Origin of the sequence: Candidatus Spongiihabitans sp. (assembly GCF_965237845.1) — a bacterium.
GTDB lineage: Bacteria > Pseudomonadota > Gammaproteobacteria > Arenicellales > Poriferihabitantaceae > Spongiihabitans.
The window spans coordinates 632,756-690,426 of record NZ_OZ250154.1 but is presented as its reverse complement, the minus strand read 5'-3'; the positions used below and the strand labels follow the sequence as shown (position 1 = coordinate 690,426).

General features: G+C 50.5%; 54 protein-coding genes, 1 tRNA gene and 5 pseudogenes (1 of these 60 cut by a window edge). 16 read left to right on the top strand and 44 right to left on the bottom strand.

The genetic code is table 11. The features are described from left to right. Positions 1 to 352: 352 nt before the first annotated feature. The 4 genes and pseudogenes from ACPXXB_RS03405 to ACPXXB_RS03390 all read left to right on the top strand — a co-directional run bounded on the left by ACPXXB_RS03405 (position 353) and on the right by ACPXXB_RS03390 (position 2,835). Positions 353 to 553 (top strand): hypothetical protein, encoded by a 201-nt coding sequence (locus ACPXXB_RS03405; protein WP_423909341.1) that lies wholly within the window; start codon positions 353 to 355, stop codon positions 551 to 553. Between the two features lie 1,030 nt (positions 554 to 1,583). Continuing rightward, positions 1,584 to 1,913: a hypothetical protein gene (locus tag ACPXXB_RS03400; RefSeq protein WP_423909340.1), complete on the top strand. Its 330-nt coding sequence runs from the start codon at positions 1,584 to 1,586 to the stop codon at positions 1,911 to 1,913. Beyond that, positions 1,910 to 2,146, top strand: a complete 237-nt coding sequence (locus ACPXXB_RS03395) for a hypothetical protein (protein ID WP_423909337.1) — start codon at positions 1,910 to 1,912, stop codon at positions 2,144 to 2,146. Before ACPXXB_RS03400 ends, ACPXXB_RS03395 begins: the two co-directional genes overlap by 4 nt. A gap of 109 nt (positions 2,147 to 2,255) precedes the next feature. Then, positions 2,256 to 2,835 (top strand): annotated as a pseudogene (locus ACPXXB_RS03390) (IS1595 family transposase). Positions 2,836 to 2,903: 68 nt separating this feature from the next. Here the strand turns inward: ACPXXB_RS03390 and ACPXXB_RS03385 are convergent. Next, entirely contained in the window at positions 2,904 to 3,209 is a 306-nt protein-coding gene (locus tag ACPXXB_RS03385; protein WP_423909335.1) for a hypothetical protein, read from the bottom strand. A 193-nt stretch (positions 3,210 to 3,402) separates the two neighbouring features. After that, a complete protein-coding gene (rpmE, locus tag ACPXXB_RS03380; RefSeq protein WP_423909332.1) occupies positions 3,403 to 3,606 on the bottom strand; it encodes a 50S ribosomal protein L31 in 204 nt (67 codons plus the stop codon). 345 nt (positions 3,607 to 3,951) lie between these two features. On the opposite strand from rpmE, the gene ACPXXB_RS03375 reads away from it, so the two are divergent. Further along, entirely contained in the window at positions 3,952 to 4,797 is an 846-nt protein-coding gene (locus ACPXXB_RS03375; protein ID WP_423909329.1) for a sulfurtransferase, read from the top strand. A 45-nt stretch (positions 4,798 to 4,842) separates the two neighbouring features. Next, positions 4,843 to 5,956: pseudogene (locus ACPXXB_RS03370) on the top strand (3-deoxy-7-phosphoheptulonate synthase). A gap of 8 nt (positions 5,957 to 5,964) precedes the next feature. Here ACPXXB_RS03370 and ACPXXB_RS03365 read toward each other — a convergent pair. From ACPXXB_RS03365 to murJ, 6 genes are all read right to left on the bottom strand, one after another. Further along, a complete protein-coding gene (locus tag ACPXXB_RS03365) occupies positions 5,965 to 6,663 on the bottom strand; it encodes a hypothetical protein (protein ID WP_423909326.1) in 699 nt (232 codons plus the stop codon). Between the two features lie 81 nt (positions 6,664 to 6,744). Then, positions 6,745 to 6,820: transfer RNA gene (locus ACPXXB_RS03360), tRNA-Thr, on the bottom strand. Between the two features lie 179 nt (positions 6,821 to 6,999). Continuing rightward, the gene (gene ispH / locus ACPXXB_RS03355; protein ID WP_423910922.1) at positions 7,000 to 7,935 is read right to left on the bottom strand and encodes a 4-hydroxy-3-methylbut-2-enyl diphosphate reductase; all 936 of its coding nucleotides are present in this window, start codon (positions 7,933 to 7,935) and stop codon (positions 7,000 to 7,002) included. Between the two features lie 94 nt (positions 7,936 to 8,029). Beyond that, a complete protein-coding gene (gene lspA / locus ACPXXB_RS03350; protein WP_423909323.1) occupies positions 8,030 to 8,518 on the bottom strand; it encodes a signal peptidase II in 489 nt (162 codons plus the stop codon). Further along, complete coding sequence (ribF, locus tag ACPXXB_RS03345) at positions 8,518 to 9,459, bottom strand: bifunctional riboflavin kinase/FAD synthetase (protein WP_423909321.1); 942 nt, start codon at positions 9,457 to 9,459, stop codon at positions 8,518 to 8,520. Before ribF ends, lspA begins: the two co-directional genes overlap by 1 nt. Next, positions 9,459 to 11,027 (bottom strand): murein biosynthesis integral membrane protein MurJ, encoded by a 1,569-nt coding sequence (murJ, locus tag ACPXXB_RS03340; protein ID WP_423909318.1) that lies wholly within the window; start codon positions 11,025 to 11,027, stop codon positions 9,459 to 9,461. Before murJ ends, ribF begins: the two co-directional genes overlap by 1 nt. 133 nt (positions 11,028 to 11,160) lie before the next feature. Here murJ and rpsT point away from each other — a divergent pair, with 133 nt between their 5' ends. After that, the gene (gene rpsT, locus ACPXXB_RS03335; protein WP_423909316.1) at positions 11,161 to 11,427 is read left to right on the top strand and encodes a 30S ribosomal protein S20; all 267 of its coding nucleotides are present in this window, start codon (positions 11,161 to 11,163) and stop codon (positions 11,425 to 11,427) included. Between the two features lie 34 nt (positions 11,428 to 11,461). Here rpsT and proB read toward each other — a convergent pair whose 3' ends face one another. The 7 genes and pseudogenes from proB to ACPXXB_RS03300 form a co-directional block, all read right to left on the bottom strand. Continuing rightward, positions 11,462 to 12,586, bottom strand: a complete 1,125-nt coding sequence (gene proB / locus ACPXXB_RS03330) for a glutamate 5-kinase (protein ID WP_423909313.1) — start codon at positions 12,584 to 12,586, stop codon at positions 11,462 to 11,464. Then, entirely contained in the window at positions 12,583 to 13,674 is a 1,092-nt protein-coding gene (gene cgtA / locus ACPXXB_RS03325; RefSeq protein ID WP_423909310.1) for an Obg family GTPase CgtA, read from the bottom strand. The genes proB and cgtA overlap by 4 nt, the downstream gene beginning before the upstream one ends. A gap of 23 nt (positions 13,675 to 13,697) precedes the next feature. Beyond that, the gene (locus ACPXXB_RS03320; protein WP_423909307.1) at positions 13,698 to 13,883 is read right to left on the bottom strand and encodes a hypothetical protein; all 186 of its coding nucleotides are present in this window, start codon (positions 13,881 to 13,883) and stop codon (positions 13,698 to 13,700) included. Positions 13,884 to 13,901: 18 nt separating this feature from the next. Further along, a complete protein-coding gene (rpmA, locus tag ACPXXB_RS03315) occupies positions 13,902 to 14,153 on the bottom strand; it encodes a 50S ribosomal protein L27 (RefSeq protein WP_423909304.1) in 252 nt (83 codons plus the stop codon). Positions 14,154 to 14,200: 47 nt separating this feature from the next. Then, positions 14,201 to 14,818, bottom strand: coding sequence for a 50S ribosomal protein L21 (rplU, locus tag ACPXXB_RS03310; protein WP_423909301.1), 618 nt, complete (start codon positions 14,816 to 14,818; stop codon positions 14,201 to 14,203). A gap of 222 nt (positions 14,819 to 15,040) precedes the next feature. Then, positions 15,041 to 15,259 (bottom strand): hypothetical protein, encoded by a 219-nt coding sequence (locus ACPXXB_RS03305; RefSeq protein ID WP_423909299.1) that lies wholly within the window; start codon positions 15,257 to 15,259, stop codon positions 15,041 to 15,043. A 240-nt stretch (positions 15,260 to 15,499) separates the two neighbouring features. Next, positions 15,500 to 15,619, bottom strand: a pseudogene (locus tag ACPXXB_RS03300) (hypothetical protein); the annotation flags it as partial. 188 nt (positions 15,620 to 15,807) lie between these two features. Here ACPXXB_RS03300 and gorA point away from each other — a divergent pair. After that, positions 15,808 to 17,157 carry a glutathione-disulfide reductase gene (gene gorA / locus ACPXXB_RS03295; RefSeq protein WP_423909296.1) on the top strand — a complete coding sequence of 450 codons (1,350 nt, stop codon included), beginning with the start codon at positions 15,808 to 15,810 and terminating at the stop codon, positions 17,155 to 17,157. Between the two features lie 44 nt (positions 17,158 to 17,201). On the opposite strand, the gene ACPXXB_RS03290 is transcribed toward gorA, so the two are convergent. From ACPXXB_RS03290 to ACPXXB_RS03245, 10 genes and pseudogenes are all read right to left on the bottom strand, one after another. Next, the gene (locus tag ACPXXB_RS03290; RefSeq protein WP_423909293.1) at positions 17,202 to 18,221 is read right to left on the bottom strand and encodes an alcohol dehydrogenase catalytic domain-containing protein; all 1,020 of its coding nucleotides are present in this window, start codon (positions 18,219 to 18,221) and stop codon (positions 17,202 to 17,204) included. A gap of 82 nt (positions 18,222 to 18,303) precedes the next feature. Beyond that, positions 18,304 to 19,086 carry an SDR family NAD(P)-dependent oxidoreductase gene (locus ACPXXB_RS03285; RefSeq protein WP_423909290.1) on the bottom strand — a complete coding sequence of 261 codons (783 nt, stop codon included), beginning with the start codon at positions 19,084 to 19,086 and terminating at the stop codon, positions 18,304 to 18,306. Between the two features lie 59 nt (positions 19,087 to 19,145). Next, on the bottom strand, positions 19,146 to 20,447 hold the full coding sequence (hisD, locus tag ACPXXB_RS03280; RefSeq protein ID WP_423909287.1) for a histidinol dehydrogenase: 1,302 nt from the start codon (positions 20,445 to 20,447) through the stop codon (positions 19,146 to 19,148). Positions 20,448 to 20,544: 97 nt separating this feature from the next. Then, entirely contained in the window at positions 20,545 to 21,108 is a 564-nt protein-coding gene (locus ACPXXB_RS03275; protein WP_423909285.1) for a hypothetical protein, read from the bottom strand. Between the two features lie 114 nt (positions 21,109 to 21,222). After that, positions 21,223 to 22,563, bottom strand: coding sequence for a TRAP transporter large permease (locus tag ACPXXB_RS03270; RefSeq protein ID WP_423909282.1), 1,341 nt, complete (start codon positions 22,561 to 22,563; stop codon positions 21,223 to 21,225). Beyond that, the gene (locus tag ACPXXB_RS03265; protein ID WP_423909279.1) at positions 22,560 to 23,174 is read right to left on the bottom strand and encodes a TRAP transporter small permease subunit; all 615 of its coding nucleotides are present in this window, start codon (positions 23,172 to 23,174) and stop codon (positions 22,560 to 22,562) included. The genes ACPXXB_RS03270 and ACPXXB_RS03265 overlap by 4 nt, the downstream gene beginning before the upstream one ends. 87 nt (positions 23,175 to 23,261) lie before the next feature. After that, entirely contained in the window at positions 23,262 to 24,374 is a 1,113-nt protein-coding gene (locus tag ACPXXB_RS03260) for a TRAP transporter substrate-binding protein (protein WP_423909276.1), read from the bottom strand. A 101-nt stretch (positions 24,375 to 24,475) separates the two neighbouring features. Next, on the bottom strand, positions 24,476 to 24,820 hold the full coding sequence (locus ACPXXB_RS03255; protein ID WP_423909273.1) for a hypothetical protein: 345 nt from the start codon (positions 24,818 to 24,820) through the stop codon (positions 24,476 to 24,478). Between the two features lie 375 nt (positions 24,821 to 25,195). Further along, a pseudogene (locus tag ACPXXB_RS03250) lies at positions 25,196 to 25,657 on the bottom strand (UxaA family hydrolase); the annotation flags it as partial. 13 nt (positions 25,658 to 25,670) lie between these two features. Next, positions 25,671 to 25,967 carry a UxaA family hydrolase gene (locus ACPXXB_RS03245; protein WP_423909271.1) on the bottom strand — a complete coding sequence of 99 codons (297 nt, stop codon included), beginning with the start codon at positions 25,965 to 25,967 and terminating at the stop codon, positions 25,671 to 25,673. A 107-nt stretch (positions 25,968 to 26,074) separates the two neighbouring features. Here ACPXXB_RS03245 and ACPXXB_RS03240 point away from each other — a divergent pair, with 107 nt between their 5' ends. Then, positions 26,075 to 26,818: a GntR family transcriptional regulator gene (locus ACPXXB_RS03240; protein ID WP_423909268.1), complete on the top strand. Its 744-nt coding sequence runs from the start codon at positions 26,075 to 26,077 to the stop codon at positions 26,816 to 26,818. Between the two features lie 174 nt (positions 26,819 to 26,992). Here the strand turns inward: ACPXXB_RS03240 and ACPXXB_RS03235 are convergent, their stop codons facing one another. The 9 genes from ACPXXB_RS03235 to rpmH form a co-directional block, all read right to left on the bottom strand. Continuing rightward, positions 26,993 to 28,612 carry a GMC family oxidoreductase gene (locus ACPXXB_RS03235; RefSeq protein WP_423910919.1) on the bottom strand — a complete coding sequence of 540 codons (1,620 nt, stop codon included), beginning with the start codon at positions 28,610 to 28,612 and terminating at the stop codon, positions 26,993 to 26,995. 35 nt (positions 28,613 to 28,647) lie between these two features. Further along, positions 28,648 to 30,528, bottom strand: a complete 1,881-nt coding sequence (mnmG, locus tag ACPXXB_RS03230; RefSeq protein ID WP_423910916.1) for a tRNA uridine-5-carboxymethylaminomethyl(34) synthesis enzyme MnmG — start codon at positions 30,526 to 30,528, stop codon at positions 28,648 to 28,650. A 43-nt stretch (positions 30,529 to 30,571) separates the two neighbouring features. Beyond that, entirely contained in the window at positions 30,572 to 31,756 is a 1,185-nt protein-coding gene (locus ACPXXB_RS03225) for a hypothetical protein (RefSeq protein WP_423909266.1), read from the bottom strand. Between the two features lie 18 nt (positions 31,757 to 31,774). Then, on the bottom strand, positions 31,775 to 32,725 hold the full coding sequence (locus ACPXXB_RS03220; RefSeq protein ID WP_423909263.1) for a hypothetical protein: 951 nt from the start codon (positions 32,723 to 32,725) through the stop codon (positions 31,775 to 31,777). Between the two features lie 105 nt (positions 32,726 to 32,830). Then, positions 32,831 to 34,231, bottom strand: coding sequence for a tRNA uridine-5-carboxymethylaminomethyl(34) synthesis GTPase MnmE (mnmE, locus tag ACPXXB_RS03215; protein WP_423910913.1), 1,401 nt, complete (start codon positions 34,229 to 34,231; stop codon positions 32,831 to 32,833). Between the two features lies 1 nt (position 34,232). Beyond that, a complete protein-coding gene (yidC, locus tag ACPXXB_RS03210; protein ID WP_423909260.1) occupies positions 34,233 to 35,915 on the bottom strand; it encodes a membrane protein insertase YidC in 1,683 nt (560 codons plus the stop codon). A 119-nt stretch (positions 35,916 to 36,034) separates the two neighbouring features. After that, positions 36,035 to 36,253, bottom strand: coding sequence for a membrane protein insertion efficiency factor YidD (yidD, locus tag ACPXXB_RS03205; protein WP_423909257.1), 219 nt, complete (start codon positions 36,251 to 36,253; stop codon positions 36,035 to 36,037). Continuing rightward, on the bottom strand, positions 36,238 to 36,594 hold the full coding sequence (gene rnpA, locus ACPXXB_RS03200; RefSeq protein ID WP_423909255.1) for a ribonuclease P protein component: 357 nt from the start codon (positions 36,592 to 36,594) through the stop codon (positions 36,238 to 36,240). Before rnpA ends, yidD begins: the two co-directional genes overlap by 16 nt. 22 nt (positions 36,595 to 36,616) lie before the next feature. Then, positions 36,617 to 36,751, bottom strand: coding sequence for a 50S ribosomal protein L34 (gene rpmH, locus ACPXXB_RS03195; RefSeq protein ID WP_423909252.1), 135 nt, complete (start codon positions 36,749 to 36,751; stop codon positions 36,617 to 36,619). 321 nt (positions 36,752 to 37,072) lie between these two features. Between rpmH and ACPXXB_RS03190 the strand changes: the two are divergent. After that, positions 37,073 to 37,563 (top strand): annotated as a pseudogene (locus tag ACPXXB_RS03190) (IS1595 family transposase); the annotation flags it as partial. A 538-nt stretch (positions 37,564 to 38,101) separates the two neighbouring features. Here the strand turns inward: ACPXXB_RS03190 and ACPXXB_RS03185 are convergent. From ACPXXB_RS03185 to ACPXXB_RS03145, 9 genes are all read right to left on the bottom strand, one after another. Next, positions 38,102 to 38,626, bottom strand: a complete 525-nt coding sequence (locus ACPXXB_RS03185; RefSeq protein WP_423909250.1) for an ureidoglycolate lyase — start codon at positions 38,624 to 38,626, stop codon at positions 38,102 to 38,104. 18 nt (positions 38,627 to 38,644) lie between these two features. Then, positions 38,645 to 39,652: an allantoicase gene (gene alc, locus ACPXXB_RS03180; protein WP_423909247.1), complete on the bottom strand. Its 1,008-nt coding sequence runs from the start codon at positions 39,650 to 39,652 to the stop codon at positions 38,645 to 38,647. After that, the gene (puuE, locus tag ACPXXB_RS03175; RefSeq protein ID WP_423909244.1) at positions 39,645 to 40,547 is read right to left on the bottom strand and encodes an allantoinase PuuE; all 903 of its coding nucleotides are present in this window, start codon (positions 40,545 to 40,547) and stop codon (positions 39,645 to 39,647) included. The genes alc and puuE overlap by 8 nt, the downstream gene beginning before the upstream one ends. Before the next feature lie 201 nt (positions 40,548 to 40,748). Then, on the bottom strand, positions 40,749 to 42,581 hold the full coding sequence (locus ACPXXB_RS03170) for a BCCT family transporter (RefSeq protein WP_423909241.1): 1,833 nt from the start codon (positions 42,579 to 42,581) through the stop codon (positions 40,749 to 40,751). A 112-nt stretch (positions 42,582 to 42,693) separates the two neighbouring features. Then, positions 42,694 to 43,905, bottom strand: coding sequence for a urate hydroxylase PuuD (locus ACPXXB_RS03165; RefSeq protein WP_423910910.1), 1,212 nt, complete (start codon positions 43,903 to 43,905; stop codon positions 42,694 to 42,696). Between the two features lie 88 nt (positions 43,906 to 43,993). Further along, complete coding sequence (locus tag ACPXXB_RS03160) at positions 43,994 to 45,079, bottom strand: BMP family ABC transporter substrate-binding protein (RefSeq protein ID WP_423909238.1); 1,086 nt, start codon at positions 45,077 to 45,079, stop codon at positions 43,994 to 43,996. Positions 45,080 to 45,179: 100 nt separating this feature from the next. Further along, on the bottom strand, positions 45,180 to 46,103 hold the full coding sequence (locus ACPXXB_RS03155; RefSeq protein ID WP_423909235.1) for an ABC transporter permease: 924 nt from the start codon (positions 46,101 to 46,103) through the stop codon (positions 45,180 to 45,182). Continuing rightward, positions 46,096 to 47,136 (bottom strand): ABC transporter permease, encoded by a 1,041-nt coding sequence (locus ACPXXB_RS03150; protein WP_423909233.1) that lies wholly within the window; start codon positions 47,134 to 47,136, stop codon positions 46,096 to 46,098. Before ACPXXB_RS03150 ends, ACPXXB_RS03155 begins: the two co-directional genes overlap by 8 nt. A 57-nt stretch (positions 47,137 to 47,193) precedes the next feature. Beyond that, positions 47,194 to 48,714, bottom strand: coding sequence for an ABC transporter ATP-binding protein (locus ACPXXB_RS03145; RefSeq protein WP_423909230.1), 1,521 nt, complete (start codon positions 48,712 to 48,714; stop codon positions 47,194 to 47,196). Between the two features lie 273 nt (positions 48,715 to 48,987). On the opposite strand from ACPXXB_RS03145, the gene ACPXXB_RS03140 reads away from it, so the two are divergent. The 5 genes from ACPXXB_RS03140 to ACPXXB_RS03120 all read left to right on the top strand — a co-directional run bounded on the left by ACPXXB_RS03140 (position 48,988) and on the right by ACPXXB_RS03120 (position 55,600). Further along, positions 48,988 to 49,599: a DUF4189 domain-containing protein gene (locus ACPXXB_RS03140; protein WP_423909227.1), complete on the top strand. Its 612-nt coding sequence runs from the start codon at positions 48,988 to 48,990 to the stop codon at positions 49,597 to 49,599. 357 nt (positions 49,600 to 49,956) lie between these two features. Then, positions 49,957 to 51,450, top strand: coding sequence for a xanthine dehydrogenase small subunit (xdhA, locus tag ACPXXB_RS03135; RefSeq protein ID WP_423909224.1), 1,494 nt, complete (start codon positions 49,957 to 49,959; stop codon positions 51,448 to 51,450). Next, positions 51,443 to 53,794 carry a xanthine dehydrogenase molybdopterin binding subunit gene (xdhB, locus tag ACPXXB_RS03130; protein WP_423909221.1) on the top strand — a complete coding sequence of 784 codons (2,352 nt, stop codon included), beginning with the start codon at positions 51,443 to 51,445 and terminating at the stop codon, positions 53,792 to 53,794. The genes xdhA and xdhB overlap by 8 nt, the downstream gene beginning before the upstream one ends. Further along, positions 53,791 to 54,663: a xanthine dehydrogenase accessory protein XdhC gene (gene xdhC, locus ACPXXB_RS03125; RefSeq protein WP_423909218.1), complete on the top strand. Its 873-nt coding sequence runs from the start codon at positions 53,791 to 53,793 to the stop codon at positions 54,661 to 54,663. The genes xdhB and xdhC overlap by 4 nt, the downstream gene beginning before the upstream one ends. Continuing rightward, entirely contained in the window at positions 54,656 to 55,600 is a 945-nt protein-coding gene (locus ACPXXB_RS03120; protein ID WP_423909216.1) for a DMT family transporter, read from the top strand. Before xdhC ends, ACPXXB_RS03120 begins: the two co-directional genes overlap by 8 nt. 64 nt (positions 55,601 to 55,664) lie before the next feature. On the opposite strand, the gene guaD is transcribed toward ACPXXB_RS03120, so the two are convergent. After that, positions 55,665 to 56,960 carry a guanine deaminase gene (guaD, locus tag ACPXXB_RS03115; RefSeq protein WP_423909213.1) on the bottom strand — a complete coding sequence of 432 codons (1,296 nt, stop codon included), beginning with the start codon at positions 56,958 to 56,960 and terminating at the stop codon, positions 55,665 to 55,667. 218 nt (positions 56,961 to 57,178) lie between these two features. Here guaD and uraD point away from each other — a divergent pair, with 218 nt between their 5' ends. Further along, on the top strand, positions 57,179 to 57,671 hold the 5' portion of the coding sequence (gene uraD / locus ACPXXB_RS03110) for a 2-oxo-4-hydroxy-4-carboxy-5-ureidoimidazoline decarboxylase (RefSeq protein ID WP_423909210.1). Its footprint extends 17 nt past the window's final position; 493 of the gene's 510 nt are visible here — the first part of the coding sequence; its start codon is at positions 57,179 to 57,181; its stop codon lies off the right edge, out of view.

The window sequence follows — 57,671 nt, the reverse complement described above, 5'->3', positions numbered from 1 at the left end:
AGCAGGGAACGAGGAACATGGAACACAACACAAAGACCACAGAGAATAAAACAGCGGTAACACGCTAACGCCTCCCCCTGCCAAGGGGACTGACCTGAAAGGGCGGAGCGGTTCATTTAAGCATTGGACAAAGGGGACATTGCCGCTTTGGGCTAACACTTGATTATTTCCCTGGACTATTACTGGATTGGGGTATGCTACCATTGGTAGAAACCTTTGCACAATCCACTCCCCGCCCCGCCAAACTGGTCAAATAACCTCCATCAAAACAACCTGAGGAGTCCCCCAAACGTCCTGGAAACAAACCGTCCAACGTTTCCTGGCGGATGCGCTTTTGGTAGAGCATAAATCATTGCCTGGACTAGACGGCGCGCATGAGATTATCAAAATCAATCTCCATTCAACCCGAAACGGCATTATTGTTGCCCGCGGCTCAATCAATATTATTGATGCGACTGTTATGCAAGCGAAGCGCGCCACAAAAACAACAAACGAAGTCACAACACTCAAGACCCGGAAGCGGCTTGTAATGTTAAAACCGCAACCGATGTAAAAACCCCCTATGGATTTAAGATGTGCGCCAATACCGATGAATATGGCATCAAAAAGACGACCTATGCCCCACATGATTCAAAAGAGTTTGATAATCTGTCAGGCAACCGAGACAAGTCTATGCCGACCGCGCTTATGCCAACAAAAACAATGGCCGAAAACACGGCAAAGCCAACAATAAAATCCTGCGCGGGCTTGTCGCGATAACCATTTAACAGACCGACAAAAGGCCAGAACAAGATTTATTCCAGTATTCGCCATGTGATTGAACGCGCCTTTGGCTTGCTCAATCTTGACCACGAATTATGCAAGGCAAGAAGCCTGTGCTTAGCCAGCAACAAAGCCCGCGCAGAACGGATTGCGATGAACCATAATGTCAAGTTGGGGCGAATATACTCAAACAAATGCAAAGTTTGCAGGAGGATTGCATCTAACAGGCAAGAAAATGGATGAAAAGCGGCTAAAAGCGCTGAATCAGCGGCTGTTGTGAAGAATTGGAGAAGGGTTGTGGAAAAATGAAGGAAATTTATAAAAAATGGCGTTGTTTGACGTTGTTTGTAAGTTTGGTTAGCGCTCTTGATGCAAAAGTCTTTGATAATCTAAAATATTGTGTTATATCAGTAAGTTATACTAATCTGTGGATTCAACTCATAAGTGCAACATCCCCGATGAAGGAAAGGCGGGATGCGGCAGCCTCTTGGTTTTCCCATCAATCAATATAAGGCGTTGCCATTATGAAATCCTGCACACCTCTCACCGGCCTTCAAAGAGACCGGATTGCCAATGGATTGAGGCTAAGGCTATTCGCAAACAGCTATCGCTGATATTATCGGAGCAGTAGCGCCATCAGCCGCGAGAGGCGCCGCAACAGTGTGCGCCGCCCGGCGCCAAGCTGGGCGGCTATCGGCCGGCAGCGGTGCACAAACAGGCACTGGCCGGGTCGGCAAAGCCCCTCGACGTATCAGTCGGGAGGATTGGGCGTATATTGAACGGCTGTTGCGGGGGAAGTGGAGTCCGCAGCGGATTAGCCTGTGGCTTGCGCGGGTCGGTCGTCGGTCAGCCATGAGTGGATATGCCAGTATATTCGCAAGGACCAGGACTATGGCGGAGATTGGCATCCGCATTTGAGATGCCGGGAGAAGCGAAGGAAACGCCTTGCGGCGGTCGGGCAAAGCTCCAGGCTCGGCGATTGGGAGTTGGACACGGTCTATGGTAAAAACAATACTGCCGTTATGCTGAGCATGGCGGATCGGGCCTCGCGGTTTGTGTGCATTGACATCCTGCCCAATGGAACGGCGCGTGCGGCGGGGCGGTCGTTGGTCGGAATCCTGCCCCCATCAAACATCGGGTTCTCGCGTTGAGCTCGGACAAGGGCAACGAATTCACTGATCATGAGGCGGTTGCCGGCGTCCTGAAAAGCGATTTTCACTTCGCCCATCCCTGTGCACCTTGGCAGTGCGGCGCCAATGAGAATACCAATGGACTGATACGGCAGCGCTTTCCCAAGACTAATGATCTTGCGACCATCAAGACCCCGCAACTGGCGCGGGTGTGCGGCAACTCAACAACCGACCACGCAAATGTCTTGGCATGAAAACGCCAAATCAAGCGCTATTACGGCATACCACCCTCTGTTGCACTTCAGGGTTGAATCCACAGACCCATACATGTACTAGACAAGTAAAATTATTTAGGATAGCGGGATGCGAAAAAGTCGGTTAAGCAAGCCCAAGCAAAATAGGCTAATAGAGATGTTCATTGCGGGCGCAACGGCGAGAACGGCGGCTGCGCTGGTGGGCGTGAACAAGACGACTGCCAGTTTTTACTTTCATCGTTTGAGGCAGTTGATGGCACAGCATCTGGAATATTTCGCTCCGCTTGACGGCGAGGTGGAAGTGGACGAGAGTTACTTTGGCGGCAGGCACAAAGGCAAGCGCGGTCGCGGCGCGAGTGGCAAAGTGCCGGTTTTTGGCCTGCTCAAGCACCATGGCTGGGTTTATGCGATGATGATTCCGGGGATGCGAAGGGCGAGACCTTGCTGCCGATCATAGAGCAAAAAGCAAGGCCAGACAGCATTGTTTACTCGGACAGCTGGCGCGGCTACAATGCGCTTGATGTGTCCGAGTTCAAGCACTGCCGCATCAACCACAGCGTGTTGTTTGCTGACCGACATAACCACATCAACGGCATTGAGAATTTTGCAATCAAGCGAAGCGTCATTTGCGAAAGTTCAATGGGGTTCCAAAGGCCCATTTCCACCTCTTTCTGAGGGAGTGTGAATAGCGATTTAACAACGGTGACCCAAAGCAACAATTAATACAATTGAAATAATGGGTTAAACAAGAATTAGGTTAGTTATCTTGGACAGCCCCTAATTTATTTCCTGCAAACCAGGTTTGGTTGGCCAGATAGGCAAACGGCATCCGGGTTTCTATTCGTTTCTCCACCATTTGATCTATGGCCGCCAAATCGGACTGATTGAGCGCTATCTGCCAATCAAAGTTGTTATTGTCCAGCACCGCGGCCGTATCAAATCCGAGTACGTATAATATGATCCAAGTGGATTCATCCCACCCATCATCCGCGCCATGACCATAAAATAGACCGGCTTGCCACAGCCTGGTTTGCACGGCTGCAATTTTTTCTTCCAGGTTCATTTAAGTTTTCCGGTGTTTTGCTCTTATAAGGTTTTTAGGGCAGCCGCGCCCAAGGGAACTGCCTGAGTCAATTGCATAGAACAATTACACGGCGCAATTAATGACAGGCAAATAAAAAAGACACTCCGCAGAGTGTCCTTTTTTATTCAGTTTCCTTTGGCTACGGGCCCGAAATAATACCCACCTTGAGAATTTACTTCCTGTTGTATCTGGCCTGAAACTTACCCACGCGCCCGGCACTGTCCATGATTTTTTGTTTTCCAGTATAAAAAGGATGGCATTCAGAACAAATCTCCACGTGTAGCTCTTTGCCCAGTGTCGATTTTGTCTCAAAGGAATTACCACATGTGCAAACCACTTTAATTTCGCCGTATGCGGGATGAAGGTCTGGTTTCATAGTGAATTCCTCTGGGTTTCCTGGTTGAGGCTAATGTTCAAATCTAATCGGCATACCAGCCACAACAACGGCTATGTTCACCTTGATTTTGGGGCGGCGATAATATGAAAATTCTTTATCTAAATCAAGCCCATGTATAAAACTATGTATATCCGCCGCATTTGTTGGGTTGAGTTTGAATCAAGGAGTATACCGAAGATTACTCGCCAAAGCCATGATCGAGGCTTGACCAGATAATCCAGTGAGATGCCCGTGGCGCAAGCCGCACATTGCCGGTATTGAATGGTTGCGCTTAGGGCTGAATAAGGAATACTAACCGTTTGATAAACAGTACAATGCTATCGCATGAATAATGATGCCATACCTTACTTGATCGAAGCGCATGAACTCGAATCGCGATTGCCGCATAAAAACTTGCTCATCGTCGATGTCGGTGCCCGCGAAACCTATCGCCAAGGCCATCTGCCCGGCGCCATCCATCTCGATTACAAAGATCTGATTCTCGGCCAGCCACCGGCCCCAGGGTTGTTGCCGCCACTGGATAAACTTCAAACGGTGGTGCAGTCCATCGGCTTGACTGCGGAAAAACAGGTAATCGCTTACGATGATCAGGGCAATGGTCGGGCCAGCCGGCTGTTGTGGACGCTGGAAGCAGTCGGGCATAAAAAATCCTCGCTGTTAAACGGCGGTCTACACGCATGGAGTAACGAAGGCCACGCAACCGAAAGTGCGCTCGCTCAGGCTGAGCCGCACCAGCACCACATTGACAAACCTGACCTTGACCAGTCGCCGATTGAGTTGAATTCATTGGTAATCGCGGACCAGGATTATGTGCTGGCATCGCTGGCGGATGCACATATTATGATTCTCGATGCGCGCTCGCCGGACGAATATAACGGCCTCAAATCGCCCTCCCGGCGCACTGGCCACATCCCTGGGGCGGTCAATCTCAATTGGCTTGACAGCATCGACCGTGATAACAATTTGCGCTTCAAGCCGGAAGCGGCCTTGAACTTGATGCTGGCGCAACTCGGGGTTGTGCGCGAAAAGGAAATTATCGTGCATTGCCAAACCCACCATCGCTCCTCGCACAGTTTTGTGATGTTGCGACACCTCGGTTTTGATAAAATTCGCGGATACGCGGGCTCATGGTCGCAATGGAGCAACGACCCCAGTCTTCCAATCGCATAACCGTCACTTTAACAATCACTTAACAATCACTGAAATTCCGACATCATGATCGTCATTCTTGACCCGCAACTGAACACCGATTCGCCCGAAACTGCGGCCATACTCGAATACCTTCTCGCCACACCCGGCATAACGCCCAAGGTTCACTGCGTCATCGGCGCCCAGCAGGTGCTTACGGAAATTTATCTGGTGGGCGATACCTCGACGCTGGACCGCAACGCAATCGAAAGCCTGTCCGGGGTCAACCGGGTGGTCAAGGTGTCGCGCTCCTACGCCGTTGTTGGTCGCCATGCCGGGGATTCGAGATCATATGGATTCAACTACAACGGCATCACCTTCAACCAGGACAATCTCAATATTTTCGCCGGGCTTGTGCGCTGTGGACACCGTCAAACACGTCGAGCAGATGATGCAAGCGGTGGCGCAAGCCGGGCTTGAATGTACCCGTATGGGCGCTTACAAACCGAGAACCAACCCGTATTCGTTTCAGGGGCATGGCGCCGAATGTCTGCCGTGGGTTTTCGAGCTGGCGGGGAAATACGGCATCAAGGTAATCGCCATGGAAATTACCCACGACACCCACATTGCAGAAATCAATCAGGCGCTAGAACAAAGCGGCTGCCCAACTGGGGTGATGTTGCAGATTGGAACGCGCAACACCCAGAACTTTGAATTGCTCAAGGCTTGCGGACGGCAAAATGATCATCCGATTCTGCTCAAGCGCGGCTTCGGCATTACCTTGGAAGAGTCGTTAAACGCGGCCGAGTACCTCGCCAGCGAAGGCAATCGCAAGGTGATTTTTTGCTTGCGCGGAATGAAAACCAATATGGGCGACCCGCATCGCAACCTGGTTGATTTCAGCCATGTGCCGGTGATCAAGCGCATGACCCACATGCCGGTGTGCATTGATCCATCGCACTCGGTCGGCACCCGCGAACGTGCGCCGGATGGACTGCTCGATTTGTTCCACGCAACCGCTCAGGGAATTATTGCCGGCGCCAACATGGTTCTGATCGACGTCCATCCCAAACCCGTGAGCGCGTTGGTGGATGGGCCGCAGGCCCTCACCCTGGACGAGTTAGGCAACTACCTCGAAGACATCAACATCGCCCGCGCAGCCTATCTCAAGCGCAAGGAGCTGGCGAGGCAGGAGAATTAGCACCCGATTCAGTTGCGGATAATTTCTCGGTGATTGATTGCTTGAATAAATGACTGAGTAGCCTGCTTTTTGACAGATTCGGTTTGATCTGTTCTTTTGCCAGCGCCGCCCACATCAGGATAAAAGTAGCGATTGATTTCTCTTGCTATATCAAGCATTGGATGGCCATATCTGCGACCTTGGTTATGTTTATTTTCGTCCTCAACAACCCTTGAAATTACGTCAATAGTAGAATCAAGCATTACCTCAATTTTTGCTTTTGAGCCAGGCAATTCCTCTTTCATATACTTTTCTATTTCTTCAAGTACTGATGACTCTGCGTCGTTTTTCAAACTCTTAGCTATCACGAGGTTTGACACTAGCTGAATGGTTATGGTTTTTACCATTCTTGAAAACTTTGTAAACACAACATGATTTGAACAAATTTTGGGAATATTTGGTATAAAAGAGAAATAAGTAGCTTTATATTCCAAGATTGTTCCATATTTTCTTTTAGTATGTTCGGTATATGCGTGAATGGCCTTTTTACGACCCCTTACTTTTGATTCAGAAATTACCAGATGCTTTGTTTCTGGATGGTAGGAAAGAACATCTACATCGCTCCATCCGCCGCTTTCGGTTTGATACGCAAACCGCGTTTTTGTCCAGTAATTTTTTAATATCCATTCGGATTCAACAATTAATTCAGATATCATTGCTTCTGACATTCAGAGTTCCTCGCTTAACGATTAATAGGCATTAACACGAATTTTATTCTGCTATTTACTGTGAGTCAAAAAACGGAGGGATGGTGCCGGAAAGAGGAGTCGAACCTCCGACCTACTGATTACGAATCAGTTGCTCTACCGACTGAGCTATTCCGGCATTTCGGGCCATGACTGAGGCGATTATAAAGGGGCGATTATAAAGGGGCGATTATAAGGATGGCGGCTGTTTTGGTCTATGCGGAATTGGGGGCCGAATGGGTGTGGGTGTTGCAGCGATTACTAAAGATCAGGTTGCTTTCGTTTTAAGTTCAAACATTTGCCGTCTCGGGCGCGAACTTATCCGGTCGGTTCCTGGTTTCTCAAACGGCTCGGTAAGGAGAATGAAATATTTTCACTCGGGCCATCTAATTCAATCGCACGGGCATCGCCTTTTGCGAGTCGTTCAATAACTTGCGCCACCAACGATTCTGGTGCGGATGCGCCGGCAGTGACCCCGGCACAGGTTTTTCCATCCAGCCATTTGTCTTGTATTTCTTCGGGCCCATCTATCAGGTAAGCTGGGACACGTCGTAACTCAGCAATTTCGCGCAGGCGATTCGAGTTCGAACTATTCGGAGACCCGACGACAAATATCACATCGCATTTATCCCCCAGTTTTTTTACCGCGTCTTGCCGGTTCTGGGTGGCGTAACAAATATCATCCTTGCGCGGCCCCCTGATATTCGGGTATCGCGCCTTAAGTGCGTCGACAATTTTTGCGGTGTCATCCACAGATAATGTGGTTTGGCTCACATAAGCCAACTTGTCCGGGTCAGCGACTGCCAGATTTTCCAGGTCTTCGATATTTCCCAACAGCTGTATGCCGCTATCAACTTGCCCCATAGTGCCTTCGACCTCAGGATGACCGGCGTGTCCGATCAGTAAAATATCCAGACCTTGTTGACGGTATTTTGTGACTTCGATATGAACTTTGGTCACCAGCGGGCAGGTGGCATCGAATACATTCAAGTTTCGCTTCTGTGCTTCTGCTCGAACCGCCTGAGAGACACCGTGAGCGCTAAACACCACGGTCGAATGCTCGGGGATTTGGTCAAGCTCATCCACAAAAACCGCCCCTTTTTTCCTTAGGTTATCGACCACGAATTTATTGTGAACGACTTCATGCCTTACATATATCGGCGCACCCCGTTTTTGCAAAGCGCGCTCAACGATCTCGATTGCGCGATCCACCCCGGCACAAAATCCTCTCGGATTTGCCAGCACTACTTGCATTGGCACCTGCATTTTTTGTATCGGCTTGTTCATATCCTCAAGTTTACATCGTCCTGTTTATATCGTCCGGCTTATATCATCATTGGGTTGGAAGCTATTGATCGCGACCACCAAACCTAAAACTATCGGCGATTAAACAAATTGCGCCTAACGTAATTGCCGAATCTGCAATGTTGAATGCGGGGAAATACCAGTCCTGATAATGAAAATAAATAAAATCAATAACGTACCGATATACAACCCGGTCAATCAAATTTCCAATCGCGCCGGCCAGCACCATTACCAATCCCCAGGACAAAAATCGGTTATGGGTAAATGAACGCCACAACCACACCAATAGAACCATGGATACCACCATCGCGAAGCCAACCAAAAAGTAATGCTGAATTCCCCCGGCTTGGTTAAGAAAACCAAACGCGGCGCCGCGGTTAAATACCAGCGCCCATTGCAAAATTGGCAAAACATCAATTGGCGGCTGGCCGAGTAAATTTTGGTAGGCGATTTGTTTTGTCCATTGATCGAGGCCAACCAGAACCATTGTCAGCCCAATGTACATAAGGTATTTTGGCGTGGACTTTTGCATTAATTACCCGCATCCAAAATTTCTTTTGCGCGCTCGCAATCTATAAAAATCTGGCTTTTTAATGCTTCAAACGATTCGAACTTTTTCTCATCACGTATCTTTGCGACAAACTCCACACAGATTCGATTTCCGTATATCCGCTGATTAAAATCAAAAAGGTGGACTTCCAATAGCGTTTTCATGCCGTCAACAGTTGGGCGCATTCCTAAATTTGCAACGCCTTTAATCTGAGCGTGAACGTGATCATCGTTTAAGCCTCGCACGGTTACCGCGAAAACACCGGTCATGGGAATTTTACGATTTATCGCAATATTTGCGGTCGGGAAGCCCCATTCCCGACCTCGCTTATCGCCATGCATGACCCGCCCCACCATTGCGAATTTTCTTCCCAATAACACATCAACTTCGTCAAAGCGTCCAGCGCTAAGGGATTCACATATTCTAGTGCTACTGACACGGCTATGGCCGACATTAATTGTTTCAAAACGCCCAACTTCAAATCCATTGTTGAGGCCGGCCTGTTTCAAAATCTGGTAATCACCCTTCCGGCCCTTGCCAAACTTGAAGTCATCGCCAATTGAAATATATTTTGCCTTCAGCCCATCTATCAAATACGTTTGTATGAAATTCTCAGCGCTTGTTCGGGCCAGCATTTTGTTAAACGGTATTGCCAGCATCAAACTTACCCCTTGATCGCGCAACGCAAAATACTGACTGCTAATTGTAGTCAATCGCGGCGGTGCGTCTTGCTTTCGAAAATATTCTTCTGGATTGGGTGCAAACGTCATCACTACGGCGGGCAAGCCCATTTTTTTTCCGACCTCAACTAACTGCTTTAATATTTTTTGATGGCCGATATGCACAGCATCAAATTTTCCGATTGTCAGTACACAGCCAGAATTGGGTATTAACCTGGAATTTATTGAGCGAACCAATTTCATTACTGATTTGTATCTTTTGCCAACCATAAGTTTCGGAGCTTAATCCCCATTAAAAACAAAGCGCCAAAATATACGGCTCCACCCAATAATAAAAGCATACTCAATTTTAACGCTCTGCTCCAAATTGAAATTTCCAACCACGCACTGCCGTCCCCCATAAACCACCATAGTGCCGCCCCCATAAAGCTCGAACCCAACAATACTTTAAGCAAAAACACCGGCCACCCTGGCTCGGCCATTAACACTTTCTCTCGTCGCAATAAAACATACAACATTACCGCATTACACACTGCGGAAATTGTTGTGGCTAACGCCAGCCCGACATGCTTTAGAGACGTTATCAATAATAAACAAAACACAATATTTATCGCCATGGCAATCATGGCGATTCTAACCGGTGTTTTTGTGTTCTCGCGGGCGTAGAAACCAGGTGCGAGTGCTTTTACCATGACAATAGCGGTTAGGCCAATAGCGTATGCAATCAAGCTCGCCGCAGTCATATTGACGCCGTTAACCGTGAAGTCGCCATGATAGTAAATTGTTGAAACCATGGGTTTAGCCAGCACGATCAACCCAACAGTCGCAGGTACGCAAACTAAACATATCCAGCGCAATCCCCAATCCAGGGTTTTGGAAAAATCAATTGTGGCGCGCCTGGCATACTTACGCGCCAAGTCGGGCAAAAGCACGGTGCTTAATGCGATGCCAAACACGCCAACCGGAAACTCCATTAACCGATCCGAGTAATATAACCAGGAAATACTCCCGGTTACTAAATACGATGCCAGCACCATGTTCACAATCATATTTAATTGCGCTACGGAAACGCCAAATATTGCTGGCACCGTTAATCGAAATACTCTCTTTGCACCTGCTACCCCAACTTCATCCCCGGCCCGCTTAATGATTCTTGGTTTTATAGTGAGCTTTTCCTTTTTCAAAAATGGCAATTGAAACAGCAGTTGAATCAGTCCCGCTACGAGTACCCCAAAAGATAATGCAATGGGTGCATCGCTAACCATCGGCACTAAAATCAAAGCCGCGAAAATCAAGCAGATATTTAATAAAACCGGGGTTGCGGCGGGCACCGCGAATCGACCGCAAGTATTGAGCATCCCACCTGCCATGGCCACAAATGAGATAAAAAACACATAAGGAAAGGTGATTCGAGTAGCCTGAACTGCCAGATCAAACTTTTCTGGTTGATTAGCAAACCCGGCGGCCAACACGGACACCAGGCCTTGAGCAAAAACTACCCCTAGCACCGAAACGACCAGCAGAATCAAGCCAAATCGCCCAATCAAAATTTGCAGGAATCTATTGGTGTCAGACTCAGTATTATTCAGGCGATAATCGGTGAAAACCGGGACAAATGCTGCTGAAAATGCGCCTTCCCCAGAGATTCTTCGGAAAAAATTGGGAATACGAAGGGCCACAAAAAATATATCCGCAGCGGCTTTATCTCCGAGAATATTGGCAAATATCACATCCCGAATCAAGCCAGTAATCCGTGACACCAGCGTCATAGACCCAACAACCGACACAGACTTAATTAATTTGGACGACATTTTGCTTTGGAATTGCTTGATAATATACGTTGCCAGGCTGACTTTCGGACTTGACTTTCGGGCCAAAATTGACCATATTCCCGCGTCCGTTGTTTGACCCCATTAATTGACTCTAAAAATCCGAGGATAACTGTTGGCCAATACACCCCAGGCACGAAAACGCGCCCGCCAAAATGCGAGACGACGAAGGCATAACATGAGCATTCGCTCATCGTTGCGCTCATCCATCAAAAAGTTGCTGAAACTGATTACGGAAAAAAATAAAGAAGCAGCAAGTACAGCATACCGCGACGCGGTGTCCAACATCGATAGTGCCGCATCAAAAGGCCTGCACCACAAAACCCGTGCCGCACGTTTGAAAAGTCGTCTTAACAACCGGTTAAAATCCCTAAACGTATAGTTCGTATCATTCACATAATAGCGGCGCATCGGATTCATGCCGTAATTGCAATATTGTCACGGTGAATTAATTCACTTTCACCACAATACCCCAAGACCGTTTCAATTTTATCACTGGAGATGCCAATGATTTTACGGGCCTCATCCGCATTGTAATTCACCAGGCCGCGTGCGATTTCATTGCCTGCATGGTCAACACAAATAACAATCTCTCCGCGAGTAAACGAACCTTCCAGGGCAGTAACGCCGACCGGCAATAGACTGCGCCCGGATTCCCTTAATACGCTCACCGCGCCGTTATCGAGAACCAGCTTTCCATTACCACGCAATTGACCTGCCAACCATTGTTTTCTGGCAGCAATTCGACCACTGCCCGGCGACAGTGTCGTGCCCAAAACCTCGCCAGCTCGTAAACGCCGCAATATATTTTCTTCCTTGCCCGAAGCGATTATAGTGGTCGCGCCTGACCCGGATGCCTTTCGAGCCGCTTTGATTTTAGTCAGCATACCGCCGCTTCCAGACACACCGGCGCAACCCGCTACCGCCAACAAGTCAGGGTCATCCGCTTTTCCATATTGAATAAGATTTGCCAGCTCAGAATTTCTGGGGTCACGCTCACAAAGCCCAACCTGATCGGTAAGCAGCACAAGACATTCCGCCTCCACCAAATTCGTGGCCAATGCCGCTAACGTGTCATTGTCACCAAACCGTATTTCTTCGTTTACCACTGCATCGTTTTCATTAACAACCGGCACCACGCCGAGATTTAAAAGCTCTCGCAGCGTACTTCTTGCGTTTAGATAGCGCTGTCTATTCGCCAGATCAGCGTGGGTAAGCAGAATCTGTGCAGTCACAATTTTGTATTTGTCGAAAGCCGCCTGATAACTTTGCATCAACCCCATCTGACCGACAGCCGCGGCAGTTTGCAGTTTATGGACTTCGCTGGGACGATTTACCCAACCCAGGCGCCGCATACCCTCGCCAATGGAGCCCGATGAAACCAGTACGATATCCACACCCTGATCTTTCAGTTTTGCGATTTGCCTGGCCCATGAATCAATGGCAGATTGATTGAGACCAGATTGGGAATCGGTTAATAGCGACGTACCAATTTTGACAACCCACCGGGTTGATTCGGTTAGCGCCTTGCGCGATGTCATTGTTTCAGCACCTGATCCCATGCGTTGTCTAAATCCTGAGCGCCTGACTCGTGATCCTCCAACTCGATTTTGATTGCTTCATCAATTTGCAATAAACGATTCATTAAATCGTTAGTCAGCTTATCGCAACCTTCCCCGGTTACCGCGGATATACGATAAACTTGGCCACTATACGACAACTTTTTCTTCAATTCGGATTCAATTTCTATCGCCATTTCCTGATTGATAGTATCAATCTTGTTGAGTACCAGCCAGCGTTCCTTGTCTGCCAGTGATGGCTCGAAAGTGCTCAATTCTCGTTCAATCTCTGTCACTCCTTGCTCGAGATCTTTCTGGTTGATGGGCGTTATATCAACTAAATGCAGCAATATCCTGGTGCGTTTTAAATGCTTTAAAAACTGGATGCCTAAGCCGGCTCCTTGAGCCGCGCCGGCAATTAAACCTGGAATGTCGGCAATCACAAAACTGCTGGAATGACCGATATCCACCACGCCTAATTGCGGATGCAAAGTGGTAAACGGATAATCCGCGATCTTGGGTCGGGCATGGGAAACCGCGCTTAACAAAGTTGACTTTCCTGCATTGGGCAAGCCCAACAAACCCACATCAGCCAGCACCTTTAATTCCAGTTTCATTAATCGTTCATCTCCCATTTTTCCCGAAGTAGTACGACGCGGCGCACGGTTGGTGCTGGATTTAAAATTTGCATTGCCTAACCCACGCCTGCCCCCTTCGGCAACCAGCAAACGGTCCCCTTGTTTGGTCACATCGCCGATCATCTCATTGGTTTGCGCATCGCTGACAAGGGTTCCCAGAGGCACGTCGATCAGCAAATCATCACCCTTCTTTCCGAATCGGTCTTTGCCCGCACCGCCGTCTCCGCTTTTTGCACGATACTGTCGAACAAACCTGAAATCGGCCAACGTATTCAATCCACTTTTGGCAACCAGGTAAATACTGCCACCATTGCCGCCGTCTCCGCCATCAGGGCCGCCTTTTGGACGAAATTTTTCACGCAGGAAACTCAGGCAGCCGTTACCGCCCTTACCCGCGATTACCCTGATTGTCGCTTCATCAACGAATTTCATTTTATATTTTAAAAAATGTTTAACTATAAACTTTTGTCATCATAGCCGCTCCTTGATTCTGCTTTGCGCTTGATTCTACATCCTGCTTCCGTGGAGTCGTGAACATAACCGAAAGGGCTTGCGGAAATGTCGAGGCGCAAAATCTGCCCGACCATCCAAGCCACAAAAAACCCCGCTTTGTCACCAAAGCGGGGTTTTTTGTGTTCCATTATTTCCCGAACCTTAACTCAGACGATACTTATTGTTCTGCGCTTTTTGAGACCTTTTGTTTCAAATAATACTTTGCCTGGCGCGGTTGCGAACAATGTGAAGTCTTTTCCGAGGCGGGTGTTTTTTCCTGGATGAAACGAACTGCCGCGTTGTCTTACAATAATATTTCCTGCAACAACCTGTTGACCGCCGAACTTCTTAACGCCAAGCCGTTTGGATGCGGAATCTCGACCGTTTCTGGAACTACCGCCTGCTTTTTTGTGTGCCATGAGACGCCTCAGTCTTTTTCTGGTTTAGTATCGAATAAACAAACTGTCTAAATTGCCAGTTTATTCGCTTGTTGAACCCACTTTTCCCGCTCAATCCTGCCTTTCAAACTCAGTTGTTCATTAATCTGGTCAATTTTGGCTTGATCAAATTCAGCAATTTGCTTAAACGTGGTTATCTTCATGGCGAGCAATTTTTTCTCGATCACTGAACCAATACCCTTTATCCGGGTTAGGTCATCGCCCATATTGTCGCCCGTCGTGGTTTTATTGCCTGCCGTCTTGGTGTTCTCGGCGGCGGTCTTGACAGCGGTCGTTTTCTTTTCAGAAGTTGATGCGCGAGAAAGCCCAGCACCACCTGCGCCACCAATACCCGTAATTTCGATCTCTGTGAATGATTGGCGATGTCCCTGAGTACGACGATAGTTTTTACGTCGTTTCATTTTGAAAACCTTGATTTTCCCGGCCCGGCCATGGGATACCACTGTCGCGATGACCGGGCTTTCAAGCACTGGCGATCCAACGGTGACTTTGTCACCGTCTGCTATCATCAACACGCGACCCAGACTGACCGAATCACCCTCCGCAACGGCTAGTTTTTCCACTTTTAACTTATCACCAATAGCAACTTTATATTGTTTGCCGCCCGTTTCGATTACTGCATACATTGTATAAATTCTTCAATTGTTTATTCTATTAGCCGCCGAATCAAATTTAGTCAATTACTTAAACCTGACTCGATCATCCCCTACCTCATGTCTACCTACCTACTCGCAGAAGTCCAAGGATATTTACGAGGAAATCACCGGATTTACAGGGACGCGGGATTCTAGCCGTCTAAAGCCTTGTCGTCAATTACCTTGTCCGGGTTCACCAGAAATGAGACAAAATCAGGTTGCCAAGGCGAGTTGCCGATAATACGCCATCGGCGTCATTAAATCCAAACTATCGTGTGGTCGGTAATGATTATAGGGCCACGGGTAATGCACCCGTTCCTGGTTGATCGCGGTCACCGTCAACCGGCCTTCATACAACGGGCAGCGCTCATAACGACTGCATTGGCGCGCTCGACGCAACCGTTCCATGACCCGCCGATGGTTTTCAGGCATAACCCCGTCGTGCCGCCTGCTGATTTGAGCTCGGCATACAGTGCCGGTTTCCTCATTCGATTGATTGCGGGTTCACTGGCGGTATCGGCAATCGCCCAACTGCGAACAGGTTTTCGCTCCTGCAAAACCTGCATTTCCGACATCCTTGGCGGTCATGATTGGATTCGCAGGCTTTTGATCTGCATCGGGCAGTCTCCCGTGATTTAAGTGAAAGGATTTCACCTCAGACTGCCCGATTTTTTATCCTCTTAATAGTCTCATTTGTGTCTGAGCCCGGACACTGTTCAAATGGAAAACAGGCGCCCACAAACGCGCTAGGCGATCGGATAAATATTCCAGCGGCTGCATAAAATTTTGCCAAGTCTGGGTGGCGCTGGACGCGGTCTAGTTTTGCAATTTGATTGCGGTTGCAATTCAGCATATAGTCCACCGCAGGTTTGATATGCTCGGGTTTGATTTCGTTGCAGCGCAGCCAGCCGCTAACATCCAGCAGCGGATTATTATTTTCCATTTCAAGTTATTAGGGCAAGTTATTAAGGTGTGGTTAAATGTCTGAGAGGTTTGATTTTATCGTCATTGGCGGCGGAAGCGGAGGTATCGCATCTGCCCGGCGCGCCGCACAATATGGCGCGAAAGTCCTGCTGATCGAATCCGGCCCTCTGGGGGGAACATGTGTCAATGTGGGTTGTGTGCCGAAGAAAGTAATGTGGACAACCTCCCAAATAAATGAAACTCTGGAGTCAGCGAAAGATTACGGCTTTCGCATCGATCGACTGGGGTTTGACTGGCAGACGATCAAGCAAGCAAGAGACGCTTATGTGTCCCGATTAAATGATATTTATGGACGCAATCTTGATGACTCCGGGGTATCGCTCATTCGCGGAAAAGCCAGATTTAGCTCTGGCAATGGCATTGTGGTGAATAGCGATGAATGCCATGCAGACCATATCCTTATCGCCACCGGGGGAGCGCCCAGCGTGCCGAATATGCCCGGCGCCGAACTCGGGATTACCAGCGATGGTTTCTTTAAACTGGCACATCAGCCGAAAAAAATTCTGGTCATTGGCGCTGGTTACATCGCCACCGAATTGGCCGGCTTGATGCATGGGCTGGGCAGCGAAGTTTCCATGCTATTACGCAAGGACAAACTGCTCAGGACTTTTGATCACGATGTGCATGAGATGGTTATGGCGCAAATGCAGCAAAGCGGTATTGAGATAATGACCAAAATAGCGTTGCAATCGCTGGTAAAAGGAAACGATTCTCTGGGGTATCGTGATAATGAAGGCAATGGCACGGATGAATTTGATTGCATCATCTGGGCGATTGGACGACACACTAACATTGCCAGTCTAAATCTGGAAGTTGCCGGCGTTGAAGTGGATGCGCGCGGGCGTATACAGACCGATGAGTTTCAAAACAGCTCGGCGAAGGGCATCTATGCGGTGGGCGATGTTACTCACAGAGCCCAACTCACCCCGGTTGCCATCGCCGCCGGTCGAAAACTTGCCGACCGATTATTCGATAATCAGACTGATGCAAGACTCGACTACGAGAATATCCCGACGGTTATTTTCTCCCATCCGCCGGTCGGCAGCGTGGGTTTGTCGGAAGCCGAGGCACGGGCAAAATATGGTGAGAATGAAATTAAAATATACAAGAATTTTTTCATCGACATACACTACGCTGTCACCGAACACAAACCGCGCACACTGGTAAAACTCATCGTCCACGGCGCGGACCAGCGCGTGGTCGGCTGTCATGTTGTCGGTCGCGGCGCCGATGAAATGATACAGGGCTTTGCCGTAGCGGTTAAAATGGGTGCAACCAAACAGGATTTTGACAATACGGTGGCGATTCATCCGACTGCTGCCGAAGAGTTGGTGACGTTAAGGTAATCGAAGACGATGCCGGGTTGTCGGCGGGCGGTTTCGTTCGTTTATTATATTTTAAGGATAATTTTCGGCGCCGGGCATTTGCCTTGCAACAGATTTTTGAAGGCGCGCGCGCCGTTTGCCAGCGGTCGTTGCTCCAACCAACCAAGCTCGCCCAATGCGCCGCTGTGGAGCTTGCCGAGGGCGATGCGTAAATCGTTCGGGGTATAGGTGTAGCTGCCGATGAAGGTAATTTCCTGTAGCGTCATGGCGCGCACATCGAGTTCCCCTTCGGCGTTGAGCAAGCCGATGTGCACGATCACCCCGCCGGGACGGATGCATTGGACGCTGGTGGTGCGGGTGGTTGCACCGCCGACGGCGTCGAAGACGACATCGAATACGGCGGCAGCGGGTCGGTCGGCCAGCGGGTCGAAGACGCGCAAGCCATCGCCCCGCCAGCCGCCGCGGTCGCGCACCGCATCCCGCCGTAGCGCGTTGGTCTCGGCGAGGTGGACTTCGCCGACGCCCTTGTCTTGTAGAATCAACGCGCACAACAAACCCACCGAGCCGCCGCCGATGACCAACGCGCGGGTTTCGCTTATCGACCTTGCCAAGGATTTTTCCGCGAGGGCGACCGCGTGTAGCGCGGTTGCGGCGGGCTCGGTCAGCGCGGCTTTGTGCGCGTCCATGCCCGGCGGCAACGGGATCAAGTTGCGCTCCGGAATGGCGATTTGTTCGGCAAACGCGCCGGGGCGCACCATGCCGATCAAGTCCCGTTGCGCGCACAGGTTTTGTCGGCCGCCAAGGCAGTCGCGGCATTTGCCACAGGTGATCAACGGGTTGAGCAAGACTTTTTGACCGGATTGCGGCCCCTGCATGACCGTGCCAACCGCTTCGTGACCCAATATCAATGGGGGAGTGCGGCGCGCATCATGACCAAGATAGGCGTGCATGTCCGAGCCGCAGATGCCAACCGAATCGATGGCGATGAGCGCGTCGCCGGGGCCAGGGCGGGGCGGCGGCTCATCCCGGTAGGTCATTTCCTCGTTGGCGGTGTAAACCAGGGCTTTCATGGGGCAACTATACACTTAACCACGCCTAACTCCACAGCCGCGCAGTCCGGCAGCCAGTCAAACCACGCCAGTTTGGTCTTTTGATTTTCCGGGGCCATTACTTCGCGGTATAGCCGCCATCAACGAACAACGTCTGGCCGGTGATGTAACCGCTGGCCGGGGAGGCGAAAAAAATCGTGGCGCCGAACAGGTCGGCCATTTCGCCGTTGCGCCCGATGGCGGTGCGCGCGGCTTTCTCGGCGGCTTTTTCCGGGTCGTCGAAAATCACCCGGGTCAACCGGGTCGGAAAGACCCCCGGGGCGATGGCGTTGCAGGTGATATGGTGCCGCGACCAGGCTTCGGCCATGGCGCGCGTGAGTTGACGCACCCCGCCTTTGGCGGCGCCGTAGGCGAGGCCGTTAACATCGGCGCGCACGGATTGCAACGAGGCGATGTTGATGATTCGGCCGTAGCGGCGTTGTTTCATGCCTTTGACAAATTCCCGGCTGAAAAAAAACGGCGCCGACAGGTTAAGGTGCAGGGTTTGATTCCAGTCCGCCACGGTTACTTCGTCCACCGGCTGGCGCAGGTTGATGCCCATCGCATTAATCACGCCGTCCACCTTGCCAAACGCCCGCTCGCACCGATGCGCGGTGTCGGCGACGCTGGCAAAGTCGGTGAGGTCGGCCGCCACCACCGAGGCGTTTCCACCGGTGCCGCTGGCGTGAATTTCTTTGGCGGCGTCCTGCAGTTCCGCTTCGCGCCGCGCCACCAGCACCACCGATGCCCCGGCGGCGGCGAGGAACCCCGCCATGGCGCGGCCAATGCCGCTGCTTGCGCCGGCGATGACCATTACCCGCCCGTCGAGGCCGAATTGTGATTGAATGTCGAGCGCGGGCATACCGAAGGCGGGCTTGTCAGAGCAAGGCGGATGAAGTCAGCGCACGGCCGGGCGGCGGGTTAATGCCCAAGATCAAACTTTTCGCCGGGGAAGTACTTGGCCAGCCGGTCGTCGCCGGTGAGGGCGTGGCCGTGCATACCTTCGGCGCGGGATATTCTGGCGGTTACCGCACCGACTTCGCGATTGGCTCCCTCGGTCATGCGTTGCCAGGTCAGCACCTTGATGAACTTGCCGACGCTGAGTCCGCCGGTGTAGCGCGCCGCGCCTTTGGTGGGCAGGATGTGGTTGGTGCCCGAGCACTTGTCGCCATAGGCGACCGTGGTTTCCTCGCCGAGGAACAGCGAGCCGTAGTTGCTTAAATGCCGCAACCACCAGTCGAGGTTTTCACAGTGCACTTCCAGATGCTCCGGCGCGTATTCATTGCTGACCCGCACAGCTTCCTCGGCGCTCTCGACCACCACCACCTCGCCGTAATCCCGCCATGAAGTTTCGGTTGTCGAGCGGTTGGGCTGCGGCAGTCGTTCAATATAGGCGGGCATAAGTTCCATGACTTTTTTCGCCAGCGCCGCCGAAGTGGTGACCAACCAGGCCGGTGAATCCGGCCCGTGTTCGGCCTGACCGACGAGGTCCGAGGCGACCAGTTCGGGGTCGGCGGAATGGTCGGCAACCACGAGAATTTCAGTCGGGCCGGCGAATAAATCAATGCCGACGCGGCCATATAAAATGCGCTTGGCTTCGGCGACGAAGCGGTTTCCGGGGCCGACGAGAATGTCCGCCGCATGTCCGGTGAAATGCCCAAAGGCCATGGCGGCGACGCCCTGCACGCCACCCAGGGCGAGGATGGTGTCGGCACCGGCGAGGTCGGCGGCGTACAAAATCGCCGGATGGACGCCGCGGTCTTTGTGGGCGGGGGAGCAGGCGACGATGTGTCTGACCCCGGCGACCTTTGCGGTGGTGATGCTCATGATGGCCGAGGCGATGTGGGCATAACGCCCGCCGGGCACGTAGCACCCGGCGGTGTTCACCGCGATCAAGCGCTGGCCGGCGAACAGGCCGGGGGACAATTCGGTTTCAAATTCGCCCATGCTCGCGAGTTGCGCCTCGGCGAAGCGCTTGACGCGGGCGTGAGAAAACTCGATGTCCTCCCGCGTTTGCGCGCTCAACGACGCGCCCGCCGCGTTGATTTGCTCGCGGCTGACGACGATGTCCTGCTCCCAGCCGTCCAGTTCGCGGGCGTATTCTTTGACGCGCGCTTCGCCGCCTTGTTCTATTTCGCGCAGCATGTCCTGTACGAGTTTGCGCGTGTCGTCCTCGCCAGTGACGGGGGTGTTTTGCGCGCGTTTGATATGCTGGATGGTCATGGCGTTGGCTTCGTTGGCGGCATTATACAGAGTTCACAACTTTCATACCGCCACAACCGCGGCGCCGAGGCTGTCGAAATCTGGCTCCACGATGTGATTACTTGCGCGGTTTTCTTCGGTTTCTTTGAATAAGGCGCCTGATTGACATGGGTAGACGGCGCATGACTTTCTGCATCGGCGTCAATTCCATGAATTCATCTGCATTAGGCAGATTAGACAACCAAAAGCCAATCCTGGCTTGATGGGTCCTGCCCACCATCATTTGCCTTGGCGTAACATAATTGGTGAATCCGGCAGTGCTTAATTCGGCTTTTATTCTCGCTTCCTCCGAGCGTTGCGAAGGTATTTTGCAGATGTCAAAGTCAACCATCAAGTTCGATAGCAAATGGATGCCCCCTTGAATCAAATCGCGCAAAATCAGAACTTCGCCGCCTTCGCAGTTTAGTTTCATCACCGCCAAATCGTCTTGCTTGACATGCTCTTTTATGAACGAACTTGCCCGAACAAACCGACACTTTGCGCGCTGGCTGTCATCAATATCCTGTTTATCAGCGAAAAGGCTCGCCCCCATTCCTTCGCCGTATAAATCCCGCATGTCGTCGAAGTCAGCCAAGCCGAAATTGTGCAGTTCGACCCAATCCTGATATTTATTTTTGAGCATCTCGTAGCATTCCACTTGGCTCAAAGCAGTGAATGATGTCGAAGCGATAATTCGGCTTCAATACTTCGTCAAGCGTCTCTCCCAAATGACCGCCTACGTCGAGGAATATCTTCATCACTGCCCGTACAAATACGTCGGCAGCCATAATGCGATTTGCGGGAACAATATGATCAACAACAAGCCGACGATCTGAATGCCCATGAACTGCATCATGCCGGCGTAAATGTCCTTCAGGTCCCATTCCGGGACCACGCCCTTGAGGAAATACGCCGACAGCGCCACCGGCGGCGATAGCCACGCGGTTTGCAGGTTGACCGCCACCAGGATGCCGAACCACACCAGGTTGAAGCCGAGTTGCTCGACCACCGGCAGCAGGATGGGGATGATGATGAGCACGATGGGCACCCATTCCAACGGCCAGCCGAGGACGAATATCAGTGCCATGATCATCAGCAGAATGGCATACGGCGGCATGTCCAGCGTCAGCAGGTAATTGGTCAGCATGGTCGGCGTGCCGAGCCGCGCGAACACCGCGCCGAAGAAATTCGAGGCGGCCACCAGTATCAGGATCAACGCCGAGATTTCCAGGGTCTTGATGAGCGCGTCCTTGAAGCCGGTCCAGGTCAGTTTGCGATAGGCGGCGGCCAGCAGGAAGGCGCCGAACGCGCCCATGCCGGCGGCTTCGGTGGGGGTGGCGAACCCCAGCAGGATGCTGCCGAGGGCGAAGCCGACCAGCGCCGCCGGCGGAACCAGCCCGAAAAAGAATTCCTTCCACACATACGCCATCGACTTCGGCCGCATCTCTTCGGGCAGTGCCGGGCCGAGGCTGGGGTTGAGTTGGCAGCGCAGCAGAGCATACAGGGTATACATGAAGGCGAGCAGGAATCCGGGGATGATCGCCGCCGCGAACAGGTCGGTGACCGGCACTTCTAGGATCGGCCCCATGACCACCAGCATGATGCTCGGCGGAATGAGGATGCCGAGGGTGCCGCCGGCGGTGATGGTGCCGGCCGCCAATTTAGTGTCGTAGCCGGATTTGTTCATGGTCTTGGCGGCCATGATGCCGAGGATGGTGACCGAGGCGCCGACGATGCCGGTGGCGGCGGCGAACACGGTGGACACCAGCAGAACGGCGACATACAGCGCGCCCTTCAGCCTTGATAAGGTCAGCAGCACGGCGTTGAACAATCTTTCCATCAGCCCGGCTTGCTCCATCAAAATGCCCATGAAGATGAACAACGGCACCGCTGCCAGGGTTTGCTCCAGCATCACGCCGGAGAACTGGAAGGTCATCAGGTAAAACACCAGTTGCCCGAAGCCCCACAGGCCGAACGACATGCCCAGGAAGATGAGGGTGAAGGAGATCGGGAAACCGATGAAAATCGCGAACAGCATCACCGCGATCATGATGACGCCGATGAACTCCGGCGGCAGGTTGATCACGTAGTCAATCATACCGGCCACCTTCCGCGGCGTGCCGCGTAGAGGCTTTTCAAGGTTTCCGAGATGCCTTGGATTAACAACAACAACGCTCCGACCGGCAACACCGATTTGATCGGCCCCATATAGGGCATCCACGCCGTGTCCATGCCGCGCTCGCCGCGGTCGATGGCGACCCAGGCGTAATCGATGGAAGTCCACATGAACACCAGCAAGCCGGGGAAATAAAACACCAGATACAGCGTCGAATCGACCGTGCCTTGAACCCGCACCGACCAGTTGCGATACAGGAAATCGGCTCGGATATGCACCCCCCGAGAAAGCGCGTAGCCGGCGCCGAGCATGAACAGCGCGCCGTAAAACATCCGGCTGATGTCGTAGGCCCACATGGTCGGGGCGAGGAAATACTTGCGCGCGATGACCTCATACACCATGGACACGCACAACGGCACCAGCATCCAGCACACCGCGCGGCCGATCCACAAACTCATCAGGTCGATGCGGGTGATGGTGGCGGCCATCCACCGAGGCATGTCGTCGGGGAGTTTGCCCGGCGCGGTGCCGCGCCGCTCGGCGATTAGCTCATCGGCGATCTCGAGTTTGCTGGGGTCGATTTCTTCGACCATGGTTTTGCGTAGATTGAGGTGGCTTTCGCTAGCGGGGTGAAAAAATCAACGGGCTTGCCGTTGATTTTTTCGCGACTCATCTATTGACTACTTCCCATCCACAAACGCCTTGCCCAGTTTAGCGTTGGAAGTCTGCGCCCCGGCCCAGAACGGCACCGCGATCTCGGCGAAGGCTTTTTGCGAATCCCAGACCTGCTTGAAAAACGCGTTTTCCTTCGAGTTTTTCTCGAGGCTGGCCTTGGCCGCATTCATATATAGGGGGAAGTAATCCTCTGGCGTATCGTGCAGGATAACGCCCCAATTTTCGACCAAGTCCTTGAGGGCTTTGCCGTTTTCAAAAATGCGATAACTCAAGGAGCGAATCAGCGAGGCATCCGCCGCCACTTCCATCGCCTTTTTCTGGTGGTCGGTCAACTTGTTCCAGACATCTTTGTTGATATACATGTCGGCGTTCACCACCACTTGGTGGAGGCCTTGCAGATAATAGTGCTTGAGCACTTTCTGGAAGCCGAACACGCTGTCGGGCTTCGGGCAGCACCACTCGGCGGCGTCGATCACGCCTTTTTCCAATGCTGGCAGAATGTCGCCGCCGCTCATGGCCACCGAAGCGACGCCAATGTCGTTGTAGGTTTGCCCGGGGATGCCCGGCGGCGTCCTGAAACGGTATTGGCGGAAATCCTCCATGCTCTCAATCGGCTCCTTGAACCAGCCCAGCGCCTCCGGTCCCACCGGCTGCAGCATCAAGCCCTTGATGTTCAAGCCCATCTCATCCCACAGTTGATCGTAAAGCTCGCGTCCGCCGCCGTTCATATACCACGAAATGAAGGCGATGTTGTCGATGCCGACTCCGGCGCCGGCGACCGGCGAGCCGAACAGCATGGCGGCGGGATGCTTGCCCGACCAGTAATGCGTCCACGCGAAGCCGGCTTCCACCAAGCCCTTGTCGACGGCGTCGAGAATGTCGCGGCCGCTGACGATGGCGCCGTCGGGCAGCACCTCAATCTTGATTTCGCCGTTGGTCAGCGCCGCCACGTTGGCGGCGAAATCCTTGACCATGACGATTTCATCCGCCTTGGTCGGCAACACCGACTGCACGCGAATCGTAACTTCCGCGAAAGCCGCGCCCGCGGTCGATAAAAGCGTGGCCAGCATGGACAGGCCGGCCATTCCGCCGGCAAACAAGTTGGAACGTTTTAACATCTCAGTCTCCTATTTGTTGGTAGTTGGTAATTGCTCCGGGGAGCGAGTGCACGAAAAATAAACAGGTTGCCCCATGACAGGACCATGGGTATTTTGGTTTATCAGGGTTGCTTTTTCCTATTCCCTTGAATAAATACGGCGGCCCAAGGTTGTCCTCCCCATGCCACGAAAGCGCCACCGCCAATGCCGACGAGGCCGATTGTCAGGGCGCAAATTTGCCCGAAAAACCTTTCGGAAAAAATAAAAGAATTAACGCGATGTTCTTCACTGCGACGATGATTTGCCTCAACCTCGGTTTGTTGTAACACCCAATCCGCGGCATCCGGCTTGAATGTGCGCAACTTCTCGAGTTGTGAAACCGGGATGATGGGGCTGTCCGTATCGTGTTGCTGGTACATAATCTCACCTCCGCGCCCCTTGATGTGGGTTTTACTGCCCCGCGCCATACCTATTCACTGAATAGTTCAGGTCACCGGCAACCTTGTCAAAATCCTCTCGCAACGAGTGCGCATCCCGCGCAAAATCGCCTCTTTTCGGGATGTGGTATTCCCGTCGGGGAGCAATTACCAGCACGTTGGCGACACCACGCAAGAAGTTATCCCAGTGGTTTGTTTTGGTGGAAATTCGCTTCGCACCGTGTTTTGTTTTCCCCGCCATTTGATTTGCCTCATTTTTGGGCCGTGGTTATGTACTGGCTTATAACACAAAACCGCCCCAATTATGCACTTGCGATACAACTTCGTGAGCACAAATTCCCGGTGACCCAGGGCCTCCGCCGCGGTCAGGCGGCCGTTGCAGGTTCGGATTACCATGTCCAGCAGGGCGTCGCCGCACTTATGCGACACCCAGACATCTGAAAGTGGGCATTCCTCGCGCTGGTATTCCGAGGCGATATGTACATATTCCTTGGCCGTGCGGCTGGCTTCGGCGATGGTGTTGATATCGCCATAGCGTTCGATGGAAAAACCAGTCACCAGTTTACCGGTTTTGCCGATGCCGTCGACGATCACCCGGGGCCATTCGGGTTCGATGCCGATGACCACCACCGCCGCCACATTGGGGTTCGCACCGGTGCTAATCAGGGTGCGAAAATGCAGTTCGAGGTCCTCGCCGAATTGCAGCCTGCCGTAGGCATGGGGAATCGCCAAGGCGCCCCGGATATTGTTGGCAACCGCCTTGCAAGCGGCGTTGGAAAGATCGTCCAGCGGCAGGATAACCACGTGATTGCGTATCCCGACGCGGCCGTTTTCGCGCTTGAAACCAAAAATATTCGGCGTGTTCATGCTCGGTCTCAGGTTACCACTTTCTTGTTTTAGTATTGTGGACGTGCAGGTGAGCACCCACCGTAATGTCCGTGCTGGCGCGGCCAATTACTTCGCCATACTTGATCACATCGTCACCTTCGGCAATCTCTTTTAAAGCAATTTTGTGCCCCAGAGGAATCGGCTGCGTGGCGGTAACGGCAACGATTTTATCGGTTTCCATGCACCAGCTACAAAGACGCTGCCGGGTTTCGACTTCTTCGACCACCACAACACCGACATCATCGCGTTGGTCGTGAACCAGAAAATCCGGCGGATTTGCTATAGTCATGCATTCCTCGTTGATTAAAATACTTGTATCTTATATAAGATGGTATTAAGATGGTATAAAGGTAGCAACCTGTTCTATTAATGTAAAGCACAAAATCAGGATTATCAGTGGAGCACAGCACAAAACCGTTCACCAGCCCGAACTTCCGCCCGTTATACTTACAGGTCAAGGATATAATACTGCAGCGGTTGGCAAAAAATGAATTCAAACCGGGTGACCTGCTACCCAGCGAACCGCGCCAAGCGGAGATGCTCGGAGTCAGCCAGGGAACAATCAAAAAGGCATTGGATGAACTTGTCGGCCAGAACCTGTTGGTTCGGCATCAGGGTAAGGGAACCTATGTGGCAACCCACACGGTTGACCGCGCCCTGTTTCATTTTCTCCGCCTTACCAATGACAACGGTCACCGCTTATTACCGGACAGCAGAGTGGTATCTCTGTCGAAAAACCGCTCTACTATTCAGGAGCGCGACAAATTGTGCCTTGACAAAGGCGGACAGGTTATTCGTATCACCCGGATTCGGATGCTCGACAGCGACCCGGTCATTCATGAATGCCTGTCGCTGCCCGCCAACCGTTTCAGCGGTCTGGAAAATCACGCGCCGGCCGAGTTGCCGAACACCCTCTATCGGTATTATGAGTCCCTGTTTCACCTAGCGGTCATCAACGCCACCGAAAAACTAAAAGCGGTTGTTGCCGATGAAAATGATGCCAAACATTTGGGTATCGAATGTGGCCGGCCATTGCTTGAAATTGACCGGGTTGCCATCGGCTATGAAAACATCCCGCTTGAATGGCGGGTCAGCCGATGCAATACCGCTCATTATCACTACTTGACCGACCTTGAATAAGTTGGAGCAAAAGACACCACAGAGGCGGTCGTTTGGGTTGGCGAGTATCCAGCCGCAATCATTCGACAACGAAAGCTCCAAGCGTTCGGCTGGCTCGGCGCAATTTCAGCATGCAGGGCAACCCGTTTTACGCCGAGGATACCATTTGGGAAACGGCTGAATTGACCGATATATTCAGCTTTTGAGTCGCCAATGTTGCTTGATCATCGCCGCGCATTTCTCACCGATCATAATCGTCGGTGCGTTGGTGTTGCCAGAGGTGATGGCGGGCATGATGGATGCATCCGCTACCCGCAGACGGTCTATTCCATGTACGGTTAGCTGGCTGTCCACCACCGCCATGGGGTCTGAGGCAGTGCCCATTTTGCAGGTGCCGACCGGGTGATAAATCGTGGTGGCGGTATGACGCGCATGTTCCAGCAACTCTTCATCGGAGCGGATGTGAATCCCCGGATCGTATTCTTCGGTGATGAGGTCTTTGAGCGCGGGCATGCCAGCGATTTTCCGCGATAGTTTCATGCCAGCGATAACAACCTGGCAGTCAAGCTCGGTGCAGAGGTAGTTGGGTTGCAATGCAGGATATTGCTCAGGATCCGGGGACTTGATCTGCACATTGCCACTGCTGGATGGTCGCAGTTGACAAACCGACGAGGTGAACGCAGAAAACCGATGGGTGCCTTGGCCGGGGCTATCCGAACTCAGCGGTTGAAAGTGGAACTGAATATCCGGCCGCGCCACAGCGGCATTGGAGCGGGTGAATATAGCCACTTGGCTGGCCGCCATGGCCATCGGCCCGCTGCGGCGCAACAGATATTCCAGCCCCATCAGCAACTTGCCAAACGAGCTGTTGATTTCGTCATTCAGGGTGGCCTGTCGGCATTTGTACACCGCCCTAATTTGCAGATGATCCTGCAGATTAGCGCCCACCCCCGGCAATTGCAAAAGTGCTGGAATCTCCAGCCGCTGGCTCAGTTCGCCGGCGCCGATGCCGGACAGCTGAAGAATTTGTGGCGAGCCAATCGCCCCGGCAGACAAGATCGTTTCGCACGCCGCGCCGGCCATTCTGATTTGCCCCTGATGGAGATACTCGACCCCGCTGACTCGACCGTTTTCGGTCACCAAACGGGTAACATGCGCGTTAGTTTTGACCGTCAAATTCGCGCGCTTCAACGCCGGGCGCAGGTAGCCCACCGCGGTGCTGCAACGTCTGCCGCGATCGCTGGTCAACTGAAAATAACCGACGCCTTCCTGAACGTCGCCGTTGACATCGTTGTTCGGAGGGACGCCGGCCTGCACCGCGGCGGCGATAAAGGCATCGGTAATTTTTCGGCGGATGCGGATATCGGACACCTTCTGGGGGCCGCCGACGCCGTGGAATTCGTCTTCTCCCCGTTCCTGATCCTCGGATTTTTTGAAAAAGGGAAGCACGTCGTGAAACGACCATCCTGGGTTGCCCGCCGCCGCCCAGCCATCATAATCCTCGGCCTGCCCGCGCACATACAGGAGGCCGTTCAGGGAACTCGAGCCGCCCAGCACCTTGCCCCGGGGCCATTTTATCCGGCGGCCGTTCAAGCCGGGGTCCGGCTCGGTAACATAACACCAGTCAAAGCGGGGGTCGTGCATGGTCTTGAAATACCCCACCGGAATGTGGAGCCAGGGGCTGGTGTCCCGGGTTCCGGCCTCCAGCAGCAAGATGCGCTGGTCGGGTATTTCGCTCAGGCGGTTTGCCAGCACACAACCGGCCGAGCCGGCGCCGACCACGATGAAATCAAATTGATCGCCGGCTTGGTGCATTTCGAGGATAACCGGCTTTCGCAAAGGCGCGAGCGCTATGCCGCTCTTTGCGTTTTTTTAAGATGCACCAATAGCAACGATATGGCAGCCGGCGTTACCCCTGGAATTCGGGCTGCTTGTCCAATTGTTTGAGGTCGGGTGGCACTTAGTTTTTGTTGCGCCTCGGCGGACAGTCCGTGCGCATTTGCATAGTCGATATCGTCCGGTATCGCCAGGTTATCGCTGTTCTTCTGGCGTTCGATTTCCGCAGCCTGACGTTCAATGTAGCCGCTGTATCTGGCTTGTATTTCGAGTTGCCGAATACTTTGTTGATCCTGCAACGGCGCATCAAGCCGGGCTAACTCGACCAGGCCTTGATAATTCACTTCCGGTCGTCGCAACAAATCCATCAAATTGGCCTCTCTTTGCAAGGGTTGGCCCAGTATTTTTTCAATCGTCGCCGCATCTGTGTTATCCGGACGAACCCAGGTTTTCTCCAATCGGGTTTTTTCTTTATCGATGTTGTCGCGTTTTTTGTTGAACGCCGAAATTCGCCGGTCATCGACAAGCCCAAGCTCATAGCCTTTGTCGGTCAACCTTAAATCCGCATTGTCCTCCCGCAGTTGCAACCGATATTCGGCGCGGGAGGTGAACATCCTGTAAGGTTCGGCTGTGCCGCGGGTAATCAGGTCATCGATCATGACACCGATATACGCTTCGCTTCGAGCTGGACACCAGGGTTCACGTTGCTTGATTTTCAAAGCCGCGTTTAATCCGGCAATTAACCCCTGCCCGGCAGCTTCCTCATAGCCTGTGGTGCCATTGATTTGCCCTGCGAAAAACAACCCGTGAATACATTTGGTTTCCAATGAGCTTTTTAATCCTCGTGGATCAAAAAAGTCATACTCAATGGCATAGCCGGGTCGGGTTACCATTGCGTTTTCGAATCCCTTTATAGATCTTACGAAATCAAGCTGAACATCAAACGGCAAGCTGGTTGAAATGCCATTGGGATAGACCTCGGTGGTGTTCAGACCCTCGGGTTCGATAAAGATTTGATGGCTGTTTTGATCAGCAAATCGCACCACCTTGTCTTCGATTGAAGGACAATAACGCGGGCCCACGCCTTCAATGGCACCGCCATAGAGCGGCGAGCGATGCAAGGCGTTGGTTATAATGTCATGGGTTTTGGTATTGGTGTGCGTGATATGACAGGAAACCTGGCGCGGATGTTGAGCAACATCCCCAAGAAACGAAAATACCGGAACCGGGTCGTCACCAGGCTGTTTATCCAGATAAGTATAGTCGATTGTTTTGCCATCTATACGCGGGGGTGTTCCGGTTTTAAGTCGGTCAACATTCAGGGGCAACTCTCGCAAGCGATTGGCCAGGGCTAACGAAGACGAATCTCCCGCCCGGCCGCCTTTTGAATTGTCCATCCCGACATGGATTTTTCCATTTAGAAAAGTCCCGGTAGTCAAGACCACAGCAGACGATTCAAATTCGATGCCCAGTTGAGTTCGCACGCCCTTTATTTGCGCCCCTGCTACGATCAAATCATCCACCGATTGTTGAAACACGGTTAAATTTTGCTGATGTTCCACGGCCTTGCGAATGGCCATTTTATATAACGCCCGGTCGGCCTGCGCCCGAGTGGCCTGAACCGCTGGCCCCTTGCGGGAATTCAATATCCTGAAGTGGATGCCGGCCTCATCTATTGCGCTTGCCATGATGCCGCCCAGGGCATCAATTTCTTTGACGATATGACCCTTGCCGATTCCGCCGATGGCCGGGTTACAGGACATTTGCCCTATGGTTTCAATGTTATGGGTAATCAACAAAGTATTGCACCGCATCCGCGCTGAGGCCAGCGCGGCTTCTACACCGGCGTGACCGCCGCCGATGACAATGACCTCAAAAGATTCCGGGTATTTCATTAAAAACGCGGGGTTAAATAATGTCGTGTTTCGTTGCAGTCGGCTATTGAAAATAATAGTCGTATTTCCGATGAATTTCATCCATGAGATTCGAGGCTTGGCCATACGATAGTCCGCTGTTTTCCGGAATCACGACGCTGACATAAAACGCATCGCCGAATTTTTTTTTCAGCGTTTGCAATATCTGGTGCATTTGCTGCTCCTCGACGATTTTTCGGTCCGGCTGGCCCGGCTGTTTTATTTTATATTGCACGCCGGCACCAGTTTTTTCTATCCATATTCGCGCAATTCGTTTTCCTGCCGCGCTTCTTGCCGGCCTGATTAAATCGCGAAATTTGGCTTCCAGGGATTGGTACTCGTCTTGCAACGACTTGAATTGCCGCACCGAAGCCGCCGCTTGATCTTGTAATGCCGCATTCTCGGCCTTGCGTTGCGTAATTAACTTCGTAAGCGCTAATATTTCCTCGCTGGCGATGCTATATCTTTGTTCAACATTTTGGCTCAAGGTTCTCAATTCTGTCACTTCCTGAGTTAGCATTTCTTTTTGAGACCGGGCTTGTTGTAGTTGAGTCTCGGACTGTGCAAATTCAAACTGGGATTGCTGAAGATATAGTTTGACTTCAGCAAGCTGGGCAGAAACTGTATCAAGTTTTTCACTCAGTGATTGATTAGCGCCGGTCAGGCTGGAAATCTGTTCATTAGATTCTAATTTCAGCGCTGAAAATTGTTCACGCAAATTTTCGATTTGCAGGCTCAATGCCCGCTCGCTTTCAACCAATGTGCTGATTTCCAACCGCGCGGATTCTTTCTGTTGCTCAAGTAGCGTGTTGGCTTGTTGCAATTTCTGCCGTTGACTAATTACGGTTTCAAGATCGGCTTTTAATAATTTCTGCTCCAAAGATAATGCTGCAAGGCGTGCCAATTCCTCATCCAAATTAGCTTGCAGAGCATCTCTTTGACTTTTGGAATCATCCAGAGAGTGTTCGATTTGTATTAAACGCTCAACTAAATCTTGATTTGCCAGCGAGGCCGCTTCCTTTGCGGTAATGGTGGATAACAACTCCCGATCCAGGTCGAAATTGCGTACCATAATAACCACTAACGCCATTAAGAAAATCATCACGATTACGGTCATAATGTCGGTAAAAGACGGCCATACGCTGTCGTCACCGATGCCTCTGGCACCGTGACCTATTCGAAGATCAATAAAACCGTGGGTTTGTGACATTTAGGCTGCTTATCCGGGTTACTCGTCATCGGAGCGCAATCGAAAACCACGTTGCAGGATGTCTACCACTTCTTTCATGCTCTCAGAATTTTGGTTGGCGGCTTGTTGTTGTCGTTCTGCAATTTCACGAATCAGCGCCATCAGCACTTGGTTTTCGCTAGCGCTCTCATCCAGGTGCGGCAGTGCCCCCTTATCCACATAATCCCTGACCACGGGGTCCTGGTTGAGCTGTAGATGCGGCATCAATATTGTGGTGGTAACTTCTTCAATTTTGCTAATCAAAAAAGTCTGGGTATCGGTCAACTTGATATAAAAATAACCGAAGAACAAGTAGGCGATAATCGCAGTCATTGTTGTTGAAAGCGCTGTTGACATACCGTAAATCATGGTACTCAATCCGGATGCCTGGGCCGCTTCTCGACTGCCTAGCAAGCCCCCTGCCTGGCCACCGCTTTGCAGAATATCAGAAGCGCCAAGCAATGAAATTGAAAGCGAAATAATGGTCCCGAATACTCCGATAAGGATTAAAATATTATGGACAAATTTTAGAAAACTGTTTCGGCTTGATTCAGAAGCAATCAAAGTCGCGGCCAGGACGTTTTGATTGATATTGGCTCGGCGTTGAGTCAGCGATTTAAGGGTCAGGAATCGTTGCGCCACCACATATTCCTGCCGTATTCCAATCAAGGGGTCCGCATTATTCTTTATATTGGTTTTGAGAAGATTGATGGCTTGCTCTTGGTTGCGATACTCGAAAAACCGCTTGACCAGTTCGACCAAACCGCAGATAAACAGCAATACTATGCCGCCATTGACTGCCCATCCCACGGTATTCACCTGATTGGCAATATAGATCTGATAGATGATATGACGTTGCCAGACAATCACCCCTGCGAGCAGTGAAAATACTATAATCATTTGCAGAAGGATATTTCGAGTGTAGTTATAAGTTGGATTTTTTGTGGTCATTTTAATTCTTAAAGTAGCGGACAGAGAACGAATCTATATACCAGCCAATATTATCAGTATATTGTAAATTTATACAGATTGGTTTGTATAGTTGGTTCGACTGCGTTATTTGCCAATGCAAAATGAGTTGAAAATCATGCCCAGCAAATCATCGCTGGTTACTTCTCCGGTAATTTCGCCCAATGCTTTTTGACAAGCGCTCAAGTCATCCGCCAATAGCTCTCCTGCACGGAAGTTGGATTGCTGTTCCAACCCGCTGTGCAAATAGCCTTCGGCGCGCCGCAATGCATCGACATGCCGCTGCCTGGCAAGAAACTGGCTATCGTCGGTCTGACGAAAACCGGCAATTCGTTTTATCTTTTCTTTTAACGCCCACAAACCTTCACCAGTGAGCGCTGAGATATAAATTTCATTTTCTTGGGTTTCATTTTCCGATGCCGCATTTTCTGATGACTGCACCATTCTTTGGGTTAAATCAATTTTGTTCCTAACTAGAAGGACTGGAACTGATTGGTGCTGTCCTCCTAATAGTGTTTCCAGTAATAATGCGGCTTGAACATCATCGGTATTGGTGTCATCGACCACCAATATAATCAAATCAGCTTGCTGCTGAGCCTGCAACGCACGGCGCACGCCTTCGGCCTCGATTTCATTGGTGGTCTCGCGAATGCCTGCAGTATCTATAACCGCTATCGGCAACCCGTCTATCTCGATTATTTGGTCGAGTACATCGCGTGTGGTTCCGGGGATAGCGCTGACGATAGCCCGGTCTTGATTGGAAAGCGCATTTAACAAACTGGATTTCCCTGCGTTAGGCAAGCCCGTTAAAACAACTTTGAGACCATCACGCAGAAGCCTGCCCTGCTTCACCAATTCCCTCAAAGACTTGAACAGCAAACTTAAATTTTCAAGCTGTTCCACAACTTTGCCGTCTGCCAAAAAATCAATCTCTTCGTCGGGAAAATCGAGTGCCGCTTCGACGAAAATCCTGAGCTGGGTGACGGCATCTGCCAATTCATTGACTTTTTCGGAAAAACCGCCCTGCAATGACTTCAGTGCAGAACGCGCAGCCGACTCCGTGCTGCTTTCGATTAAATCGGCAATCGCTTCGGCCTGAGTCAAGTCAAGGCGGCCATTTAAAAATGCGCGTTCGCTAAATTCTCCCGGCCGAGCCAACCTGGCGCCCAGTTGCAAACATCGCCGCACCAGCATTTGCATAACAATCGGGCTGCCATGCCCTTGAAGTTCCAGCACATTTTCGCCGGTGTAGCTGTTGGGAGCCGCAAAGAAAAGTGCGATACCGCGGTCGATAGCCGAATTGTCGCTATCCCTGAAGTCGGCATAAGCAGCGAAACGGGGCTTTGGACATTGACCAACCAGATTCCTGGCGATAGCAGGCACGCCGCGGCCCGATAGCCGAACGATGCTTATCCCGCCCTTGCCCGGTGGCGTCGTGACAGCAACGATATTATCGGAACTGTGTAATACCTCAGATTCTGATTCCAGATCAGTTGCTCTGGTATTTTTGGGAGATGTAGTATTGCTGTGCAATGGAAAGCAGGTTATTCACAACCCAGTACAGAACCAGCCCGGCCGGGAACCACAAGAAGAAAATAGTGAATACAAATGGCAATGCCATCATAATTTTCTTCTGAATCGGATCAATCGGCGCCGGATTCAGAAAATGTTGCGCAATCATTGATGCGCCCATAATAATTGGCAGTACGAAATAGGGGTCGGGTACTGACAGGTCATTTAGCCAAAACATGAAGTCTGCTTGTCGCAATTCCACACTTTCCAACAACACCCAATAGAGCGAGATAAAAACCGGAATCTGAACCAGAACCGGCAAACATCCGCCAGCGGGATTCACTTTTTCAGATTTATACAGCTTCATCATTTCCTGCTGGAATTTTGCTTTATCGTCGGTATAACGCTCTTTCAAAGTCGCCATTCTCGGTTGCAGCTTTTTCATCTTCGCCATGGATTTATAACTGGCGGCGGATAGCGGGTAAAATATCGCCTTGACCAAAACAGTGAGCAGAATAATCGACCAACCCCAGTTTTCCACCAAGCCATGAATTTTAGTCAGCAGCCAAAACAGCGGACTCGCAATGGGTGTCAGCCAACCATAGTCGACCGTCAATTTCAGCGCTTTTACATTTTGTTCATCCAGACGGGCCTGCTCCTTGGGGCCGACGAATAGCGCGGTATTAACTACGCCTACGCCTCTTGCTGGAATGGTGACTGGCTGGGTTGTTTTATAACCAATGCGAAATTGCGGCTTGGCGGTATTGTTGTTGACACCGGAATACAGTTGGTAATTCTCTGATCCGGCCGGCAACCAGGCGGCAACGAAATAGTGTTGCAACATAGCAACCCAACCATCCGGGGTAGTCACATTCAGAACACCTTCGCGCATTTCGTCATAGTCAATTTTTTCGTATTTCTCTTGTTCGGTGTAAATTGCGGCACCGTTGTAACTCGGTAATCGGCCCAGAAAACCCATTGAACCTTCCTGCACAACCTCGGTTTGCTTTAATTGTCCATATGCAAATCCTACCCACGGTTGATCGCTATTGTTGGTGACTCTAAAATCCACCTCGATACGGTAACTGTCACGCTTAAAGTTAAATATTTTTTCGTAGGCGACTCCGTCCGCCGCAGTCCAGCTTAATTTCACATCAAAATTTTCGGCATCGCCGAGTTGATACTCAAACTGCGTCGCAGAAAACAAGACATTGTGGTTTGGATATTCGCGGTCATTTCCGATCAATCCACTTTGTGCAACGAACAAATCCGGGGCATCCCGGTGCATTAAGACAAACGGCTCATCGGGTGTATCAACACTGACCGGATGCTTAAGTAATTCCACCCTGATGAGATCCCCGCCTTGGGTGTCTATTTGGGCATTGATCAAATCTGTGGCGACATTAATGATTCTTCCACGACTCAACGCTTCTTCAACAACCGACTCGACCACATCGGTATTGTTACTATCCTGAGTTGCCACAACTTTCGGTGCATCCGGCACATCTTCGCTAAGCCTAGCGTTCGTTCCATTGCTGGCAATCGTACTATCAATACTTGGGTTTGCCTGTCGTTCATTTTGGAACTCTACCCAGGATTGCCAGATTATCACCAGCACCAAACCCAGTGCGGTAAACAGCATCATTCGTTGGAATTGCATTAATTTATTTTTGTTATGGGTTTTGTTGAATTTGCCAGTTGAATTTGCCAGTTGAATTTACCTGGGGCGCGTTATCGCAAAAAAATGGTCTGCTGCTTTTTGGTTTATTGCTTTTTTGTCTATTCAGGTTTCGGAACCGGGTCATAGCCGCCTTCATTCCAGGGATGACAACGACCGATTCGTTTGACCGCCAACCAACTACCGCGTATCGAACCGTGTTTTTCAATTGCTTCTACGGCGTAGCTTGAACATCCAGGTTGGAAGCGGCAGTGCCGCCCAATGAAAGGGCTAATCATAACCTTATAGATTTTAATTATCGCAATCAGTAATTTTCGCATTTTTCACTCGCTCTATACCACAACCTATCCAGCTCCACCCGAAGCGCCTGATTGACCTGTTCTGCACAACCTGCCTTGGTCACCACGACCAAATCAATCGCGGGCAGCTTGACCAGATGCAACCGGAAAGATTCCCTGATTTGTCGTTTAATCCGATTGCGCTGCACCGCTTTTTTGCTGACCCGCCTGGATACGGCCAGTCCCAGCCGCGGATGATCAAGCGCATTTCTGGTGGCATGAATACTAAAATATTTTCCGTGGATCGATTTTCGATGAGCGAAAACCGCGCTGAACTGGGCGCTATTCAGAAGTCTGCGTTGGCGTCCAAGGCTTGCCGCCACTTGCGGTCTCAGTCAACCTGTCTTATGCACTCAATCGAGTGCGTCCCTTAGCACGACGGGCATTGATAACCGCACGCCCACCGCGGGTACGCATGCGCTCACGAAAACCGTGGGTTCTTTTGCGCTTCACTTCACTGGGTTGAAATGTACGTTTCATGGCATTAATTCGAAGACCTTAAGGGTTGCGGAATCTAACCCTTTTGGCGAGAAAATTCAAGTAAAACAATAATTTTAGGGATTCCATCGAATAACAATTAGCTACCCTGCTAAGATCGCCTGCACGCGAGTGTTTTTGAAATAGCGTTTCCCGCCAAATATATAACTGTATGGGTATGCGCTGTAACACGCTGCGTCAACTTAAGGAAACTCTGATTTAAGGCGGTGACACTCAAATTGTCGAATTTTATTCTCAAGCATTTATTATCTGATTGGCGGGATTTCTTAATTGGCGGTATTTGTTAACGGTATTTGGCTTGTTTTTTACCGCTTGCGTGAGATGATAGCCTATCAACTTGAGCAACAGTCAGAGACGGTTTTCAGTGGTGGGATTGAAGTGGACGAAAGTTATTTTGGTGCTCGGAAGGGCGGGAGAGGTCGTGGAGCAGCCGGGAAAACCCCTGTATTCGGGCTGTTGAAGCGAGGCGGCAAGGTCATGCGAAGGTGATTGCTGATGCCTCGTCGGCGACTTCATACCCGATTATTGAGCGTAAGGCTGTACTGGACAGCATTGTCTATTCGGATTGTTGGAGGGGAGCCAATGTGTTGGATGTTTCGGACTTCAGACACTTTCGGATCAACCACGGCAGGCGGTTTGCCGAGCGTCAAAACCCCATCAATGGCATTGAGAATTGTTGGAATCAGGCAAAGCGTCATTTGCGCAAGTTTAACGGCGTGCCGAGGCGCCATTTTCCGCTGTTTTTGAAGGAATGCGAGCGGCGTTTTAACAACCCAAACCCACAAGAGCAATGACGGCAAATAAAACAATTGGTTAGGCAGAATTTAACTTAGTTATCTGGGTCAGCCCCTTAAGTTTTATTACCACTTGAAAGAGCGTGAATTCAGGTTCAATATGCGCCATGAAAACAGGCATCAATATCCGCTTAAATTGATCAGGGAAAAGTCCCTTAACGTATCTTGCACCTTATTTTATTGTCAGCATTCATTCTTTTACTAAAATCTGTGCAGTAAATATCGGCACAACCCAACCCCTCCCGCCAGAGCACCCCCCGCAAACTACTGCCCGGTTTTCTCCGCATACCAAAATCAATGCACAGGATGCTGATGGTCTCACGAACATCAACCGAATTCTCTCGTCCAAAATGTCAATAACCCATCATCTAATCCGCCCTCTTCCGCAACCGACTGTTTTACTGTCTGTCGAACAGATGACTGTGCCCGCACTGGAATATTTCATGCAACTGGCTCCATTCATTGCCGGGTTTCTATCAAATAGCCTGTGTTTTATGCTTCTTATACCAACCTGGCTTTGTTTATTCCGGTTTTCAATTTACCAAGTTAAAGCGCCTATCCACACATCATCCTCCACTTCAATTTCTTCAAGATTGTCACCATCGCCCGCGCGGTCGATCACAATAAAATCCTGGGTGTTGTTGAGCACAATCTGGAAATGATGCCAAGTGTTTTTTTTGATGTTTATTCCCTGGCGACCATTGGTTAGAAACAAAATTAGATCGTCGAAGTCCAATCGCTCCTCTATTCGCCCGGATGTTCGACCAACCAGGACTAAAAACGGCTGGTCGCACATTGGAATAAATCCCTGGCTACCCAACGGGTGGCGTTCCATCACTTTGACTTTGTGCGGCAAAGGTATCGGCGAGGTTCGAAATACGTTGACTATGGGGCGGCCACCCTGGTCGTTAGCATCAATAGTTAACAAATCGTGAAATCGAGTCGTTAGTCCATGATTGATTGATATTTGTTGTGCATAGTGTTCTAGTTCGGCCAACTCAACGACTTGACCGAATTGTTCAAAGCATTGTGCGGTCAAGGGTATCGGCCTCAGTTGCATCATCGATTCCGATTCACGATTCTATTTCAGCGGTTGGAGTGCGGCAAACATTCTCAATCGACTCACGCCGCCATCCGGGTAGATATTCAAACGGATGTGAGTAACCGAATCTGCGCTGATTATTTCATCGGCAAATTCATGTTCCTTATTGGCTTCCAATTTTACCTGCGGCAGCAGCTCCTGCCAGGTCTGGCTGTCGGCATCAATGGAATTCAAGTTTGCCAGAGCGAGATGGGCGCCCTGAATACTGCATCGGTCTGGGTAATTGCCTTTGAAATGCGCGGTATCGATTTCAATGCGCTTAATCTTGCCCGCCCTGGCCAGCGCGATCACTACCCAATCGTTGCCTGGCTCCCGGCGCCGACGTGTTTCCCAGCCATCCCCCATGTTCAGGCCGCGCCCCGGAGTGAGTAAATTGTTCATGCTGCCGAAATGCTCATTGTTGCACGCCAGCGCCACACCGCCATTTAACGCCGCGGCGATGTCAACCAACTCGCCTTGCGGGATTTTATCCCAGTTTACCTTCGGCTCGGCATAAACCCGCAATCTGGCAATGCCGCCATCTGGATAAATATTGACCCGAACATGCGTGTAGGTATCGGCATCATTGACCGCATATTGATGTTGGCTATCGCCATCGAGAACGCTTTGGGGAATTAACGCCTTCCAATTGGTTGCTTCATTCGGCTCGGAATCTTCTGATAAACATACATCTATTGAGGCGGCCGGCGGGTAATTGCCAGTAAAGTGGGTGGTGTCAATTTCGATGCCATGAATAACCCCTGGCTTCGCTAATTTAACGATACACCAGTCATGCCCCGGGGTGCGTTTTCTTCTGGACTCCCATCCGTCCATCCATTTACCATTGTCATCATATTTGCCGTCGATAAAAATCGGCGGTTGGTCGTTTAACATACGCCCCATCGCTGCGAAAAAATCATCGCTGCAGGAGATCGCGGTGGCGCCTAGTTTTGCAGATGCCAAATTTACCCAACGCCGGGCAAATTCATCCAACGTGAAATCACTCATGCGGGAAGTTTGCTCTCCAATGGTTAGCGATGTCAATTCTTCGAGCCACCCAGACTCGATTTTTTGCCAGTGCATAGTCCAAAAACCGAGCTACGGCGACTGCTCTGCCCGGCCGGCCGGCCAGGCGGCAATGCAATCCGATTGACATCATTTTCGGTGCATGGTCGCCTTCGTCGTACAAGCAATCAAAGGTGTCTTTTAAATAACTAAAGAATTGATCACCACAATTAAATCCCTGAGGGGTAGCAAACCTCATATCATTGACATCCAGAGTATAAGGCACCATCAGCAACGGGGTTTGGTATGCCGTAATCCAGTAAGGCAATTCATCAGCGTAACTATCCGCGCTATAAACGAATCCCCCTCGCTCCGCGGTAATCCGATGGGTATTAGGACTGATCCGGCCAAGATAGAACCCTTGTGGGCGATGGCCGGTAACTTCGGCGTGGATTTCGATTGCCTTCTCCAAGTGCTCTATTTCAATCTGTTCGGGTACAAATTGATAATCAATCCAGCGGTATCCATGGCTGGCAATTTCCCAATCGCTTTTCAGCATGGCATCAACCACCAGCCGGTTTCTTTGTAGCGCCATCGCCACCGCGAATACAGTGACAGGAATTTGCCGCTCTTCAAACAACCGATGCAGCCTCCAGAACCCAGCCCGAGAACCGAATTCATAGATTGATTCCATATTTATATGGCGCGCATTTTCATAGGCTTGGGCGCCCACAATCTCCGAAAGAAATGCCTCGGAATGGGAATCACCGTGGAGGATATTATTCTCGCCGCCCTCTTCATAATTGACCACAAATTGCAGCGCAATTCTGGCATCGTCGGGCCACTTGGGATGCGGCTGTTGTTGACCGTAGCCAACCATATCTCTGGGGTAATTCATAGGTTTCCTATTTTTCAATTACACACGGAACCCCACTGCCAATGCTGATGCGTGCTGCGCGGAGTAATGCAAGCATAGTCATGGCCTTATCCCAACATTCAAAGCCGCCGATGAAAAGCAATGATGCAACGTTTATAAAAAGAGGAAGTTAGGCCGCAAGACTTTGAGGTTGTAAAAACAACCTGTTCTTCGCCGCATAAGTCAGCCGTTAACCTTGGCACGCAGACTATCACGATACAGTGCTTTTGCCAGCGAGACGACCATTAGCACCATCACAATTGTGAATGGCAATGCGCCGATAATCATGGCGTTCTGCAATGCGCTGAACGGGTTCGCTGCGACGCCACTGCTGCCTGCGATTATCAGGGCGCCAATAACGCCCATCAGAATCAAACCCCAGATGATTCGGTGCTTGATGCCGGTTTTTTGCTCTCCGCCTGACATAATCGTGTTCATAACGAGTATGCCCGAATCCGCCGAAGTCACCAGGAAGGTCATGATCAGCACCACGCACATGATGGTAATCGCGGACAGGAACGGTCCTGAAATCATCTGACCGAGCGTGACGAACAGCTTGGCGGTATTGGATGCGGCGATAATAATGCCGTTTGCATTGCCGTTGAGTTCAAGATCAATCGCAGTTCCGCCAAGAATGGTCATCCAGAGAAAACACACAATCGCCGGTGCGATGACACAGCCAAGGATAAATTCGCGGACCGTGCGGCCCTTGGAAATACGAGCGAGAAACAGCCCGACAAACGGAGAAAATGCGATCCACCAAGCCCAGTAGAAGGTGGTCCATGCGGATTGCCACGCAAACTGACGCCCTTGTGTTCCAGTTTCATAAACAGCCGCGGCAAGCGTATCCATATTTTCCATTGAGGCTACCGAAGCAGGCAGCGCCTCTGTGAATCCGGACAGGGAGCCCCAGGGATTGGTCGCACCGGCGTACAGCGCCGAGACATCTTCTGACGGCAGGTTTTTAATGGCATCCGGTAATCCAGCAGTGAAGATGTCGGCGGATTGCGGCCAGAACGCGCCAAAGGAAAGTTGCACAAAATGCAGAATATAGTCCACCAGACCGGTGCCGAATTTTGTCATCGCAAACAGAAAAGATCCAAAAAAGACAAACGTCAGGAGCAGAATAACCGACAGCACGAGATTCATGTTTGACAGATACTTGATGCCACGGTCCACTCCGGATACCGCAGATATAATGGACAGCCCCATAATGACAAATAATGCGGCAAGCAACCCGACGGTGCTGGGTTTCGGGGCATCTGTTGCACCCGCCATCAGCCATTCCATACCGGTCACCGCGTAAACGCCATCGACAAACTGGCTAACGCCAAATCCAATGGTGACTGAGACGCCCAGAATCGTAGCGACAACACCGAGCACATCGACGATGTGTCCGAGAAATCCGTTTGCCGCCTTGCCCAGTATTGGTGTCAGCGCCGACCGAATCGTTAGCGGCATATTCCGCGTGTACGCATAATATGCAAGAGAGAGCCCAGTGGTAACATAAATCGCCCAAGCATGAAATCCGTAGTGCAGAAAAGTATAGCGATACGCAGATGTTACGGCGTCGGCGGTATTGGGAGACACGGTGCCATCGAGTACGAGTGGATTTGATCCCCAGAGTCCTAGCGGCTCCGCCGTAGCAAAAACCATCAGACCGACGCCAAGCCCAGCGCCAAACATCATGGAAAACCATGAGAAGTTTGAAAATTCCGGTTTAACGCCCTCGCCACCCAGTTTTTTTCTACCGATTGACGGCACGATTGCCAGCACAAATAGAAAAAAAGCAAATACGCCAACGACAATAATATAAAACGAATTAAAACTATTCAGCAAATTTCCGTTGACCGCGGATAAGACTGTGTTAGCGTTACTTGGCCAGACCAGCGCCCAAAGTACCAGCAACGTCATACTGACTTTGCTGATTAGCGCAATTGGCAGACTGTAACCCCGATAGAAACCCGCTGGGGATTTCTGTATTTCTAAATCAGTAAAGGGGGGGGTTATAGACATTGCATATCCTCAGTGTTATTTAAAGAATGGTTCAAGACAATAATACTACCATGGCGGGCAAAATAAAATGTATCTGAACTTATACATAAAACCCGCCACCGTTTCAAAAATATCATGGCAGCGAAGTGTACCATTGTGCAATTAAATCTCGCTCCTGTCGAGTAATTTTGGTTAAATTTCCGATGGGCATGGTTTTATTCAATACTGCGGCTTGATAAATACGATCCGCATTGGCAATCACTTGATCGGGATTGTCCATGACTAATCCAGCCGGGGGCGCAGCAAATCCTGGTTGGGTCGGCGACTCGGAATGACAGACCGTGCAACGCTTCTGGATAATCGTTTGAATCATCGAATCAATATCGATTTTTTCCTGCGTCGTCGCCAATTTCGATGTTGATGGTGATGTTGATGTCGATATTTGTGGCGCTGGCGCGGTCATCCACATAACCAGCAGCATGGCTATAAAAGCGGCGGGCAATATCCACCAAAGCGATTTGATGACCTTGCGGATATTAAAATAGTGCCTGACAGCAACACTGATTAATGAAATGAAAACGAGGATTAACCAATTCCAACTATGGCCGTAGGTGCTTGGAAAGTGGTTGCTGATCATCAAAAAAAGCACTGGCAGGGTCAAATAATTATTATGGGTCGAGCGCAGCAGCCCATTTTTTCCGACCGCCGGGTCAATCCGGCGCTGTTCATTTAATGCAGCAACCATTTCTTTTTGGGCAGGAATAATGACAAAGAAAACATTGCCCACCATCATCGTGCCGATGGCTGCACCGACATGAATATAAGCGCCGCGACCACTGAATACCTCGCTTAAAAAATAAGCCAGCAATGACAGGTATAAAACCAGCGTCGCGGCCAGTAACAAGGGGCTCTTGCGTAACGGTGAGCGACACAAGCCATCGTACACAAACCACGAACCAATAACCGAAATCACCGCGATGGCAATCGCTTTTGTGGGTGTCATGTCCATTACGCCCGGGTCAATTAAAAACAGGCGGGTATTAAAATAGTACACAACCATCAACAACGCGATGCCGCTCAACCAGGTGGTATACGCTTCCCACTTGAACCAATGCAACTGCTCCGGCAATTGTTGCGGGCCGGTTTTGAATTTTTTGAGATGATAAAAGCCGCCGCCATGAATTGCCCAAAGATTTCCGGCGATGCCATTATTCTGTGGCGGCTTGCGCTCTAAATTATTCTCAAGCCAATTAAAATAAAACGACGCCCCAATCCAGGCCACGCCAACAATGAAATGAATCCAGCGAATGAGTAAATTAGCCCATTCATGGACAAAACCTTCAATCATTATTGTTCTGGTGCTTTTCCCATCGTAAAAAACAAAAAGCCCCTCAAAAGAGAGGCTTTGCACATACTAATTTATTTGCCTGAATTTATTGTCCTAATTCACCTTGGACACCTTCGACATACCAATCCATCTCCAGCAACATGCCATCGTCAAGGGTTTCCCCTTCCGCGACGACTTGCTCACCAGCCTGATTATTGATCGGACCCTGGAATGGGTGGAATGAGCCGTCGATAATGGATTGTTTCACTGCATTCGCGGCGGCACGCACATCAGCAGATACCGCATCGCCGTAAGGGGCGAAATCGACCATGCCCGATTTTATGCCATCCCAGGTATCGGTAGATTCCCAGGTTCCTTCCATCGCCGCCTTGACATGGGAAACATAGTAAGGATTCCAGTTATCTATGATAGCGGTCAATTGGGCGTTTGGGGCGAAAGCGCTCATATCGGAGGCCTGACCGAATCCATAGACACCACGTTGTTCGGCAACCTGCAGCGGCGCCGGCGAATCGGTATGTTGGGTAATTATATCGGCGCCCTGATCGATCAGCGCTTTTGCCGCATCCCCTTCCTTGCCGGGGTCATACCACGAGTTCACCCAAACCACTTTCACAACGGCATCGGGATTGACTTTTTGCATTGCCAGAATGAACGCATTGATGCCACGCACGACTTCGGGGATTGGAAACGAAGCGATATAGCCAACAACACCGGATTTGCTCAGATGACCTGCAATCGTCCCCAATACCGCCCGGCCTTCATAAAATCTTGCCGAATAGGTGCTTAAATTATCCGCCCGGATGTAACCCGTGGCATGCTCGAATTTAACATCGGGGAATTGCTTGGCAACTTTGGCGGTGGGATTCATATATCCAAATGATGTGGTAAATATGATGTCGTTGCCGCTGGTGGCCAGTTTCCTGATAACCCGCTCTGCGTCAGCGCCTTCTGGCACGCTTTCAACAAAAGTGGTTCTAACGCCGAGCTCTTTTTCGATAGCCTGACGACCAACATCGTGACGATAAGTCCAACCATGATCGCCCACCGGACCGACGTAAACGAATCCTACCGACATGTCCTGAGCATTAGCCAGCGCGGTGGCGAACAGCATAGTGGCGGTTGCCAGCGCGGCAACCATTTTTCTGAGGGCGCAACTTGTACTTTTTTTCATAATATTTTTCCGCTCGATTACGTTTTATGGTGAATTTTAATCACTGAATTTGACATCACGATATTTTAACAAAGATCAGCCTAATAATATCACGTTAATATCATGACGTCGGATGAAACGGCTTGCCGATACATGCCGGGGCATTCAGTTTTATTTTGTTGAGGTCCCGGGAAATTAATACCAGGACAACGATGGTGGCGATATAAGGCAACATGGACATAACCTGAGCAGGCACACCAACCCCTAAAGCCTGAGCATGCAACTGCAATATGGTTAAACCTCCAAACAGATAGGCGCCGATAAATACGCGCCAGGGTCGCCAGGTGGCAAACACAACCAATGCCAGCGCGATCCAGCCTCTTCCAGCGCTCATGTTTTCAATCCAAAGCGGCGAATACGCCAGGGACAGATAAGCGCCAGCCAGTCCGGCCATGCCGCCGCCGAATAAAATCGCCAGGTAACGAATTTTGATAACCGGGTAACCGATGGCGTGGGCCGCATCGTGGGAATCCCCAACAGCGCGCAATATCAAGCCAGCACGGCTGTTTTTCAGCAACCAGGCGACTGCAAACACCAGCATGAATGAGCCATAAACCATCACATCGTGATTGAATAATAATGGCCCAATCAAAGGAATGGAGGACAATAAGGGTATGGATATTTTCGGCAACCCGGCGTAGGCAATCCCAACCAAATCCTGGCCAAGCAATGCACTCACACCGATACCAAAAATCGTCAGCGCCAGGCCGGTAGCAACCTGAGTCGCCTGAAAGCCAAGAACCAGTACAGCAAAAACAAGCGCCAGTCCCGCGCCAGCACCAAATCCAGCCAAAATAGCCAATGTTGCACTGCCGGTAAAATGCACCGCTGCGAATCCACAGACCGCGCCCACCAGAATCATGCCTTCCACGCCGAGATTCAATACGCCTGATTTTTCAGTAATCATTTCACCGATTGTCGCGTAAACCAGCGGTGTGGCGGCAGTAATAATGGTCAGGATCGCGGCGATTAAAATATCATACATGCTGGCTTTCCTTGACTGGAAATTTAAATTGCAATTTATAGGTAATCAACACGTCGCATGCCAACAAAAAGAATAACAGCATGCCCTGAAATACCCCGGTAACCGCCAGCGGCAAATTCATTGTGATCTGAGCCGATTCTCCTCCCAAATAAGACAGCGCCATCACCAGCCCGGCAAAAAACACCCCGAGCGGATGCAACCGCCCGACGAAGGCGACAATGATCGCGGTGAAACCATATCCCGGAGAAATGCTGGGCAAGAGTTGTCCAATCGGGCCGGCGACTTCAAACAACCCGGCCATCCCCGCCATCCCGCCGCCCAGCATTAAGCTAAACCAAATCGTGCGATTGACACTGAATCCGGCATGGCGTCCCGCTCGCGGCGCCTGTCCGATCACTTTTATTTGAAAACCAATAATGGTTTTCAACATCAATACCCATATGGCGATTACCGCGGCGATGGTAAAAATCCAGCCAAGGTGCAATCGTGTTCCCTGCCAAATTAATGGCAGCGTTGCGGAATCACTGAATACTCTCGAGACTGGAAAGTTAAACCCATCCGGATCGCGCCAGGCGCCGTGAATCAACAGACTGAGCAATAGCGTCGCCACATATGTCAGCATTAAACTGGTCAGAATTTCATTGGCGTTGAACCTGGTTTTCAGGAAGGCGGGTATCGCCGCCCAGGCCATGCCCCCCAGCACGCCACAAATTATCATCAACGGCAGTACAAATACAGAATCCACCTGATACAACCACAAGGCGATTCCGCCACCACATATCGCACCCAGCGTCAGTTGACCTTCTGCGCCAATATTCCATACCCCGGCACGAAACCCGACGGAAAGCGCCACGCCGATTAAAATCAGCGGCGTGGCTTTTACCCCTAGTTCTGCCCATCCGTATTTTGTAGTTATGGGATCAACGAAAAATGCATACAATGCCTGTGCCGGGTGCACGCCCATTATTTGAAACAAAAATATTCCCGAAATCAATGTCAGCGCCAGCGCGATAATGGGCGATACATAGACCATCGATTTAGAATGCTCGGGTCTTTTTACCAAGGAAAGCAGCATGATCAGTTGCTCGGCTCAGTTTACCTTGGCTTCAGCATTGTCCACACCGGCCATCATCAGGCCAATCTGCTCGATGGTAATTTCCGATGTCGGCGTCGTTGGCGATAGCGACCCGGCGCAAATCGCTGCAATCCGATCGCTGATCGCCATTAGCTCATCCAAATCCTGTGAGATCACCAAAATCGCAGTGCCGTTGTCGGCCAGCTCTCGCAATGCATTGTGAATAGTCCGGGCGGCGCCGGCATCCACGCCCCAGGTCGGCTGGGATACAATCAGTACCGTTGGATTTTGCTTAATTTCCCTGCCGACTATAAATTTTTGCAGATTGCCGCCGGACAGACTGCCGGCCTCAGCCGTGATGCCATTCGACTTAACCTTAAAATCTTCCACCACGGCGCTGCAATATTTTCGGCTTTGGGCATAGCCTATGAATCCAAAATTCAACAGGTTAAGGCGTTGAAAAGCGGTCAGCAACGTATTGTCGATTAAACTCATGGTTGAAACCGCGCCATGCCCTAATCGCTGTTCCGGGATAGAGGCCATGCCCAACGCCCGGCGTTGGTTGGACCCATAATTCGCACAGGGTTGGTTATCAATACTTACCGCACTCGCTTGGGTTGATAGCTGTTCCCCATTTAATACTTTCAATAATTCATCCTGACCATTGCCCGCGACTCCGGCGATACCCACAATTTCGCCACTTCGAACTTGCAGATTAATGTCTTTCAAACGGATGCTGAATTGATTCTGGGGTGGTTGGTTCAAATTACATATGTCCAGGCGAATGTCACCCGCTTTACGGTGTGCGTCATTTGGGTTGGGCGGCAATTCCTGTCCCATCATCTTCGCTGCCAGACTTTGAGGGCTTTCGCCCGCCACGTCCACAGATTCAACCACTTTGCCAGCCCGCAAAATGGTTGCCTTTTCACAAAGCGCCTTGATCTCGTCCAGCTTATGGCTGATATAAAGTATTGCCACGCCTTCATCGGACAAACGATTTAATGTTTCAAACAGTTTTGAAACTTCCTGGGGTGTTAACACCGAAGTAGGTTCATCCATAACCAGGAGCTTAGGATTTTGCAATAAACAACGAATGATTTCTATGCGCTGGCACTCACCTACCGACAGGGTATAGACATGGCGGCCAGGCTCTAATGGTAGTCCGTAACGGTTGGAAATATCAACAATTTGTTGCTCAAGGGTGGCCTTGTCAATGCCCTTTTCCACCCCCAATGCAATATTTTCCAGTACCGACATGGAATCGAATAATGAAAAATGCTGGAACACCATGGCGATTCCCAAACTTCGGGCGGTCGCAGGATTACTGATGTCGCTCGGCTCGCCCAGCCAATACATCTGCCCGCTATCGGGTCTTAAAATGCCATAAATCATTTTAACCAAGGTTGATTTTCCGGCGCCATTTTCACCGAGTAACGCATGCACCTCTCCAGCGTTAAGAATCAGGTTCACATTATCATTCGCTTTGACCCCGGGGAATGTTTTTGTCATTCCCTTTAATTCCAGAAGCGGCGGCATTGATGTGTCGGCTGGATTATTCATGAAGTCGATAATTTTACGCTATAACCTGAGGCGATGCTACGCTCCCCCCCCCTGATAAGGGGGGGCAAGGCGGCTCAAGCCCAATATGGTATCAATTCACAGCGAAGCAGAGCCCTTTCTCACCTATTAAACGCAAGTAACAACCTTTTTAAAAGCAATTCACCCCGACGAAGGGGTCATTCGACCCCCTGTTACCCCCTTCCACCCGACAAAAGAGTTCTAACAAGGGTCCAAAAACTTCTAACAACCTTGTTACTTCACCCTGACCCGCACAAAACCCTTATTTCTAGCCATTCCTTCTGTCACCGCACCACCATCGTCGCTGCGACCCGTGTCGACTATGTCAGGTTTCTCAGCAACACCCGCGAATTGCAACAGGGTGTCAAAAATGACCCGGCGGTCACCCTCACCGAGCAACAACGCCTCGCCCTGTATATCCACAAAGACAAAAGTACCCGCACCCCGGCACCGATACCAAATAGGGCACCGGAAAATGTCGTGTTAGAGACCATCGGCTTGCAAAATAAAATCAGCACCTTTGAACCCACCTCGCAAGAGGAAAACCATCGTGGTATGCCGGATGACGCCGTCGCCATCGGATACAAAAATCAGATACAAGCCGATGACAATGCACGGTCAGCTTGCAACAAACTCGGGCTAGGCAAATGCAGTATCGAAGACCGCTTCCGTGGTCCCGGGTGCATAGCCCTTGCCAAAAGTGCCGATGGCGATGGCAGTTGGGGGGCGTCGTTTGGCGAGGGACAAGGTAGGTTGTCCGAAGCCAAAAGCGAAGCCTTGTCCGCTTGCTCCGATGCAGGGCAGACCTGCTTCATCGAAAAATACGAGTGTACCGACCGGTAAATCCCAAAAACCCGCCCTCATCCGGCGGGTTTTTTGTTTCCCATTTCCGCCAATCCCACCAACCCACCGTCCCCCATCGTCATTATCGGGCTTGACCCGATAATCCAGTCGAACATTTCCTGCTCCAGTGCGTAGATGGCTGGGAGAAACCCCCGGAGAACCCCCCTTGCCGCCCTTGTCAGGGGGGTGTGTGCGTAAACGCCGGTAGGGAACAACCATGGTTGTTCCCCACATCTCCGACCCGGAAGGAATGCCGAAGGTGGTGGGTTGGCAAATTTACAAGCCTCACAAGTGTTGCTAGAATGTTGACCAAATAGTCAGTTTTTTGCAATAGCCACAGCCGATGACAGACCGCCGATGATAGAATTTTTATTAAACAACGAAGTCGTTCAAATTGAACAAGAGCAAGCAGATTTGACCGTTCTGGAATACCTTCGTGAGCATCGTCAGCTGTGCGGCACCAAGGAAGGCTGCGCGTCCGGCGACTGCGGCGCTTGTACCGTGGTGCTGGCCGAATCCTGTGACCATAAAATGCGTTATCAAAGCTGTAATAGCTGTATCACATTTCTCGGTTCAATACATGGCAAACAACTCATCACCGTCGAGCACTTGAAAGAAAACCAGGCAAAGGAAAGTTCCGCAAAAGAAAATCATGCGCTCCACCCGGTGCAGCAGGCCATGGTCGACCACCATGGCTCGCAATGTGGGTTTTGCACGCCAGGATTTGTGATGTCCTTGTTCGCGTTATACAAAAATTCAGTTGAAGGCTCATCGGCAGGATTATCAATTGCTGAGCGGGAAAAAATCACCGAACAATACCTGGGCGGAAATTTATGCCGCTGCACCGGCTACAAATCGATCATCGACGCCGCTGTTGAATCCACCGCTTCTCCTGAGCATGATCAATTCAGCGCGCTGGAGTCTGAAACCCGACAAAAATTAGCCCGCATTGCCAAGTCCACAAAGATCGGGACCGAAAACTACTACCTGCCGAAAACCTGCGATGAACTCGGTAAATTGATAAAACGCCGGCCCGAGGCACGCTTGCTCGGAGGCGGCACAGATTTAGCATTGGAAGTTACCCAACAACTCAAACCCATCGATCAAATAATATATCTGGGAAATGTTTCGGGACTTCTAAAAATCAAGGAACATAAAGATTATTACGAAATAGGCGCCGCGGTTTCTTTAAGTGATTTCGACAATCTGGTAAAAAACGATTACCCCGACCTTTCTCATTTACTGCTTCGGTTTGGTTCAAGACAAGTTAGAAACTTGGGCACCGTTGGCGGAAATATTGCCAATGCCTCGCCGATCGGCGATTTGCCGCCGGCACTCATCGCCCTGGATGCCGAAGTGATATTACAAAACGCATCGAATATACGAAAGGTAAAAATCGATGAATTTTTTGTTGATTACAGAAAGACTGTGTTGGGAAAAAATGAGTTTATTCGATCTGTTTTAATCCCCAAAGCAGACGCCGAACACCGGTTGAAAATCTATAAAATCAGCAAACGCATCGACGATGATATTTCTGCGGTGTGCATGGCTATTTATATTCAATTGGATAACTCGAATAACAGCATAATCAAATCCATTCGCATTGCCTGCGGCGGCATGGCATCCATACCCAGGCGCGCCAATAAATGTGAAAACGCGCTGTGCGGGAAACCACTGGACGACAATACAATAACGCAAGCACAGCGCGCCCTGGCCCTGGATTTCCAGCCTATCGACGATGTCAGGGCCAGCGCCGGATACCGAATGCAGGTCGCGCAAAACCTGCTCGCACGCTTGCACCTGGAACTCACCGAACCGGCCACGCTCACACAGGTGACCGACTATGCTTAACGTTCAACGTAGCGTCATTGATCCTGATGTCATTGATCATGGCGCCGTTGGTCGCGCATTAGCCCATGACAGCGCGCGCAAGCATGTCAGCGGAGAAGCCGTCTATGTAGAAGATCAACCGCCTTTTCATACCCAATATTTTGCCTGCATCGGTGGCAGTGAAATCGCCCATGGTAAAGTGACAAAATTGGATCTCAGGCGCGTTAAAAAAGCGCCCGGCGTAATTGATGTCATTACCGCCGCGGATATTCCGGGCGCTGTGGATATTGGCGCGGTTTTTCCGGGCGACCCGTTGCTGGCAGATGAGACTATTGAATATTTGGGTCAGCCGGTTTTTGCAGTGGCCGCAACCAGCCATAAATTGGCACGGCAAGCGGTTACCCTGGCTGCCATTGAATACCAGCAGTTCGAGCCAGTGCTTAATCTTCATGCAGCGATGGAAAAGCAATTTTATGTTCGTCCGCCTCATCAAATGAAACGCGGTGATGTCGGTCAGGCGTTTGAGAATGCGCCCCATCGTATTAGCTCAGCCATGGAAGTCGGCGGTCAGGAACACTTTTATCTGGAAGGACAGGTTTCCATCGTGGTTCCAGGGGAAGATGGCGGCATGACAGTTTACACCTCAACCCAAAACCCGACTGAAACCCAGAAGCTTGTGGCTAAAGTGCTCGATATCCCGATGAATAAAATCGATGTCGTCACACGTCGAATGGGCGGTGGGTTCGGCGGCAAGGAAACTCACGCAGCCCCGTGGTCATGTATTGCCGCAGTTTTCGCGGCAAGAACCGGGCAGGCCATTACCTGTAGATTATCGCGCCGCGACGATATGGTGATGACCGGAAAACGGCACAATTTTTTAAACCAATACCAAGTCGGCTTCGATAACGATGGCGAAATCCTGAGCATGCGCACTATTTTGGCCGGGCAATGCGGTTATTCCCCGGACTTGTCCGATGCCATCGTCGATCGGGCGATGTTCCATTGCGATAATGCCTATTACCTGCCGAATGTGCATATTGAAGGCCTGCGTTGTAAAACGCATACCGTATCCAATACCGCGTTTCGCGGATTCGGCGGGCCGCAGGGAATGATGGCGATAGAGACCGTCATTGATGAAATTGCTTTTCGATTAAACAAAGATCCTCTGGATATCCGAAAGCGGAATTTTTACAACACTACGGACAGAAATATCACGCCCTATCATCAGAAAATAGAAACATTCAATGTACCCGAAATTGTTGCACAGTTGGAAGGCGAATCGGATTACTGGAAGCGAAGAGACGAAATAAAGGCGTTTAATCAGCAAAGCCCGATCATAAAAAAAGGATTGGCGCTCACACCGGTAAAATTCGGCATATCATTTACGGTTTCTCACTTGAATCAAGCCGGTGCACTGATTAATCTTTACACCGATGGCAGTATGCAGGTAAACCACGGCGGCACGGAAATGGGGCAGGGTTTGATGATTAAAATTGCACAAATCGTTGCTGAAGAGTTTCAGGTAAGTCCAGAACGAATCAACGTAATGGCGACCCGCACCGATAAAGTCCCGAACACCTCACCCACTGCGGCATCATCAGGCACCGATATAAATGGCATGGCGGCGCGAAATGCGGCCAGAATTATCAAGCGGCGGCTGATTGCATTTTTATCAGAACAATACGGCGTGGCCGGCGATGAAATAAAATTTGAAAACGACCAAGTTCGAGTTAAGGGTAAGTTTTTTACCTTTGAGCAAGTGGCCAAGGAAGCCTGGTTAGCGAGGGTTTCGCTATCTGCCACCGGTTTTTATAAAACTCCGAAAATCTATTACGATCGCGAAACCGCGTCCGGTCGCCCATTTTATTATTACGCAAATGGTGCGGCCGTATCCGAAGTATTGATCGATACCTTGACCGGAGAATACAAACTCCGGCGCGTGGACATCATTCATGATGTCGGCAGATCGATCAATCCTGCGGTGGATCTGGGGCAGATTGAAGGCGGATTTATCCAGGGCGTGGGCTGGCTGACTTGTGAACAATTGAAATGGAACGATGCCGGGAAATTGCTTAGTGATAGTCCAGCAACCTATAAAATTCCAGCCATCAGCGATGCGCCGGCAATTTTTAACAGCCGAATGCTTGAAAACCACCCGAACGAGGAAAAAACAATTTTCCGCTCCAAAGCGGTCGGCGAACCACCGCTAATGCTAGCCATCTCGACCTGGTGCGCTATTCGCGACGCTATCGCTGCCGCCGCCAATCATTCGGTCTTCCCCAAACTGAATGCGCCAGCCACGCCTGAGGAAATTCTGCGTGTCGTTACCGAAGTGAAAAAATCAAGGCAAGACTCAGGGCAATGAATTGGATTGAAGCAATAGCGCGTCTGTCCAGGGAAGATAAAAGTTTCGTCATTGTGACCATTGTAGCGGTCCAGGGATCGGCCCCGCGAGACGCCGAAAGTAAAATGGTTGTGGATGAAAGCAATATCCACGATACCATTGGTGGTGGCAATCTCGAGTATCAGGCGATTTCCAAAGCGCGCGGCATGCTCTCGAATGGGTTATCGAATGGCGCACCGACAATTATTCAAGAGTCATTTACGCTAGGCAAGGATTTGATCCAATGTTGTGGCGGAAAAGTTGAATTGCTTTTTGAATACATCCCAGCGAAGGATTTCAATGTTGTGGTCTTTGGCGCCGGTCATGTCGGAAAAGCACTGGTAACTATTTTGTCCGAATTGCCCTGCACAGTGAAATGGATTGACCCGAGAGATGAGTTTATTCAGGCGCAAAAAAGTGCGGCACTTGGCTCGAATATCGAACTTATGAAGATGCAAAATCCTGATGTCGATGTGGAGAAATGCCCTGATAATGCCTATTTTTTGGTAATGACCCATAGCCATGAGTTGGATATGCAATTGATCGAAGCCATACTCTCCCGTAACGATGCGCGATTCTGCGGTTTGATTGGCTCTAAATCAAAAGCCGCGAAATTCAGGAGTCGCCTGGCCAGAAAACAATTCAGCAAAACCGAGATTGCCCGACTGACCTCACCGATCGGGCTTGATCAAGTCAGGAGCAAAAGACCCATGGAAGTGGCCGTTTCCGTGACCGGGCAATTGATTGCCCTGCGACAGCAGTTTCTTCGACAGCCGAACATACAAAATAAATCCGATTCAGCAAGCTCAACTAACGAAGACGGTAACGTTATTGATTTAGTGAATGTCTAGCTCGAAATTAAAACCCATCACTAACCCCAGCAATAACATTAACGATAACACATCGCTGCCAGTATTCGCGGTTACCATCGGTGCTGCAATTTGGGGCGTATACTGGATTCCATTGCGTTTTGCAGATCAAATGGGGATGTCAGGGGCCTGGGCCGTGGTGCTTGCCAGTCTGTTGCCATTGTCCATTCTGGTACCGTTGTCTTGTTGGTTTTGGCGAGAGATTCGACCCGAAATCAAGGCCATCGCAATTATCGGTTTTTACACCGGAGCAGCACTCGTTTTTTACGCCATGGGACTGGTTTATTCAACCGTGGTACGTGCGACATTATTGTATTACCTCACACCAGTTTGGGCGACCCTGTTTAGCATGATGATATTGCGTGAGCAAGTCAGATGGAATCGATGGGGGGCTATTTTAGTCGGATTGGTCGGATTGTATTTTATCCTCGGTGGCGCCTCTGATTTAACCACACCAATAAATATCGGAGATTATTTCGGCCTGGCGGCGGGTATATTTTGGGGCATTGGCGCAGTTTACCTAAAGAAAAATCCAGGCATCAAGACGACCGGGGTAGTCGCATTCCAACACCTGTTCAGTCTTATTTTCGCGCTTGCCTGCTGTTTGCTGATTCCGCAAATCAATGTCATTCCGAACTGGTCTGTTTGGGCCGCAACTATCCCGGCTATGTGGCTGTATAGTTGTTTGTGTTTAGTGCCCAGCCTGTATGCCATTTTTTGGGCTTCGGGCCGACTTTATCCGGGGCGCATAGGTGTTTTGATGATGACCGAAGTGCTGGTCGCCGTGGTTAGCGCATCAATATTATTGGACGAACAGCTGCAAATGCTGGAATGGTTAGGCGTAATTCTAATTTTAATAGCCGGACTATTTGAAGTTTTCGGAAACGATAAGGAAATAGCGCCGGACAACACCCGCTAACATGAAAGCATCCGTCGAATTTCATCCCTATAAATATTCGTAATTGAATCCAACTGCCCGAAAATTATCGGGCGAACTTCTTTTGCCCCATTATCCAGGTCTCCCTTAGCGCTCGATCATCGCCCAGCATTTGCATGACGAATAATTTCTCCATCAAATTCTTGCATTTAGTTATTCTGAAATTAATTAGCGGCGTGGCATGATAATCCAATACGATGAAATCGGCTTCCTTGCCAGTTTCAAAATTTCCGATAACGCCCTGTAAATCAAGTGCGGTTGCACCGCCCAGCGTTGCCAGAAAAAGCGAGCGTATTGGCGACAGGTTATACGCTTGGAGCTGTTGAACTTTGTATGCCTCGTTGATGGTGCGCAGTAGCGAAAAACTATCCCCCCCACCGACATCGGTACCCAACCCCACCTTCACATTATAGCCATCCGCTTTATTTAAATTGAAAAGCCCGCTGCCGATGAATAGATTTGAGGTTGGGCAAAAAGCCAGATTGGATTCGGATTCCTGCAAACGTTTCCATTCCCGGTCAGATAAATGTATGCCATGGGCGAAAACCGAGCGCCTGCCCAACAGGCCATGATGATCATAAACATCAAGGTAATCTTTGCATTGTGGGAATAATTCACCAACCCATTGGCATTCCCTTTTATTTTCCGATAAATGGGTATGTACATGCACATTGGGATGCTCTTTCAATAGCCGCCCTGCCATATGCAGTTGTGCGACACTCGACGTGGGCGCAAATCTGGGAGTAATCGCATAACCCAATCGACCTTTTTCGTGCCAGCGGTTTATTAACGCCTTGCTATCGGCATAACTGGTCTGCGGGGTATCGCATAATACTTCCGGCGCGTTTCGGTCCATCATCACTTTGCCGCATATCATCCTCAGATCACGTCGCGCCGCCGCTTCAAAAAATGCGTCCACCGACTGCGGGTGTACCGTACCGAAGACCATGGCAGTGGTGGTTCCGTTGCGTAACAATTCATCAAGAAAGAAATCCGCAGTAGCCGCTGCCGTTTTCGAATCTTCAAATTTCGCTTCAGCCGGAAAAGTGTATCGTTGCAGCCAATCGATCAACTGGGCGCCGTAAGCGGCGATGATTTCACACTGCGGGTAATGAATATGCGTATCTATGAAACCGGGCAGAATCAATCCGTTGGCATGTTGGTGAATTTCTGTCGAATCCGCTAAACCGCTTAACAGGCGGCGCGCCTCGCCACAAGCGGCAACATGGCCATCCTCAACGACGAGCAATCCATCCTCGAAGTATTGCCATGCCTGTTCGCCATAATCTCTGGGGTCATCCAAGCAATGCAAAATTTCACCACGATGGGCTGATACGGTCATGGGCGATAGTGATGGAATGGTTGTGGAATAATCTTAAACAACACAATTTTTGAAAGACGATGCGTATCGTAATCCTGATACTGAAACAGAACATTAAAAAAGAACATCGTTGACCGTTCGGTCAATAAAGATAACAATCATGCTTTCCATTTGCAAATGATCTTTTTAGACCCTTTGTTTATACGCCAACTTTATATTGAAGCCCAATTATTAAAGCGATGAAATTATCGACACTGAGTCAACTGGATGATGCTCAAGCCAGCGCTGTATTTAAGCAATGTTGCAGTGCTTCTCGCTGGGTAAAGTTAATGGTTTCTGCAATGCCATTCCGGTCTAAAACTGCGATTCAAAATGCTGCCGCCAGATTCTGGAAATCCATGCGCTCAGCGGACTACATGGAGGCATTTGATAGTCATCCAAAAATTGGCGAACCGGATTCTCTAAAGAAAAAGTACTGGAGTACCCACTCCCTAGCGGCAAACGAGCAATCTTCCGTTGAACAGGCGAATGATAATGTGTTGCAGGAATTGGCACAATATAATAATGACTACGAAACAAAGTTTGGGTATATATTCATCGTCTGTGCCACGGGAAAAACCGCAGCGGAAATGTTGGAATTACTCAAGACCAGAATTAACCATCGACCAGACCAGGAAATAATAATTGCGGCGGCGGAACAGGCTAAAATCATGTCAATCAGGATAGACAAAT

What these genes read in the sequence shown, in the direction of transcription:
- ACPXXB_RS03120 (WP_423909216.1), top strand. Translation starts at nt 54,656, where the DNA reads ATGTCTAGCTCGAAATTAAAACCCATCACTAACCCCAGCAATAACATT.
- xdhA (WP_423909224.1), top strand. Translation starts at nt 49,957, where the DNA reads ATGATAGAATTTTTATTAAACAACGAAGTCGTTCAAATTGAACAAGAG.
- ACPXXB_RS03270 (WP_423909282.1), bottom strand. Translation starts at nt 22,563, where the DNA reads ATGATTGACTACGTGATCAACCTGCCGCCGGAGTTCATCGGCGTCATC.
- ACPXXB_RS03160 (WP_423909238.1), bottom strand. Translation starts at nt 45,079, where the DNA reads ATGAAAAAAAGTACAAGTTGCGCCCTCAGAAAAATGGTTGCCGCGCTG.
- murJ (WP_423909318.1), bottom strand. Translation starts at nt 11,027, where the DNA reads ATGTCGTCCAAATTAATTAAGTCTGTGTCGGTTGTTGGGTCTATGACG.
- xdhC (WP_423909218.1), top strand. Translation starts at nt 53,791, where the DNA reads ATGAATTGGATTGAAGCAATAGCGCGTCTGTCCAGGGAAGATAAAAGT.
- rpmE (WP_423909332.1), bottom strand. Translation starts at nt 3,606, where the DNA reads ATGAAACCAGACCTTCATCCCGCATACGGCGAAATTAAAGTGGTTTGC.
- rpmH (WP_423909252.1), bottom strand. Translation starts at nt 36,751, where the DNA reads ATGAAACGTACATTTCAACCCAGTGAAGTGAAGCGCAAAAGAACCCAC.
- proB (WP_423909313.1), bottom strand. Translation starts at nt 12,586, where the DNA reads ATGACATCGCGCAAGGCGCTAACCGAATCAACCCGGTGGGTTGTCAAA.
- lspA (WP_423909323.1), bottom strand. Translation starts at nt 8,518, where the DNA reads ATGCAAAAGTCCACGCCAAAATACCTTATGTACATTGGGCTGACAATG.
- yidD (WP_423909257.1), bottom strand. Translation starts at nt 36,253, where the DNA reads ATGCGAAAATTACTGATTGCGATAATTAAAATCTATAAGGTTATGATT.
- ACPXXB_RS03220 (WP_423909263.1), bottom strand. Translation starts at nt 32,725, where the DNA reads ATGACCACAAAAAATCCAACTTATAACTACACTCGAAATATCCTTCTG.
- ACPXXB_RS03385 (WP_423909335.1), bottom strand. Translation starts at nt 3,209, where the DNA reads ATGAACCTGGAAGAAAAAATTGCAGCCGTGCAAACCAGGCTGTGGCAA.
- ACPXXB_RS03275 (WP_423909285.1), bottom strand. Translation starts at nt 21,108, where the DNA reads ATGCTCAAAAATAAATATCAGGATTGGGTCGAACTGCACAATTTCGGC.
- rplU (WP_423909301.1), bottom strand. Translation starts at nt 14,818, where the DNA reads ATGTATGCAGTAATCGAAACGGGCGGCAAACAATATAAAGTTGCTATT.
- ACPXXB_RS03365 (WP_423909326.1), bottom strand. Translation starts at nt 6,663, where the DNA reads ATGTCAGAAGCAATGATATCTGAATTAATTGTTGAATCCGAATGGATA.
- rpmA (WP_423909304.1), bottom strand. Translation starts at nt 14,153, where the DNA reads ATGGCACACAAAAAAGCAGGCGGTAGTTCCAGAAACGGTCGAGATTCC.
- ACPXXB_RS03320 (WP_423909307.1), bottom strand. Translation starts at nt 13,883, where the DNA reads ATGGAACACAAAAAACCCCGCTTTGGTGACAAAGCGGGGTTTTTTGTG.
- ACPXXB_RS03225 (WP_423909266.1), bottom strand. Translation starts at nt 31,756, where the DNA reads ATGTCACAAACCCACGGTTTTATTGATCTTCGAATAGGTCACGGTGCC.
- ACPXXB_RS03375 (WP_423909329.1), top strand. Translation starts at nt 3,952, where the DNA reads ATGAATAATGATGCCATACCTTACTTGATCGAAGCGCATGAACTCGAA.
- ACPXXB_RS03150 (WP_423909233.1), bottom strand. Translation starts at nt 47,136, where the DNA reads ATGGTCTATGTATCGCCCATTATCGCGCTGGCGCTGACATTGATTTCG.
- ribF (WP_423909321.1), bottom strand. Translation starts at nt 9,459, where the DNA reads ATGAAATTGGTTCGCTCAATAAATTCCAGGTTAATACCCAATTCTGGC.
- ispH (WP_423910922.1), bottom strand. Translation starts at nt 7,935, where the DNA reads ATGCAAGTAGTGCTGGCAAATCCGAGAGGATTTTGTGCCGGGGTGGAT.
- ACPXXB_RS03235 (WP_423910919.1), bottom strand. Translation starts at nt 28,612, where the DNA reads ATGCACCAAGCCGGCGATCAATTTGATTTCATCGTGGTCGGCGCCGGC.
- guaD (WP_423909213.1), bottom strand. Translation starts at nt 56,960, where the DNA reads ATGACCGTATCAGCCCATCGTGGTGAAATTTTGCATTGCTTGGATGAC.
- ACPXXB_RS03305 (WP_423909299.1), bottom strand. Translation starts at nt 15,259, where the DNA reads ATGCCTGAAAACCATCGGCGGGTCATGGAACGGTTGCGTCGAGCGCGC.
- ACPXXB_RS03245 (WP_423909271.1), bottom strand. Translation starts at nt 25,967, where the DNA reads ATGACTATAGCAAATCCGCCGGATTTTCTGGTTCACGACCAACGCGAT.
- ACPXXB_RS03185 (WP_423909250.1), bottom strand. Translation starts at nt 38,626, where the DNA reads ATGATGCAACTGAGGCCGATACCCTTGACCGCACAATGCTTTGAACAA.
- mnmG (WP_423910916.1), bottom strand. Translation starts at nt 30,528, where the DNA reads ATGAAATACCCGGAATCTTTTGAGGTCATTGTCATCGGCGGCGGTCAC.
- ACPXXB_RS03265 (WP_423909279.1), bottom strand. Translation starts at nt 23,174, where the DNA reads ATGGTCGAAGAAATCGACCCCAGCAAACTCGAGATCGCCGATGAGCTA.
- gorA (WP_423909296.1), top strand. Translation starts at nt 15,808, where the DNA reads ATGTCTGAGAGGTTTGATTTTATCGTCATTGGCGGCGGAAGCGGAGGT.
- yidC (WP_423909260.1), bottom strand. Translation starts at nt 35,915, where the DNA reads ATGCAATTCCAACGAATGATGCTGTTTACCGCACTGGGTTTGGTGCTG.
- ACPXXB_RS03260 (WP_423909276.1), bottom strand. Translation starts at nt 24,374, where the DNA reads ATGTTAAAACGTTCCAACTTGTTTGCCGGCGGAATGGCCGGCCTGTCC.
- ACPXXB_RS03170 (WP_423909241.1), bottom strand. Translation starts at nt 42,581, where the DNA reads ATGTCTATAACCCCCCCCTTTACTGATTTAGAAATACAGAAATCCCCA.
- ACPXXB_RS03145 (WP_423909230.1), bottom strand. Translation starts at nt 48,714, where the DNA reads ATGCCGCCGCTTCTGGAATTAAAGGGAATGACAAAAACATTCCCCGGG.
- cgtA (WP_423909310.1), bottom strand. Translation starts at nt 13,674, where the DNA reads ATGAAATTCGTTGATGAAGCGACAATCAGGGTAATCGCGGGTAAGGGC.
- hisD (WP_423909287.1), bottom strand. Translation starts at nt 20,447, where the DNA reads ATGACCATCCAGCATATCAAACGCGCGCAAAACACCCCCGTCACTGGC.
- ACPXXB_RS03155 (WP_423909235.1), bottom strand. Translation starts at nt 46,103, where the DNA reads ATGTATGATATTTTAATCGCCGCGATCCTGACCATTATTACTGCCGCC.
- ACPXXB_RS03255 (WP_423909273.1), bottom strand. Translation starts at nt 24,820, where the DNA reads ATGGCGCGGGGCAGTAAAACCCACATCAAGGGGCGCGGAGGTGAGATT.
- puuE (WP_423909244.1), bottom strand. Translation starts at nt 40,547, where the DNA reads ATGAATTACCCCAGAGATATGGTTGGCTACGGTCAACAACAGCCGCAT.
- xdhB (WP_423909221.1), top strand. Translation starts at nt 51,443, where the DNA reads ATGCTTAACGTTCAACGTAGCGTCATTGATCCTGATGTCATTGATCAT.
- alc (WP_423909247.1), bottom strand. Translation starts at nt 39,652, where the DNA reads ATGAGTGATTTCACGTTGGATGAATTTGCCCGGCGTTGGGTAAATTTG.
- ACPXXB_RS03285 (WP_423909290.1), bottom strand. Translation starts at nt 19,086, where the DNA reads ATGCCCGCGCTCGACATTCAATCACAATTCGGCCTCGACGGGCGGGTA.